The sequence below is a fragment of the Castellaniella hirudinis genome (assembly GCF_042651965.1).
Lineage (GTDB): Bacteria > Pseudomonadota > Gammaproteobacteria > Burkholderiales > Burkholderiaceae_B > Castellaniella > Castellaniella hirudinis.
This window is the reverse complement of record NZ_JBHSDY010000010.1, coordinates 333862-391387: the sequence shown is the minus strand read 5'-3', so window position 1 is coordinate 391387 and position 57526 is coordinate 333862. Positions and strand designations below refer to the sequence as shown.

Annotated in this window: 48 protein-coding genes and 1 pseudogene (2 of these 49 running past the window's edge); 12 read left to right on the top strand and 37 right to left on the bottom strand. The window is 67.9% G+C overall.

What is annotated here, in order from left to right; all coding sequences use genetic code 11:
* On the top strand, positions 1–938 hold the 3' portion of the coding sequence (locus ACFO0J_RS15475) for an MFS transporter (RefSeq protein ID WP_376813975.1). 562 nt of this gene lie to the left of the window's left edge; the window shows 938 of its 1500 coding nt (coding positions 563–1500); its start codon lies beyond the left edge, outside the window; its stop codon occupies positions 936–938.
* Between the two features lie 18 nt (positions 939–956).
* Here ACFO0J_RS15475 and ACFO0J_RS15470 read toward each other — a convergent pair whose 3' ends face one another.
* Together ACFO0J_RS15470 and ACFO0J_RS15465 are read right to left on the bottom strand one after the other, a co-directional pair.
* Entirely contained in the window at positions 957–1565 is a 609-nt protein-coding gene (locus ACFO0J_RS15470; protein ID WP_376813974.1) for an IMPACT family protein, read from the bottom strand.
* A gap of 65 nt (positions 1566–1630) precedes the next feature.
* A complete protein-coding gene (locus ACFO0J_RS15465) occupies positions 1631–3232 on the bottom strand; it encodes an ABC-F family ATPase (RefSeq protein ID WP_376813973.1) in 1602 nt (533 codons plus the stop codon).
* 265 nt (positions 3233–3497) lie between these two features.
* Between ACFO0J_RS15465 and ACFO0J_RS15460 the strand changes: the two genes are divergently transcribed.
* Both ACFO0J_RS15460 and ACFO0J_RS15455 read left to right on the top strand, forming a co-directional pair.
* Positions 3498–4145, top strand: a complete 648-nt coding sequence (locus ACFO0J_RS15460) for an AlbA family DNA-binding domain-containing protein (protein ID WP_376813972.1) — start codon at positions 3498–3500, stop codon at positions 4143–4145.
* A 42-nt stretch (positions 4146–4187) separates the two neighbouring features.
* A complete protein-coding gene (locus ACFO0J_RS15455; RefSeq protein WP_376813971.1) occupies positions 4188–4967 on the top strand; it encodes an ATP-binding protein in 780 nt (259 codons plus the stop codon).
* 16 nt (positions 4968–4983) lie between these two features.
* On the opposite strand, the gene tadA is transcribed toward ACFO0J_RS15455, so the two are convergent.
* The 8 genes from tadA to ACFO0J_RS15415 form a co-directional block, all read right to left on the bottom strand.
* On the bottom strand, positions 4984–6489 hold the full coding sequence (gene tadA, locus ACFO0J_RS15450; protein ID WP_376814177.1) for a tRNA adenosine(34) deaminase TadA: 1506 nt from the start codon (positions 6487–6489) through the stop codon (positions 4984–4986).
* A gap of 1 nt (position 6490) precedes the next feature.
* On the bottom strand, positions 6491–7339 hold the full coding sequence (locus ACFO0J_RS15445; RefSeq protein WP_376813970.1) for an HAD family hydrolase: 849 nt from the start codon (positions 7337–7339) through the stop codon (positions 6491–6493).
* Entirely contained in the window at positions 7327–8946 is a 1620-nt protein-coding gene (locus ACFO0J_RS15440) for an NAD(P)H-hydrate dehydratase (RefSeq protein WP_376813969.1), read from the bottom strand. Before ACFO0J_RS15440 ends, ACFO0J_RS15445 begins: the two co-directional genes overlap by 13 nt.
* Positions 8946–10592 (bottom strand): acyl-CoA synthetase, encoded by a 1647-nt coding sequence (locus ACFO0J_RS15435; RefSeq protein ID WP_376813968.1) that lies wholly within the window; start codon positions 10590–10592, stop codon positions 8946–8948. Before ACFO0J_RS15435 ends, ACFO0J_RS15440 begins: the two co-directional genes overlap by 1 nt.
* A gap of 146 nt (positions 10593–10738) precedes the next feature.
* Positions 10739–12730, bottom strand: a complete 1992-nt coding sequence (gene recD / locus ACFO0J_RS15430; protein ID WP_376813967.1) for an exodeoxyribonuclease V subunit alpha — start codon at positions 12728–12730, stop codon at positions 10739–10741.
* A complete protein-coding gene (gene recB, locus ACFO0J_RS15425; RefSeq protein WP_376813966.1) occupies positions 12723–16364 on the bottom strand; it encodes an exodeoxyribonuclease V subunit beta in 3642 nt (1213 codons plus the stop codon). Before recB ends, recD begins: the two co-directional genes overlap by 8 nt.
* A 67-nt stretch (positions 16365–16431) precedes the next feature.
* Positions 16432–19923 (bottom strand): exodeoxyribonuclease V subunit gamma, encoded by a 3492-nt coding sequence (recC, locus tag ACFO0J_RS15420; RefSeq protein WP_376813965.1) that lies wholly within the window; start codon positions 19921–19923, stop codon positions 16432–16434.
* A 295-nt stretch (positions 19924–20218) separates the two neighbouring features.
* Positions 20219–20983 carry an outer membrane protein gene (locus ACFO0J_RS15415; protein WP_376813964.1) on the bottom strand — a complete coding sequence of 255 codons (765 nt, stop codon included), beginning with the start codon at positions 20981–20983 and terminating at the stop codon, positions 20219–20221.
* A 247-nt stretch (positions 20984–21230) separates the two neighbouring features.
* Between ACFO0J_RS15415 and ACFO0J_RS15410 the strand changes: the two genes are divergently transcribed.
* Together ACFO0J_RS15410 and ACFO0J_RS15405 are read left to right on the top strand one after the other, a co-directional pair.
* On the top strand, positions 21231–22019 hold the full coding sequence (locus ACFO0J_RS15410) for a YggS family pyridoxal phosphate-dependent enzyme (RefSeq protein ID WP_376813963.1): 789 nt from the start codon (positions 21231–21233) through the stop codon (positions 22017–22019).
* Between the two features lie 2 nt (positions 22020–22021).
* The gene (locus ACFO0J_RS15405; RefSeq protein WP_376813962.1) at positions 22022–22561 is read left to right on the top strand and encodes a C40 family peptidase; all 540 of its coding nucleotides are present in this window, start codon (positions 22022–22024) and stop codon (positions 22559–22561) included.
* A 31-nt stretch (positions 22562–22592) separates the two neighbouring features.
* Here ACFO0J_RS15405 and ACFO0J_RS15400 read toward each other — a convergent pair whose 3' ends face one another.
* Both ACFO0J_RS15400 and ACFO0J_RS15395 read right to left on the bottom strand, forming a co-directional pair.
* Complete coding sequence (locus ACFO0J_RS15400; protein WP_376813961.1) at positions 22593–23270, bottom strand: hypothetical protein; 678 nt, start codon at positions 23268–23270, stop codon at positions 22593–22595.
* Between the two features lie 22 nt (positions 23271–23292).
* On the bottom strand, positions 23293–24180 hold the full coding sequence (locus tag ACFO0J_RS15395; RefSeq protein WP_376813960.1) for a quinate/shikimate dehydrogenase: 888 nt from the start codon (positions 24178–24180) through the stop codon (positions 23293–23295).
* Positions 24181–24269: 89 nt separating this feature from the next.
* Between ACFO0J_RS15395 and ACFO0J_RS15390 the strand changes: the two genes are divergently transcribed.
* Entirely contained in the window at positions 24270–25190 is a 921-nt protein-coding gene (locus ACFO0J_RS15390; protein ID WP_376813959.1) for a LysR substrate-binding domain-containing protein, read from the top strand.
* Between the two features lie 113 nt (positions 25191–25303).
* On the opposite strand, the gene ACFO0J_RS15385 is transcribed toward ACFO0J_RS15390, so the two are convergent.
* The 3 genes from ACFO0J_RS15385 to ACFO0J_RS15375 all read right to left on the bottom strand — a co-directional run bounded on the left by ACFO0J_RS15385 (position 25304) and on the right by ACFO0J_RS15375 (position 28121).
* Complete coding sequence (locus ACFO0J_RS15385; protein ID WP_376813958.1) at positions 25304–25822, bottom strand: Spy/CpxP family protein refolding chaperone; 519 nt, start codon at positions 25820–25822, stop codon at positions 25304–25306.
* Positions 25823–26001: 179 nt separating this feature from the next.
* Positions 26002–26685 (bottom strand): response regulator, encoded by a 684-nt coding sequence (locus tag ACFO0J_RS15380; protein ID WP_376813957.1) that lies wholly within the window; start codon positions 26683–26685, stop codon positions 26002–26004.
* A gap of 2 nt (positions 26686–26687) precedes the next feature.
* Positions 26688–28121 carry an ATP-binding protein gene (locus ACFO0J_RS15375; RefSeq protein ID WP_376813956.1) on the bottom strand — a complete coding sequence of 478 codons (1434 nt, stop codon included), beginning with the start codon at positions 28119–28121 and terminating at the stop codon, positions 26688–26690.
* Between the two features lie 155 nt (positions 28122–28276).
* Between ACFO0J_RS15375 and tenA the strand changes: the two genes are divergently transcribed.
* A complete protein-coding gene (tenA, locus tag ACFO0J_RS15370; protein ID WP_376813955.1) occupies positions 28277–28966 on the top strand; it encodes a thiaminase II in 690 nt (229 codons plus the stop codon).
* Positions 28967–29023: 57 nt separating this feature from the next.
* Here tenA and ACFO0J_RS15365 read toward each other — a convergent pair whose 3' ends face one another.
* Positions 29024–30154 carry an aminotransferase class V-fold PLP-dependent enzyme gene (locus tag ACFO0J_RS15365; RefSeq protein WP_376813954.1) on the bottom strand — a complete coding sequence of 377 codons (1131 nt, stop codon included), beginning with the start codon at positions 30152–30154 and terminating at the stop codon, positions 29024–29026.
* A gap of 226 nt (positions 30155–30380) precedes the next feature.
* On the opposite strand from ACFO0J_RS15365, the gene ACFO0J_RS15360 reads away from it, so the two are divergent.
* Positions 30381–31664 (top strand): EAL and HDOD domain-containing protein, encoded by a 1284-nt coding sequence (locus tag ACFO0J_RS15360; RefSeq protein WP_376813953.1) that lies wholly within the window; start codon positions 30381–30383, stop codon positions 31662–31664.
* 141 nt (positions 31665–31805) lie between these two features.
* Positions 31806–32993, top strand: a complete 1188-nt coding sequence (locus ACFO0J_RS15355) for a benzoate/H(+) symporter BenE family transporter (protein WP_376813952.1) — start codon at positions 31806–31808, stop codon at positions 32991–32993.
* A gap of 140 nt (positions 32994–33133) precedes the next feature.
* Here ACFO0J_RS15355 and ACFO0J_RS15350 read toward each other — a convergent pair whose 3' ends face one another.
* The 8 genes from ACFO0J_RS15350 to mdlC all read right to left on the bottom strand — a co-directional run bounded on the left by ACFO0J_RS15350 (position 33134) and on the right by mdlC (position 43025).
* A complete protein-coding gene (locus ACFO0J_RS15350; RefSeq protein WP_376813951.1) occupies positions 33134–34183 on the bottom strand; it encodes a TRAP transporter substrate-binding protein in 1050 nt (349 codons plus the stop codon).
* Positions 34184–34224: 41 nt separating this feature from the next.
* Positions 34225–35379 (bottom strand): alpha-hydroxy acid oxidase, encoded by a 1155-nt coding sequence (locus ACFO0J_RS15345; RefSeq protein WP_376813950.1) that lies wholly within the window; start codon positions 35377–35379, stop codon positions 34225–34227.
* Between the two features lie 6 nt (positions 35380–35385).
* A complete protein-coding gene (locus ACFO0J_RS15340; protein WP_376813949.1) occupies positions 35386–36450 on the bottom strand; it encodes a TRAP transporter substrate-binding protein in 1065 nt (354 codons plus the stop codon).
* A gap of 92 nt (positions 36451–36542) precedes the next feature.
* A complete protein-coding gene (locus ACFO0J_RS15335; RefSeq protein WP_376813948.1) occupies positions 36543–37874 on the bottom strand; it encodes a TRAP transporter large permease in 1332 nt (443 codons plus the stop codon).
* Positions 37871–38425 (bottom strand): TRAP transporter small permease, encoded by a 555-nt coding sequence (locus ACFO0J_RS15330; RefSeq protein WP_376813947.1) that lies wholly within the window; start codon positions 38423–38425, stop codon positions 37871–37873. The genes ACFO0J_RS15335 and ACFO0J_RS15330 overlap by 4 nt, the downstream gene beginning before the upstream one ends.
* A gap of 63 nt (positions 38426–38488) precedes the next feature.
* Positions 38489–39889 (bottom strand): FAD-binding oxidoreductase, encoded by a 1401-nt coding sequence (locus ACFO0J_RS15325; protein ID WP_376813946.1) that lies wholly within the window; start codon positions 39887–39889, stop codon positions 38489–38491.
* Between the two features lie 10 nt (positions 39890–39899).
* A complete protein-coding gene (locus ACFO0J_RS15320; protein ID WP_376813945.1) occupies positions 39900–41351 on the bottom strand; it encodes an aldehyde dehydrogenase in 1452 nt (483 codons plus the stop codon).
* A 54-nt stretch (positions 41352–41405) separates the two neighbouring features.
* Entirely contained in the window at positions 41406–43025 is a 1620-nt protein-coding gene (gene mdlC, locus ACFO0J_RS15315) for a benzoylformate decarboxylase (protein ID WP_376813944.1), read from the bottom strand.
* 159 nt (positions 43026–43184) lie between these two features.
* On the opposite strand from mdlC, the gene ACFO0J_RS15310 reads away from it, so the two are divergent.
* Entirely contained in the window at positions 43185–44078 is an 894-nt protein-coding gene (locus ACFO0J_RS15310; protein WP_376813943.1) for a LysR family transcriptional regulator, read from the top strand.
* Between the two features lie 15 nt (positions 44079–44093).
* Here ACFO0J_RS15310 and ACFO0J_RS15305 read toward each other — a convergent pair whose 3' ends face one another.
* The 13 genes and pseudogenes from ACFO0J_RS15305 to ACFO0J_RS15245 form a co-directional block, all read right to left on the bottom strand.
* Positions 44094–44651, bottom strand: a complete 558-nt coding sequence (locus ACFO0J_RS15305) for a hemerythrin domain-containing protein (RefSeq protein ID WP_376814176.1) — start codon at positions 44649–44651, stop codon at positions 44094–44096.
* Between the two features lie 105 nt (positions 44652–44756).
* Positions 44757–45440 (bottom strand): annotated as a pseudogene (locus ACFO0J_RS15300) (ABC transporter ATP-binding protein); the annotation flags it as partial.
* The gene (locus ACFO0J_RS15295; protein ID WP_376813942.1) at positions 45433–46182 is read right to left on the bottom strand and encodes an ABC transporter ATP-binding protein; all 750 of its coding nucleotides are present in this window, start codon (positions 46180–46182) and stop codon (positions 45433–45435) included. The gene ACFO0J_RS15295 and the pseudogene ACFO0J_RS15300, both read right to left, overlap by 8 nt.
* Positions 46179–47228 (bottom strand): branched-chain amino acid ABC transporter permease, encoded by a 1050-nt coding sequence (locus tag ACFO0J_RS15290; RefSeq protein WP_376813941.1) that lies wholly within the window; start codon positions 47226–47228, stop codon positions 46179–46181. Before ACFO0J_RS15290 ends, ACFO0J_RS15295 begins: the two co-directional genes overlap by 4 nt.
* 8 nt (positions 47229–47236) lie before the next feature.
* Positions 47237–48091, bottom strand: coding sequence for a branched-chain amino acid ABC transporter permease (locus tag ACFO0J_RS15285; RefSeq protein WP_376813940.1), 855 nt, complete (start codon positions 48089–48091; stop codon positions 47237–47239).
* 86 nt (positions 48092–48177) lie between these two features.
* On the bottom strand, positions 48178–49353 hold the full coding sequence (locus ACFO0J_RS15280) for an ABC transporter substrate-binding protein (protein WP_376813939.1): 1176 nt from the start codon (positions 49351–49353) through the stop codon (positions 48178–48180).
* Positions 49354–49404: 51 nt separating this feature from the next.
* Positions 49405–50379: a Gfo/Idh/MocA family oxidoreductase gene (locus ACFO0J_RS15275; RefSeq protein ID WP_376813938.1), complete on the bottom strand. Its 975-nt coding sequence runs from the start codon at positions 50377–50379 to the stop codon at positions 49405–49407.
* Complete coding sequence (locus ACFO0J_RS15270; RefSeq protein WP_376813937.1) at positions 50376–51251, bottom strand: class III extradiol dioxygenase subunit beta; 876 nt, start codon at positions 51249–51251, stop codon at positions 50376–50378. The genes ACFO0J_RS15275 and ACFO0J_RS15270 overlap by 4 nt, the downstream gene beginning before the upstream one ends.
* The gene (ligA, locus tag ACFO0J_RS15265) at positions 51248–51637 is read right to left on the bottom strand and encodes a protocatechuate 4,5-dioxygenase subunit alpha (RefSeq protein ID WP_376813936.1); all 390 of its coding nucleotides are present in this window, start codon (positions 51635–51637) and stop codon (positions 51248–51250) included. The genes ACFO0J_RS15270 and ligA overlap by 4 nt, the downstream gene beginning before the upstream one ends.
* Positions 51638–51640: 3 nt before the next feature.
* Positions 51641–52558, bottom strand: coding sequence for an amidohydrolase family protein (locus ACFO0J_RS15260; RefSeq protein ID WP_376813935.1), 918 nt, complete (start codon positions 52556–52558; stop codon positions 51641–51643).
* Between the two features lie 9 nt (positions 52559–52567).
* Positions 52568–53263, bottom strand: coding sequence for a 4-carboxy-4-hydroxy-2-oxoadipate aldolase/oxaloacetate decarboxylase (gene ligK, locus ACFO0J_RS15255; RefSeq protein ID WP_376813934.1), 696 nt, complete (start codon positions 53261–53263; stop codon positions 52568–52570).
* Positions 53264–53280: 17 nt separating this feature from the next.
* Positions 53281–54309, bottom strand: a complete 1029-nt coding sequence (locus ACFO0J_RS15250) for an amidohydrolase family protein (RefSeq protein WP_376814175.1) — start codon at positions 54307–54309, stop codon at positions 53281–53283.
* Positions 54310–54365: 56 nt separating this feature from the next.
* On the bottom strand, positions 54366–55502 hold the full coding sequence (locus ACFO0J_RS15245) for a 4-oxalomesaconate tautomerase (protein ID WP_376814174.1): 1137 nt from the start codon (positions 55500–55502) through the stop codon (positions 54366–54368).
* 148 nt (positions 55503–55650) lie between these two features.
* Here ACFO0J_RS15245 and ACFO0J_RS15240 point away from each other — a divergent pair, with 148 nt between their 5' ends.
* Both ACFO0J_RS15240 and ACFO0J_RS15235 read left to right on the top strand, forming a co-directional pair.
* Positions 55651–56565: a LysR family transcriptional regulator gene (locus tag ACFO0J_RS15240; protein WP_376813933.1), complete on the top strand. Its 915-nt coding sequence runs from the start codon at positions 55651–55653 to the stop codon at positions 56563–56565.
* A gap of 164 nt (positions 56566–56729) precedes the next feature.
* Positions 56730–57526, top strand: partial view of a DUF4351 domain-containing protein gene (locus tag ACFO0J_RS15235; protein WP_376813932.1) — the 5' portion only. The gene runs 268 nt beyond the window's last position; the window shows 797 of its 1065 coding nt (coding positions 1–797); its start codon is at positions 56730–56732; its stop codon lies off the right edge, out of view.

Below are 57526 nucleotides of genomic sequence, written 5' to 3'. Positions count from 1 at the left end.
TCGGCCTCGTCATCCTCGTGCTCGGTTTCAGGTGGTTCCCGCGGCCGCTGATCCGCTGGCCGAGCGCATCGGCTTCATCCGCCTCGGGCTGGCGCTCCCTGGATCCCTTCGGCGCCCTGCTGCTGGGGCTGGCGGTGCTGGCCTTTCTGTATCCCTTCGTCGAATCCCACGCATCGCCGCTGACCTGGCTGCTGCTGCCGCTGAGCCTGGGCCTGACGGCCGCCTGGATCGCCTGGGAGCGCCGCGCGACGCGCCGGGGGCTCAGCCCCATGGTCGACCTGCGGATCTTTTCCACCGCCAGTTTCAGCAACGGCGTGCTGATCATGGCGCTGTATTTTCTGGGGATGACCAGCGTCTGGGTGCTGGTCGCCCTGTACGTCCAGGAAGGCCTGGGCATGTCGGCCCTGTTGTCCGGCCTGTTCGGCATTCCCGCCGCCCTGCTGTCGTCCTGGGCCTCGGATTGGGCCGGCCGCCGGGTGATGGCCTATGGCCGCCGGATCGTCATCATCGGGCTGCTGCTGGCCCTGGCCGGGCTGGTCCTGAGCGGCGTGGTGGTCGGGCTGCAGGCGTACGATCTGGCCAGCGCCTGGTGGCTGCTGCTGACGCTGTCGTTCATCGGCGTGGCCCAGGGCCTGGTGATCAGCCCCAATCAGGCGCTGACGCTGATGGACGTGCCGCTGGATTACGCGGGCAGTTCCGGGGCCATCATGCAGACGGGCCAGCGCATCGGCACTTCCGTGGGTATCGCCCTGATCACGGCGGTCGTTTTCTGGATTCTGAACCGGTCTTCGTGGCCGACCGCGATGGCGGCCGGCCTGGCCGTGATCTCGATCATCGTCCTGATCGCGCTGCGGGTGGCGATCAAGGACCAGCGGGATCGCCAGCGCCCCGGCGTGATTCAGGACCGATCCAGCGGTCCGGCGACTCAAAACACCTGAGCTTTTAACGGCGACGGATCAAGCGGCCGGTCCGCCGTCGGCTTCCAGCACGCACCACTCGCCCTGCCCCCGGGTCTGGTCGGTGTACAGGGCTTCCAGCGCGGCCACGTCGGCGCGCGCCACGAGCAGGCGCCAGAGCACGCCCCGGCCGTCGAATTCCGCGTGCTCGATGCGTGCGCCGGCCGCCAGCAGGCGCGCCTGCACACGGTCCATGTCGGCATAGGGACAATCGCACAGCACCTGGCATTCTTCGCGCAATTCCACCCGGTCCGCCAGCCGCAGACATTCCGCGGCCGTGCCGCCATAGGCGCGCGCCAGGCCGCCGGTGCCCAGCTTGATGCCGCCGAACCAGCGGATCACCAGCACCGCCACGCGGTCGTACCCTTGGGATTCGATGGCCTGCAGAATCGGCCGGCCGGCCGTGCCGCCGGGCTCGCCGTCGTCGCTGAAACGATAGTGCGACCCATAACGCCAGGCCCAGCAGTTGTGGGTTGCCTGGAGATCGCGGGACGTCTCCAGAAAGGCCTGCGCGGCCTCGGGCGATTCGATGGGCGCCGCCAGCGCCAGAAAGCGGCTCTTGCGGACGTCGGCCTCGTGCCGGACGGCGGCGGTCAGGGTGTGCGGCATGCGTACGCCCGTCCCGGCCGTTCATCCAGCCTGAGAACGGCCCAAGGCCGACGCCCCGCCATGAATCAGGCCTCGATGCCCTGGGACGCCAGGTATTCCTCGTAGGTGCCCGGGTAATCGTTCAGGCCGCCGTCGGGCAGGATCTCGATCACGCGGGTCGCCACGCCCGACACGAACTGGCGGTCGTGCGACACGAACACCAGCGTACCCTGGTACTGTTCCAGCGCGTATTGCAGTGACTCGATGGATTCCATGTCCAGGTGATTGGTGGGCTCGTCCATCAGCATGACGTTGTGACGTCCCAGCATCAGGCGGCCGAAGCTCATGCGGTTCTTTTCACCGCCGGACAGCACGCGCACGGCCTTGGTGATCTCGTCGCCCGAGAACAGCAGGCGGCCCAGCACGGAGCGGATGGATTGATCCTCGTCCCCCGGCTGGCGGTAGTCGGTCAGCCAGTCGAACAGGTCGCGGTCGGAATCGAACTGGTCGGACACGTCCTGGGCCATATAGCCCACGTCGGCGTTTTCCGACCAGCGCACATGGCCTTCATCGGGCGCCAGATTGCCCGCCAGCAGGCGCAGCAGCGTGGTCTTGCCCACCCCGTTGGCGCCGATGATGGCGACCTTCTGGCCGGCCTCGATCATGGTGTTCAGGTTCTTGATGATGGGCCGGTCGTAGGCCTTGGACAGCTCTTCGATGTGCGCAGCCTGGCGGTGCAGGACCTTGTTGACCTCGAAGCGGATGTAGGGGTTCTGGCGCGAGGACGGCTTGACCTGCACGGTCTCAGACTTGATGCGGTCGATCTGCTTCAGGCGCGACGTGGCCTGGCGCGACTTGGACTTGTTGGCGGCGAAACGGCGCACGAAGTCCTGCAGTTCGGTGACGCGTTCCTTGGCCCGCGCATTGGCCGCCACCTGGCGCTCGCGCGCCTGGGTGGACGCCAGCATGTATTCGTCGTAATTGCCCGGATAGACGCGCAGTTCGCCATAGTCCAGGTCCGCCATGTGCGTGCAGACTTCGTTCAGGAAGTGGCGGTCGTGGCTGATGATGATCATCGTGCTGTCGTAGCCGTTCAGCACGTTTTCCAGCCAGCGGATGGTGTTGATGTCCAGGTTGTTGGTGGGTTCGTCCAGCAGCAGCACGTCGGGATTGGAGAACAGCGCCTGCGCCAGCAGCACGCGCAGCTTCCAGCCCGGGGCGATCTCGCGCATGGGCAACTGGTGCTGCTCGACGGGGATTTCCAGGCCCAGCAGCAGCTCGCCGGCGCGGGCCTCGGCCGTGTAGCCGTCGTATTCCGCGAACTTGCCTTCGAGTTCGGCAGCGCGCATGTAGTCGTCTTCGGTCGCCTCGGGGTTGGCGTAGATGGCGTCGCGGTCGGCCATGGCCTGCCACATTTCCACGTGCCCCATCATCACCACGTCCAGCACGCGCACGTCCTCGAAGGCGAACTGGTCCTGGCGCAGTTTGCCCAGGCGCACGCCGGGATCCAGCGCAACGTTGCCCGAGGACGGCTCCAGGTCGCCGCCGATGATCTTCATCAGGGTGGACTTGCCCGAGCCGTTGGCGCCGATCAGGCCATAGCGGTGGCCGTCGCCGAACTTGACGCTGACGTTCTCGAACAGGGGTTTGGAGCCGAACTGGATGGTGAGATTATTGGTGGAGATCACGGTGGTGGCGGGAAAAAGTGGAATTAAAACAACCTGCTAGTTTAACAGGTAGGCTGGAGACGTCGCCCAGGATACGGCCGGCACGCAGCGGCGCAATCAAGACGTCGATTTCGCACACGAAACCGAAAGCGTGCCAGTGGCGACGGTTCGTCCGCACAACAAATCCGTGACAGGCCGTTTGACACCCCGCACTGCCCTCAGCTACCTTCCAAAGGCCTCGGAACCATGATGTGACGGACGGCTGATAATCAAGACAAGGGCAGCCATGAACAACCCGCTGGACGATCTGCTGCAGACACCTGAAGGCAAAACGCTGGAGTTCAAACGGGATCTGTCCTCTCCGCGCAACGTGATCAGAACGCTGGTGGCCTTTGCCAATTCAGCCGGCGGCCGTTTGATCATAGGCGCGGACGACGGACGGCGACTGATCGGGATCACCGATCCATTGGACGAGGAAGAGCGCGTCTGCAATTTGATCGCGGACTCCATCGCCCCAAGGCTGGTCCCCAGCGTGGAATTGATCAGCCAGGGGGATTTGACCGTCCTGGCCGTCGAAGTGTTCCCCAGCAACAACCGTCCTCATCATGTCAAAGCCCAAGGTCCCGAACACGGTGTCTATGTGCGCCTGGGATCCAGCAACCGCCAGGCGGGGCCTGATCTGATCGCCGAGTTGCGACGATCCGCACAAGGCGTGGTGTTCGATGAAATCCCCATGCCGGAACTCGATCTGGCGGACCTGGATCTGGCGGCGGCTCAAACGCTGTTTGGCGATCGGCGGACCCTGAACGAAAAATCACTGGCCACACTGAAACTGGTCCGCCGCGAGCAGAACCGCCTGGTGCCCACCCAGGGGGCCGTCCTGCTCTTCGGCAAGGACAGGGAACACCATTTTCCAGACGCTTGGGTGCAATGAGGACGATTCCTGGGGATCGACAAGGTCCATATTTTCGATCAGGTGGAAATCCACGAACACCTGCCGCAGGCGGTGGATGCCATTGAATTCTTTCTGAAAAAGCATGCCTTTAAAAGCGCGCGCTTCGGCGCCATGCGCCGCGAAGACATCTGGAGCATCCCGTTGACCATCCTGCGCGAAGCCATCGTCAACGCCCTGGTGCACAGCGACTATTCCCAGCGCGGCGCCCCGATCCGCATCGCATTCTTCGATGATCGCATCGACATTGAAAGCCCAGGCCTGCTGTTGCCCGGCATGACCGTGGAGGACATGAAAAGCGGCGTTTCTCGCATCCGCAACCCCGTCATCGCGCGCGTATTTCGAGAACTGGGGATGATCGAGCAGTGGGGCAGCGGCGTCAAACGCATCTTTGACGATGCCATCGCTCAGGGACTGCCGGAGCCGACCGTGACGGAAATCGCCACCGGTGTGCGGCTGAGCATCTACTTATCTCAAGCGCCTCAATCCATGCAGGTCAAAGAATCCGGGCCCGCCTACGCGCCCCCGAACCCTGCCCTACTCTCTTTACGGCTAGAGTCACGGCTAGAGTCACGGCTAGAGTCGAGACTGGCGGCTAAAGTCGTTCTGCTCTTGAGAGAACACGAGTCCGGCAAGGCCCAGTTGGCCAAAGCCCTCGGGCACAAAACCGTTTCCGGAGAGCTGCACAAGCAGATCCGGCGGCTGCTGGAAATGGGGCTGATTGAAATGACTTTGCCCGATAGACCGGCCAGCCGCCTGCAGCGTTACCGTTTGACGGCGGACGGCCACGCCGCCGTCGCCTGAACCCGCCGTTCAACCCTCAGTGCGTGTGTTCCTGCAACACCAGGTGCGCCATGCCGTCCTCGGTGGCGATGCCCACGCGGGCGCCCACCGGCAGGGTGGCCTTGACCTTGACGTGGCCATAGGGCAGGCCCGTCACCACCGGCACGCGCACGGTCTGGCGCAGCCAGCGCACCACGGAATGCATGTCGTAGCCCCCGTCGTGCGGCGCCAGGCGGTAGTCGGTGAACTGGCCCAGCACGATGGCGTGCTGTTTTGCCAGCACGCCGGCGTGCCACAACTGGGTCAGCATGCGCTCGACGCGGTACGGGTGTTCGGCGACGTCTTCCAGGAACAGGATGCCGCCCTGGATGTCGGGCAGGTAGGGCGTGCCGACCAGCGAGGCCACCATGGCCAGATTGCCGCCCCACAGAATGCCGCGCGCGTCCACCGGGTCGGCGTCCGGGGATTCGAAGCTGAGGATTTCCAGTTCGCCGGACAGGGTTTCCTGGAACAGGGCCTGGGTCAGGTCGTCCACTTTCTTGCCGCCGAAATCGAAGACCGCCGTGGGGCCGGCCAGGCTGACCGCGCCGGTGCGCGCCAGCAGGGCCAGGCTGAAGGCGGTGAAATCGCTCTGGCCGATGAAGGTCTTGCCGCTGTCGGCCACGGCTTGCCAGTCGATGTGCGGCAGCAGGCGGCTCAGGCCGTAGCCGCCCCGGGTCGCCATGACGACCGGATGCTTTTGCTTCAGGGCGCGCTGGATGGACGCCAGGCGCTGCTTGTCGGTGCCGGCGAAGCGTTCGTGCACGGCCAGGGCCGTGCGGTCGGCGGCGACGCGAAAGCCCATGGCGCGCAGCCGCTCCATGGCCAGATCCAGCTTAGCGGGATCGGCCACGGCGCCCGAGGGCGAGATCAGGTAGATGCCCGAAGGCTGCTCGTGCACGTGATGCTCGCCGCAATCGGGATCGCCGCAGACCAGGTGCGTATGTTCGCCGGCAGCAGCCGGACGGGACGCAGGCTGGGCGGGCGCGGGTTTCTGTTTAGGCATGTCAGAAGGGTCCTGGGAAGGAGAAGAAGGGATCGCGCGGGCGGCTTTGCGCCGGGCGCGGAAGAATTCACGCAGCAGGTCGCCGCAGTCCTGCGCCTGGACCCCGCCCCGCACGCGGGCATGATGGTTCAGGCGCGGCTGATCGGACAGGTCGATCACGCCGCCACAGGCGCCGGTCTTGGGATCGGGCGCGCCATAGACGATATCGGCCAGGCGCGCATGGAACATGGCGCCCAGGCACATGGTGCAGGGCTCCAGCGTGACGTACAGGCGCGCGCCGCTCAGGCGGTAATTGTCCAGGCTGCGGGCGGCGGCGCGCAAGGCCACGACTTCGGCGTGCGCCGTGGGGTCGCGGTCCAGGATGGTGCGGTTGTGGCCGGTCGCCAGCAGGCGGCCTTCGGCGTCCAGCACCACGGCGCCCACGGGGACTTCGCCCAGCGCCGCCGCCTGGCGGGCCTGGTCCAGGGCCAGCGCCATGGCGCCGTCGTCATCCAACATTTCAGCCACGATACATCCGCGTGCGCAGCACGATTTTCGAGGCCAGGCTTTCGACGGCGGCCTCCAGCAGTTGATACAGCTCGGCGTCCTCGCCGAAGCGGGCATGATTCAGATTGGACACCCGGCCGTCCTCGATGAAGCCCCAGGCCCGGCTGCGTTTTTCCTTGTGTCGCGGGTCCCAAACGCCGAAGGCCACGCCGCCCGAGCGGCGGATCAGAGAGAAGCAGGGAATGTCGGTATAGCCGTCGCCGACGAAGATCATCTGCTCGAAGGGCACGCGCAGCTTGTCGGCATCGACCTTGCGGTTGACCTCGAACGGTTTGTTGCGCGACCCCGGACCGATGATGCCCTTCTGGATGTGGAACAGATAGCGGGTCTTGTCGGTGAAGCTGACCACGCGGCGCGGAAACTCGATGGCGCCATCGGCGCCGTAATGAAATTCGGACGCCCAGATGTCGGAAAAAGCACCCGCAATGGGCGTGGCGCGCAGTACGTCGCCGATGCCGCTGGAAATCAGATAGAACTCCAGTTGCACGGTCGGATGGGACTGATGCAGGCGCGTGCGCAGACGCTCGAACAGCGTCGTCACGCCTTCATGCAGCGGCAGCCGCCACCCCCAATCGCGCAGGCGATCGCGGGTGATGGGACCGTGGCGTCCCGAACGGGACAAGGCCAGCATCTGATACAGGTAGGCGGGGACCGGGTCCCAGTCCTCGCGGTCCAGCAGCGGACCCACCTGGTCGCCCCAGAAGGCCGGCACGTCCACGCCGATTTCCTGGAGAAAGCCCGAGGTGCTGTCCGGCGCCAGGGTGTCATCAAAATCGAAGACCAGCGCGATCACGTCCGCCATAGGTGTGTCCCGTCGTGTGTCCCATATCCATCGGCCAAAGCAGCCAGCGCCCCAGGCAATTCGCCCGGCAAGTCCTCGGCCAGCAAGCCCCAGCCCAGGCGGCCGGCGGCCAGACCGTGCAGCCAGACGGCCGCGCAGGCCGCCTGGAAAACCGGCATGCCGGCGGCCAGCAAACCCGTGATGCAGCCCGCCAGCACATCCCCCGTCCCGGCGGTGGCCAGGGTCGGCGGCGCATTGTCGTTGATGACGCAACGGCCGTCGGGCGCCGCGATCACGGTGTCCGCCCCCTTGAGCACCACGACCGCGCCGCAACGCCGGGCTGCGGCCCGCGCACGCTGCAGTTTATCGCCAACGGCCCGCGACGGCGCGCCGTCCCCTGCCCTCGGCGCCGCGTCCGGCCCGGGATCGAACAGGCGAGCGAATTCGCCCTCATGCGGCGTCAGCGCACACTGTCCGTGCAAGGCGTCGATCAAGGCCTCCGGCCGATCGGCAAAAACGCTGAGCGCATCCGCGTCCAGCACGCAGGGACGCCTGGTCGCCAGCAGGTCCAGCACCTGGCGCCGCCCCTGGGGCGCACGTCCCAGCCCCGGACCGATCAGCAGCGCATTGCGGCGCGGGTCCGCCAGCACCTGATCCAGCGCGCCGTCCGGCGGCAGGGCCTCGACCATGACCGAGGTCAGGGCGCCTGCCTGGATCGCCCAGGCGGACGACGGGGCCGTCAGCGTCACCAGGCCGGCTCCGATGCGCGCCGCCGCCTGGCAAGCCAGGCGGCTGGCGCCCAACATGCGTTCGCCGCCCACGACCAGCGCATGGCCCCGGCGGTATTTATGGCCGTCGGTGCGCGGCCAGGGAAACACGTCCAGCCAAAGATCGGGATGATTGGCGTGGGCCTCGGGGACGAGGGGGGCCAGCGCCGCATCGGGCATGCCGATGTCGGCGCACACCAGCGCGCCGCACAAGGCGCGCCCCGGCAGCAGCAGATGGCCGGGCTTGCGGCGGCAAAAAGTGACCGTCAGATCGGCCTGGACGACGGCCCCCGGACAACGGCCGCTGCCGCCGTCCAGGCCCGTGGGCACGTCGATGGCGCAGACCGGCGCGGCGGCGGCGTTGACGGCCTGGATCAGGGATTCCAAGGCGCCGGCCGGCGCACGGCCCAGGCCCGCGCCCAGCAAAGCATCGACAATCAGGCCGGCGCCGTCCAGACATGCGGGCGCGGCGGGCTCGACTGGACCGGTCCAGGCCCCGGCCGCCCGGGCGGCGTCTCCGCGCAGCGCGGCGCGTTCGCCCCAGAGCGCCACGCGCACCGGCCAGCCGGCGTCCCTCAGCAGACGCGCGACGACAAAACCGTCGCCGCCGTTATTGCCGGGTCCGCACAGCACGCACACGGGCATGGGCGGCCAGTGTTCGCGGATCGCCCGGGCGACGGCGGCGCCCGCCGCCTCCATGAGCTGCGCGCCGGGCGCCCCGGCCGCCGGCGCCGCGCGGTCGGCGGCGCCCATCTGCGCCGGCGTCAGCAGCGCATGCGGCGACAGGCGCGTCAAGGCGCCGGGCGTCCCGCCCTGCCCTGCGACGCCGCCGTATCCGCCCGAGGGGTGCTGAGAAGACATCAGTCCGCCTGCGCCGCCCGCTGGCGCAATTCGAACTTCTGGATCTTGCCGGTGGAGGTCTTGGGCAATTCACCGAACACCACGTGACGCGGCACTTTGTAGCCCGCCAGATGGGCCTTGCAGTGGGCCACGATGTCCTCGGCCTGAACCTGGGCGTCGGGCTTGAGTTCGACGAAGGCGCAGGGCGTCTCGCCCCAGCGCTCGTCGGGCCGCGCCACCACGGCGGCCGCCAGCACGGCCGGATGGCGATAGAGCACGTCCTCGACCTCGATCGAAGAGATGTTTTCCCCGCCGGAAATGATGATGTCCTTGCTGCGGTCCTTGATCTTGACGTAGCCGTCCGGGTAGATCACCGCCAGATCGCCGCTATGGAACCAGCCGCCCGCGAAAGCTGCCTGCGTCGCCTGCGGATTCTTCAGGTAGCCCTTCATGCAGATATTGCCCTGGAACATGATTTCGCCCATGGTCTCGCCGTCGGCCGGCACCGGCTGCATCGTCGCCGGGTCCAGCACCGTCGCGGCCTTTTCCAGGTGGTAGCGCACCCCCTGGCGGGCGTTGAGCTCGGCCCGCTTGCCGATGTCCAGATCGTCCCAGGCGGCGTCCTTGGCGCACACCGTGGCCGGCCCATAGACTTCGGTCAGGCCGTAGACGTGCGTCAGGTCGATGCCCAGGGCCTCCATGCCCTCGATCATCGAAGCCGGAGGCGCGGCGCCCGCCACCATGGCATGAATACCGGCGGGGATCGTGTCGCGCAGGGCCTGCGGCGCGTTGACCAGCATGCTCTGGACGATGGGCGCGCCGCAATAATGGGTGACGCCGTGCTCGCGCATCAATGCGACCATGGCCGCCGCATCGACCCGCCGCAGGCAGACGTTGACCCCGGCCCGCGCCGCCACGGTCCAGGGGAAACACCAGCCGTTGCAGTGAAACATGGGCAGCGTCCACAGATAGACCGCGTGCTTAGGCATGTCCCATTCCAGGATGTTCGACACGGCATTGATGGCCGCTCCCCGGTGGTGGTAGACCACGCCCTTGGGGTTGCCGGTGGTGCCGCTGGTGTAGTTCAGGGCAATCGCATCCCATTCGTCATCCGGCATGCGCCAGGCGAACGCCGGGTCCCCTTCGGCCAGCAGCGCTTCGTAGTCCAGCGTGCCGATGGCTTCGCCCGGGCCGTCATACACGGGGTCGTCGACGTCCACCACCAGGATGGGGCCGGTGCGAGTGCGCAGCGCCAAGGCCTGGCTCACGATGCGGGAGAATTCCCGATCGACCAGGATGGCGCGCGCCTCGCCGTGATCCAGCATGAAAGCGATGGTCGCGGGGTCCAGCCGGGTGTTCAGGGTATTGAGGACGGCCCCGCTCATGGGAATGCCGAAATGCGCCTCGACCATGGCGGGCACGTTGGGCAGCATCACCGCCACCGTGTCCCCCCGGCCGATGCCGTGCCTGGTCAAGGCGTCGGCCAGGCGGCGGCAGCGCCGGTACAGCGCGGTCCAGGTATGACGGATGACGGCGTCACCCTGCCCGTGCACGACGGCTGTCCGATCGGGATACACCTCGGCGGCCCGCTCCAGGTACAGCAGGGGCGTCAGCGGCGCGAAGTTGGCCGGGGTCCGGGGCAGGTCCTGGTCGTATATCGAAGTCATGCGGGTCTCCATGTGTCGATCGGGCGTTCCGGCGCGCTCGGGGCGCGGGCGCGCGTCGATGCTCATTTTAGCGGGGCGCCACGGCGGCAGGCCCGCTTTCGGCAGGGGCATCCTGTGCGAAATCAAAGTGCCGGACGGGCACAGGCTCAGGGGCTCCAGATGCCGCCCGCACGCCGGGTCCGGCGGCGCACGGCCTCTTCCAGCAGAGCGTCGCCCCCCGGCAGCACCAAAGCCAGGGCGTGGCGTGCGCGGGTCGCGCCGGTGTAGAGCAGTTCCCGCGTCAACAGGGGCGAAGGATTGTCGGGCAGCACCAGCGCCACGCGGTCGAATTCCGAGCCCTGGGACTTGTGCACCGTCAGGGCGTAGACGGTCTCGACTTCCGGCAGGCGCGCCGGGGACACCCAGCGCACCGCATCCCGGGTAGCGCCGGCAAAAGCCACCCGCATCATCCAGTCGCCCTTCCGCTCCGGATCGGGCACGGGCAGCACCACGCCGATGTCGCCGTTGGCCAGCCCCAGGGCGGCGTGATTGCGCAGCACCAGCACCGGCCGCCCGGGATACCAGGCGTCCTCGGCCACGGGGATCCAGCCCTCGGCCCGCAAGCGGGATTCGATGCGCTGGTTCAAGCCGCGCGCGCCCCAGGGACCGTCACGCAGCGCGCACAGCACCTGGAAACGGGTCTGTTGCACCAGGACCTCGCGCGCCCAGCGGTCCCACTGGGACGGCGGCGCCTGCAGATCGGGGCGGCCGTCCCGCACGGCGCGCAAGAGCGCGGGATAGCCTGCCGCCGCATCCAGAACGCCACTGTCCCGCAGCCAGGCATCCCCGGGCGCGGCGGGCGATCCGGTCCGCACCAGGCTCAGGCCGTCCGGCGGATGGCGCAGCAGCCCGGCCACGGCCTGGACGTCGCCCCGGTTCACGGCGACGGCAAAGCGGCCGATGCCGCTGTCGGCCTGGAAGCGGTGGCTATGGCGCAGCATCACCACGGCCTGATCCAGCGCGGTGCCGCCCGGATCCTGCCATGCATCGGGCACAGCCTCGCCGGAGCAGGCGAGCAGGCGTCGGCACTGCGCCGGGGTGTAATGGCCGTCCTCGGCCCGTTCGCAGAGCTCGCCCAGCACCGCGCCGGCCTCGACCGAAGCCAACTGATCCTTGTCCCCCAGCAGCACCAGACGCGCATGCGCGGGCAGCGCGGCCAGCACGGCGTCCATCATCTCGATATCCATCATCGAGGCCTCGTCCACCACCAGCAGGTCCAGATCCAGCGGATTGCCCGCGTGGAATTTCAGGCGCCGGGTGTCGGGCCGGCTGCCCAGCAGCCGATGCAGGGTCAGGACTTCGGCCGGCACGCGCGCCAGCGCGGCCGCCAGATCGGCGTCGGCGGAGCCTGCCAGACGCTCCAGCGCGCCGGCGATGGACTCGTTCAGGCGCGCCGCCGCCTTGCCCGTCGGGGCGGCCAGACGGATGCGCAGGCCACGCGCCAGTCCGCGCTCCCGGGCCAGCCCCTGCAGGACCGCCAGCAGGCGCACGACCGTGGTAGTCTTGCCCGTCCCCGGCCCCCCCGTGACGATGGCAAAGCCATGCAGCAGGGCCGTGGCGCAGGCGATTTTCTGCCAGTCCGGCGCCGCGGCGACGGGCGCGGTGAAGACCGCATCCAGCCAGGCGCGGACCCGGGCCGGGTCGTGCGCTTCCGGCGGTTCCAGTTCCAGGCGCCGGCCCAGGTCTTCGCGGATGCGCCGCCCGGCGCGCCAATAGCGGGCCAGGTACAGGCGATGCCCGTGCAAGACCAGCGGCTGCGGGCCCTCGCCAGGGCCCACGAAGTCGGCCTCGGCCAAGGCCGCCAGGCACGCGTCCAGCCCGCCTTCGGCCCAGTCCGGCGGCCCGGTCCGGCGTGCGGCGTCCCCTGCATCCAGGCCGTCCGACGCCGCACAGTCCGGTTCGCACAAGGCCTGCAGGTCCAGGCAGGGGTGGCCGTGCGCCAGTCGGGCGCTGCACAGAACGGCCAGGCGCAGGGCCAGCTCGGGCGCTTGCGGCGCCTGGCGGGCCAGCAGGCGGCCAAACGCCACGTCCAGATCGCGCACGTCATCCTCGGATGACGCGATCGACTCAAAAGCCAGCCAGGCGGGAAATTCAATCATGGTCCGTCTCTCCGCCATCGCCGCCTGCCCCATCGAACAGCGCGTCCAGCGCCTCGATCAGGGCCGGTTCGGGGCGCAGCGCCACCAGCCCCTGGCCGGGCGCCTCCTGACCGCGCAGGAACAGGTACAGCGCGCCGCCCATGTGGCGCGCATAGTCATAATCCGCCAGGCGGGCGCGCAACTGCCGGTGCAGCGCCAGCACGTACATCAGCATCTGCGCATCGTAGCGGGACGCGCGCATGGCCGCCGACAAGGACTCGGGCGCGTAATCGGCCTCGCGGGAACCCAGGTCGTTGGACTTGTAATCGATCAGGTAATAGCGGCCGTCGGCCTGCAGCACCAGGTCGATGAAGCCCTTGAACATGCCGTTCAAGCGCCCCGCCGCCAAGGCCGGGCGGGCCGCGCCGCCAAAGGTGCCCCGGCGCAGCAATCCGTCCAGGCGTTCAATGTCCACCCGCTGCGCCGGCAGCCAGAACTCCATTTCCGGCAGGCTGGCCTGCAGGCTGTCCAGACGCAGCACCGGATCGCCCGGCAGGTCCGGCCGGAATGCGGTGCGCGTCAGGCGCAGCAGCCAGTCGTGCAGCGCATCGATGTGCGTTTCCCAGCCGCGCACGGCGCAACGCCGGGCGATCAGGTCGCGGGCGTCCTCCAGATCGCGGAAGCCGCGCCGCGCCGCCCATTCCAGCAGGCCGTGCAGAAAAGTCCCGGCCTCGCTGCCGCGCGGAAAGTCCTGCAGGCCCGCATCGGCCAGCAGGGGCGAAGCCTGCGCCATCCGGCGCAAGGGCGCGGGTTCGGCCTGACGGCCCTCGCGCAGCACGTCCTCGGCGGCCGTCTCGGGCGCGGCGGCATCGGCCAGGCACAGGGCCGAATAGCTGGAGATCCACCAGGGCTGCCCCACAGCGGGCGCCGCCAGGCGGCGGGCGTCGCCCAGCGCATCAGGCGCTTCGTCGGCCGGCGGCGCAAGATCGGCCCCGTCCGCCGATGCCGCGTCCCAGGCCATCAGATCGGGATGACTGCGCGTCAAGGCATCCCAGCCCGCCTGCAGTTCCGCGCCCAGCAAGTGGCCGATGCCGCTGCCCTCGCCCGCTTTCAGCGGCCCCAGGGCCATCCAGACCGCATGACGCGCGCGCGTCAGGGCCACGTACAGCTTGCGCACGTCCTCGCCCAGGCGCTCGCCGTCCAGCCGCAGCAGTTGGGCGCCGTCGGCCTCCATGATCCAGGCCCGATCCGTGACGCCGGGCAGCAGGTACGGCCCCCGCCCCGCTTCGATCGGCCGCGCCTTGCAGACGAAGGGCAGGAACACCAGGGGATATTCCAGCCCCTTGGATTTGTGCACGGTCACGACCCGCACCAGGCCCTCGTCGCTTTCCAGGCGCAGGCGGCGCCCGTCCTCGCCCTGCGGACCCTGGGACTGCCGATGCAGGTAGCGCAGCACGGCCTGTTCGCCGTCCAGGTGGGCGGCGGCCTGCTGCAGCAATTCGGCCAGGTGCAGGAAATCGGTCAGGCGCCGTTCGCCCTCGTAGCCATCGGACAGCAGGCGGGCCGGCACCTCGAAATCATGCAATAGCAGGCGCAGCATGGGCAGCACGCCGCGCTGCCGCCAGATCTGGCGGTAGGTCTGGAAACGCTCGACCCGGGCGTCCCAGGCGCGCTCGTCTTCCACCAGCCGGTCCAGCGTCTGCCAGTCCAGGCCCAATGCCGGGGTGGCCAGCGCCGCGCGCACGGCGCGCTCGTCCTCGGGATGCGCGCAGGCATCCAGCCACAGGGCGATTTCCGCCGCCTGCGGCGACTCGTAGACGGAGTCCCGTTCGGACAGGTACACGCTGCGCACCCGGACCTGGACCAGCGCCTGGCGCACGCTGCGCGCCTCGGCGTGGGTATTGACCAGGATGGCGATGTCGGCGGGCCGCACCGGCGTCCAGCGGTCCCCGTCGCGCAGGCCTGCCTCGCCGCGGCGGCCCTGCGCCAGGATGTCGGCCACACGGCGGGCGCAAAGCCGCGCCGCCTCCTGTTCGTACAGGGTCGAGGACAGGGGCTTGCCCTCTGCCGCAGGCTCGATCCAGCAGGCGCTCATGGCGGGCGCCGGCCGGCCCAGGACCTCCCAGCGTTCCGGGCGGCCTTGCGCCTCCACGGGATGGAAGGAAATGCCGACCGACGGCACCCCGGTGGGAAAAGCCTGATCGCCCCCCAGCGCAAAGCACTGGTTGACCGCCGCGACCATGGCCTGGGATGAGCGGTAGTTGCGGCCCAGGGTCTGCACCCGCCCCGCGCAGGCCTGATTGGCGCGCAGGTAGGTGTGCACGTCGGCGCCCCGGAAACCATAGATGGACTGCTTGGGATCGCCGATGAAGACCAGCGCGGTATCGGGGTCGTTGCCGGCAACCCGGTAGACGCGGTCGAAGATCCGGTACTGCACCGGATCGGTGTCCTGGAATTCGTCGATCAGCACCACCGGAAACTGCCGCCGCAGGGTCTGCGCCAGCCGGGCGCCGGTCTCATCCGCCAGGGCGGCGTCCAGATTGCCGAGCAGGCCGTCGAAGCCCAGCAGCGCGGCGCTGGACAAGGCCTGCTGCAAACGCCGGGCCATCCAGGCCAGGGCATGGCGCAGCAAGGGCGCGCGCGCGGCAGGCAGCGCGCCCAGCGCGTCACGCAGGCGGACCAGTGCCGCGCTGGCGGGATGCTCGGGCGCCGGCCCCTCGCCCTGCCACTTGTCCTGGATGCCTTGCGGGGTCAGGCGGTCCCAGCCGGTTTTCAGGTCCAGGTCTTCCTGCCCGGGGTCCTGCGCCCAGGTCCGCAGCGCCTGCGTCCAGCGGCGGAAATCGGACGGACGGACTTTCAGGTCCTTGCCCAGGGAGACCAGCCAGTCTTCCAGCGCGGCCGCATCCTCGACCCAAGGTGTTTTGAGGGCCGCCAGGCGTTCCCGCCGCAGGGCCTGGTGACGCGCCAGCACGGCCGCCAGGCTTTCATCGGCGGCCTCGGGCAGGGATTCGCGGGTCAACAGGCTGGACAGGCCCAGCAAGGCGTCCGGCCCGGGCCAGACGGCCAGCACCTCGGTCAGCGGTTCCGCGGTCAATGGCGCCACGTGCGCGCGCCAGTAATCCCAGGCGGCCTGCCGGATTTCGGCGCCCAGGTCCGGCTCCAGCCGCTGCTCGAACAGGCTGCCGCTGTCGAAGGCATGTTCCTGCAGGACCCGGGCGCACCAGGCGTGGATGGTGGAAATGGCGGCCTCGTCCATGGATTGCGCGGCCAGGTCCAGCGTCCGGGCGCAGCCCGCCCATTCGAGCCGCGGGTAATCCTGCCGCAAGGCCCGCAGAAAGGGATCAGCCTCGGAGTCCACAGCCTCGTCCGATGCCTCGTCCCACGCCGCTTCCCGGGCGAACCAGACGGCGGCTTCGGCCAGGCGGCCGCGAATCCGGTCGCGCAATTCCTGGGCGGCGGCCTCGGTGAAGGTCAGGACGAGTATCTCGGTGGGCAGGCAGGGCCGCTGCCCGCCGTGCCCCAGCACCAGGCGGACGTAGAGCGCGGCAATCGTCCAGGTCTTGCCCGTCCCGGCGCTGGCTTCGATCAGATGGCTGCCGCGCAGGGGAAAGCGCAGCGGATCGATCTGGGGAATCGCGAGGTCTGCCATACTCATGTTGCCCCCTTGACGCTGCGCGTCGTCCCCCCGAGGGGGAATTCGCGCTTGGGGCGGCCCGGCGCGCTCATTCCCCAGCCTCCTCGGCAATCGGATACGGCAGGATCGCCCGCGCCGTCGCACCATACAGGGTCTCGGCCCAATGGAAGAAGCCGCCGTCCGCGCACAGGCTGCCGAAATCGGGATAGCAGCGCCGCAGATACAGGTCTTCGTCCACCTTGCGGGCGTAGCCTGCCTCGGCCTCCCGCCAGGCGGCGCTGTCGGGCGATGGATCGGCGCCCGCCCGCAGCCAGGTGCCTGCCGCGTCGATTTCCACGGGCAGCGCGGCGCACAGGCCGGCCTGCCAGGCGTCCCACAAAGCCCGCCACTGTCCGGCGGCCTGCTCCGGGGCCAGCGGCTCGAAGCGCACGCAGCCCTGCGGGCTGACGAGTACGGTCGTCAGGGACCGGCCATGAACGTGCGCGGCCAGATGATCCAGCCAGGCCGGCATCATGGGCGCGATGCGATAGCGCTTGTTGCGCACCAGGTGGCTGGCAAGCAGCACGATCCGGCCCCATTCGCCCCGCTCGTTCCGGCGCCAGCCGGAGAGCCCATCCTCGAACGTCCAGCCGCTATCCGGCAGCGTGCTTTCCATGCGCAAGGTCTCGTCGCAGACTTGCGGCCAATCGAGGCAAGCCCGCCGATAGGGCTCGACGGCCTCTTGCACGCTGTCGTACAGGACCCGGGCCGCCGCCTCGCCCAGGCCGCCCGCGACCAGGGTGCCGCGCCGGCGCATGCGATCCAGGCGCTCGTGGAACACGGCTTCGGCCTCGGCCGTCTCCGGCGCCCGCTGCAGGGCTTCGAGCAATTCGGCGCGCAGTTGCCATTGCCCCAGGCCGTCGCGGACATAAGGTTCGCCCTCGTCCAGATCGGGAGCCGGCGCCTCGAAGAACACCTGCAGGCGCTGCTGGAAGAAGGCGCGTACAGGATGCCTCAGGAACTGGCGCAAGACGTCCAGCCGCAACGCGGCGTCCCGCTGCACCGGCGGCAGCGCGGCCGGCGCCGGCTGCGGCCCGGCATCGGCCGGTTCGCGCGCGCCGCGCCATTCGGCGGCATAGGTATACAGCGCGCCGGGACCGGTCCGCGCCGGCACGGGAAAATAGCGGCGGCTGAAAGGCTGCAGCGGATGATGCAGGCTCAGGGCCCCGGACAGGGACTTGGCCCCATCGGCGGATTGCCAGCCCCGGTCCAGGTGATCCATCAACTGGGACACCAGCACCGAGGGCGGCTGCGGCGTGTTGTCGTGGACGCTGTGCCCGACCCAGGACAGGTAAAGCTGGTCGCGCGCGGACAGCAGCGCCTCCATGAACAGATAGCGGTCGTCCTCGCGCCGGGAACGGTCGCCGGGGCGCGGGTGCAGCGCCATCAGGTCGAAATCGACCGGCACGCGCTGGCGCGGGAAGGCGCCGTCCTGCATGCCCAGCAGGCACACGCGCCGGAACGGAATCGCCCGCATGGGCATGAGCGTGGCGAAGGTCACCGCGCCCGCAAAGAAACGCTGCGACAGGCCGGCCTGATCCAGTTGGCCCAGGCAATGCTCGGCGACGATGGACACCGGCAAGGCCTCGTCCATCCCGGCGGTTTCGCACAACAGCGCCCAGTCCTGCAGGATTTCCCGGAAGCGCGCCAGCGTATGTTCGTCGGCGTCCGACACCGGCGAAAAGCAATCGTCGATCAAGGCCTGCAAGGACGCGACCCACTGCGCGGGCGCTGCGTCCCGGCCCAACAAGCGCCAGTAGCGGTCCAGCGTGTCCAGCAGGCGGGCCAGCGCGCCCAGCACCTGGGCCTGCAGGCCGCCGGTTTCGCCATAGGGTTCGATCCCGCTCCAGCCCGGGGCGTCGGGGCCGGCCGCATAGCCCAGCAGCATGCGGTCCAGGCCGAAGCGCCAGGTATGCCCATGGGCCGCCGCCGGCGCCTGTTCCAGGCCAAAGGCGCTGCGATGCTCGGCATGCAGCCCCCAGCGCACTTCGGCGTCCCGCGCCCAGGCCTGCAGCAGCGGCAGATCCGCGGCCTCGATGCCGAAGCGCGCCCGCAGCGCCGGCACGTCCAGCCATTCCAGGACTTCCTGGATGCCCAGGCGCAGGCGCGGCAGGGACAGCAACTGTTCCAGCACGATGACCAGCGGGTCGGCCTGGCGCTGCCCGCGATCCGCCAGGGCATAAGGCACGTGACGCCGGTCCCGGAGTCCATACTGGCCGAAGACCGCCTGCACGTGGGGCGCGTAGGCTTCGATGTCAGGCACCATCACGATCACATCGCGCGGCTGCAGGCCGGGATCGGCGGCAAAGGCCGACAGCAACTGGTCGTGCAGGATCTCGACCTCGCGCTGGGCGCTGTGGGCGACGTGAAAGCGCAGCGAGTCGTCCTGCGCCGGGTCCACCGCCGGCCAGCGCGCGCGCGTCTCGGCCAGGGGCCGCAGATCGCGGATATCGTCCTGCAACTGCTCCAGCAGCGTGTCCCCGGGCAACGCCTCGAAGGCATCGATGCGCTGGTGCAGGGCCTCGAAGGCCAGGCCGCAGCGCGCCCGGTGCGCCGGATCGTCGATGTCGTCGAGCAGGCCGATGAAATCACGTCCCTGACGACCCCAGGACGCCAGCAAAGGATGCGTCTGCTGGTGCAGCGCCTGCTCGTCCAGGACTTCCGGCATGCCCGGGCGGCGCGCCTGGCGCCGGAAACGCGCCCGCAGCAGGTCGCGGTCGCCCAGGATGTCGGCCCAGTAATGGGCGCAGGGGTTGTTCACGCACACCAGGATCTGGATCCAGCGCGACAGGCCGGACAAGGCTTCCAGGGTCTGGCGCGGCATGGCGGAAATGCCGAAGACCAGCAGGCGGCGCGGCAGGCCGGCCGGACGCGGCGCGTCGTCCGGCGCCCGGACCCGCGCCATGAAGGCCTCGTGGACGGCGGCGCGGCCGACCGGCGCGCCCCCGTCCGCGCCCAGATCATCCAGCAGGGCGCGCCACAGGCGGGCCTGCCAGGCCTGGGATTCGGACAAGGCCTCGGCCTCGCGGCCCAAGGCGTCGGGCAGCACGAGCCGGCCCCGGCTCCAGGCGTCCAGCCAGTCGGCGCGGTAGACCTGGTACTGGTCAAACAGGTCGGCCAGCCGATAGGCCAGTTGATGGCGTTTGCGTACACCGGCGTCGTCGGCCAGAAAACGCGCCACCGGCTCGAAACCGGGCTGACCGGCCAGCGTCGGCAGCAGGCGCATCAGGCGCCAGGCCAGCGGGTCCTTATCCAGGGGGGATTGTTCCGGCACGGCCCCCGCCCCCAGCACGGCGCGGTACGCCTGCCACATGAAGCGCGAGGGCAACAGGAAATCCAGCGCCGCCGCGATGCCGCAGCCCTGGTCGCGCTCGGCCAGGGCCAGGCGCAGCCACTGCGCGATGCCGTTGCTGTGCACCAGCAGGTACTCGTTCTCCAGGGGATCCAGCGGCGAATGGCGCAGCCACGCCACCAGCACCTCGCGCAGTTGTTCCGCCCGATTGCCGTGAACCAGCATCAGCCCCGGAGTGAGTTCCGCCACGCCTGCTCCTATGTTGAGACGCTCCCGCGCCACATAGGTCGCGCCTGCTCGTCGTCCGCCGGGCGGCCGGCTCGCCGCCCGGAAACATCAGGCTAGATGATAAAAGAAAACAGCGGCGGGCCGGCGGCCCCTAGGGAACCTCTGAATAAGTCGAGCGGAAAGCGGGCGCTGCGGATCGGGATGGGATGCAAGGCGCGAACCGCAGCGATAGCCGTAGCTATCGCGAGGATGAGCAACGCCGCAGACCGCCCGAGACCGCGGATGCACGCGGCGCGAGGACTTGTTCAGAGGTTCCCTAGAACTGATAGCTGAGGCCGACGCGGAACAGGTCCATCTTGGGCCGGTAGCTTCCGGTGTGATAGTTGGTCTCGCCCTCGTCGACGTAGGTGAAATCGAAATCCTGCGACTTGAACCTGACGTGCAGGTATTCCCCGCGCAGATGCCAGTTCCGGCTCATGGCATATTCGAAACCTGCGCCCACCACCCAGCCTTTCAGCGTATCCGAGCGGCTGTAGTCGGGTGCGAACACGCTGCCGTCGTCCGGATCGACCTCATAGCCATTCAGGGACATTTTCACCTTGCCGATGGCCAGCCCCGCCGTGCCGTACACCATCGCCGAGTCGCTGACCAGGAAACCGACCCGGGGCCGGAGCGTGACCAGCCAGGGCATGCGGTATTTGAAGTGGAGGTCGCCGCCGGTCGCCGGCTCGTGTTCGCTCTTGGTGTGCTTGATGGCGCTGCCCGACAGATCGCCCTCGATCCCCAGCAGCCATTGGCCCATGCGCCAGCCATAGCCGCCGTAGAGGCCGCCGATCATGCCCGATTGCTTGAAGGAATGGTTGAGCGGATCGGGGCTGTCCCACTCATCCGGGTCTTCGTAGCGCCAGTCGGGGTGCGAGCCCACCGTATCCTTGATCTGGCCGCCGCCCAGGCTGAGGCCCAGGTAGGGGCCGCTCTCGAAAGACTGGGCGGCGGCGGGCGCACCGGCAAAGGCCAGCGGCAGGCAGGTCGCAGCCGCCAGCGTGCGCCAGGGGCGGCTGAAAATCGATGCATGAATCATGAAGGGTCTCCTCTTTCGTTTGATGTCTGGGGGCGCACGCCTCGATGATAGGAGAACCCTCCGCAGGCCGGACGTGCCTGCGTCTCTGGATGTTCCTCAATTTGTCTCACGCCGGACTCTCACTCCGGTTCAGTCTGGTTGCGCCCTCGCCACCCAGGCCCGCTGAACGGCCTGTCAACGATTGGGATCGCCATGCATTGGGGTTATCCTAGGGCTTGCCCGTGATCAACTGCCCGAGACTGTTGCAATGAACGCTGATTCATCCCCCGTCCGGTCCGCCTACCAGACGGCCGAAACTCCGGAGGAAATCCAGGCCAATCTGGCCGACATCCGTGCCCGCATCGACGCCGCCTGCCGGCGCGCCGGGCGCGATCCCGCCGAAGTCCGCCTGCTGCCCGTCAGCAAGACCGTGGACGAATCCCGCATCCGCATGGCCTACGCGGCCGGTTGCCGGTTGCTGGGTGAAAACAAGGTCCAGGAGGCCTACGGCAAATGGGAAGCCATGGCCGACCTGAGCGATCTGGACTGGGCCGTGATCGGCCACCTGCAGACCAACAAAGCCAAATTCGTGGCTCGCTTCGCCCGGGAATTCCAGGCCCTGGACAATCTGCGCGTCGCCGAGGCGCTGGACCGGCGTCTGCAGGAAGAAGGCCGCAGCCTGGACGTTTTCGTCCAGGTGAATACCTCGAACGAGGCCAGCAAGTTCGGCCTGTCGCCCGACCAAGTGCTGGACTTCGCCCGCGCCCTGCCCGCCTACAGCGCGCTGCGCGTGCGCGGCCTGATGACGCTGGCCCTGTTCTCGTCGGACGAGACCCACGTCCGCCCCTGCTTCCAGTTGCTGCGCGACCTGCGCGCGCAGTTGCGCCAGGACGCCCCCCAAGGCGCGGATTTCGCTGAACTGTCCATGGGCATGTCCGGAGATTTCGAATGGGCCATCGAAGAAGGCGCCACCACCGTACGCGTCGGACAGGCGATCTTCGGCGCGCGTAATCTGCCCGACAGCTACTACTGGCCGGAAGGCAGACAAGGCGGCTGAACATGCGCGCCGCCGCCCCGTCCCCTGCATCCCGCCCGGACGCATGCCCGGACTGGCCGGCCCTGCGCATCCTGGCGATCGGCCTGCTGTGCCTGTGGCTGGCGGCCTGCGCCGGCCCGAGCCCTCGCGGACCGTCGGCCGCCTATCCCGACATCGACCCGGCACAGCGCACCGAGGTCGTCATGACGGCCCTGAGCCTGCTGGACACCCGCTACCGCTACGGCGGCGCGCATGCCCAGCGCGGCTTCGACTGCAGCGGCCTGGTGATGTACGTGTTCGACACCGCCACCGGCGCCGCCCTGCCCCACAACACCGAGCAGATCGCCCGCATGAGCCGCCCCGTGCCGCGCCGCGACCTGCAGGCCGGCGACCTGGTGTTCTTCAACACATTGGGCCGGCCGAATTCGCACATGGGCATCTACCTGGGCGACGGCCGCTTCATCAACGCCCCGTCCACCGGCGGCCAGGTCCGCATCGACCGGCTGGACAACCCCTATTACCGGCGCCATTTCCAATCGGTGGGGACGCTGTTCGCGGACTGAGGCGGGGCGTTGCGGCGGCCCTGGCGTGCCGTCAGGGCGTTTCGCCCTCGTAGGGCAGTTCGCCATATAGGGTCTTGCAGACCAGGCTGTCGTGAGACTGCACATCGGGTATGGCCGCCTGCAGAATCCCGGCCAGCGAATCGCGCGCCGAGGCCGCGCCGGCTTCGCACAGCGCCTCCACGACCAGCAGGTAGTCGAAATCGCCTTCCTTGCCGCTGCGCATCTGCTTTTCGGCGCTCTGGATGCCTGTTGTGCCGCGGTCGGTCCTGAGCAGGCGCACGCCCACCGTCTCGGGCAGTCGGATGAACGCGCGCAGCGCATCGCGCGCCTGAGCCGGGTCGATGGGCGCACCGCCCGAGCGGACGCGGCTGACCAGCACATGCGAGCCGAAGCCGCGGCCGATCTTGACGACGCGCTCGCCGGCCGCACGGTCGAAAGGGCCGAACTTCACCATCAGGCGCTGCGTCCAGGGCGAAGGCGTATTGAGGATCTGCAGATAAGGCGGCGCCTGCATGACGGCCGGACTTTCAGTGGCGTACAGGATGAAGTGCGCACACGCGTTATCCACCGAAGCGAACAGCCGCACCCCCAGGAAACCCGGCGAGTAGATGCGGTCTGAAATATGCTCCTGAGTCAGCCAGTTGCGGTAATCGACGAGATCATCCGCGCTCATTTCGCACCAGATGGCCAGGAATCCTTGCTGCGTCATCGGAATCTCTCCTCAAAGGGCTTCAGGCGCGCAGCAGACTGCGCGCCAGATCAACCGGCATGTCCCGGCCCGTCCACAGACGAAAGGCCTCCACGCCCTGAAACAGTTGCATGCCCAAACCGCTGACGGTCTTGCAACCGGCCGCCTGGGCCATCTTCAGCAAGGCCGTGTGCTCAGGGACGTAGATGAGGTCGCTGACGATCAGCCCGGGGTGGAAATAAGCGGCGTCCGGCACCACGGACTGCCCCAGCGTCGCCTCCATGCCCACGGGCGTGCCGTTGACGAAGATGTGGCTGCGCGCCATGGACGCCCGCAACTGCGCGACATCGGCCAGATCGTACAGCCGCGCTTTGCAGCCCAGCCGGCCCTGCAGCATCTCCACGAGGTCATGGCCGGCGTCGAAGAACGCGTCACGCTGGTTGAACAGGGTGATGTCCGCCACCCCCTGCATGGCGGCCTGGATGGCGACGGCGGTCGACGCGCCCCCGATACCGGCAATCGTCATCACCTTGCCGGCGATGTCGATACCGGCATCCTCGAGCGACAAGGTATAGCCGATCCCATCGGTGATATGGCCGGTGAGCACGCCGTTGTCGTTGACGATGGTATTGACCGCCCCCGCCATTTCGGCGGCTGGAGAGAGCCTATCCAGAAAGGGGCAGACGGCCCGTTTCAGCGGCATGGTGACATTGGCGCCACGCACGTTCAGCACCCGCAGGGCCTCGACGGCCGACGCCGCTTTTTCCAGCGGCACGTCAAAGGCCAGGTAGGCGAAATCCAGGCCCAGCGCCTCAAAGCAGCCGTTTTGCATTCCCGGCGATTTGCTATGCGAGACGGGAGAGCCGAGCAGCGCAATCAGCCGGGTCTTGCCGCTGATTCTGTGCCGTGTGGGTGAGGCGGGAAGATGCATGACCGATGTCTCCAAGTCGTTTGGCAAGCAGTCTACCCGACACTAGAATGAATATTTAAGCCATTTTTTGCTCAAAATAAACACTAAACATGCTCAATGACATCCGACTGACCGATTTGCGCACCTTTCAACTGGTGGCCAGGCATGGAGGCTTCAGCGCCGCCGCGCGTGCGGCGGGCTGTCCGCAAACCACGGTCAGCAAGCGCATGGCCTCGCTGGAACACGCGCTGGGCGTCAGGCTGCTGCACCGCACCACACGCCTGGTGCATCTGACCGACGACGGCAAACGGGTTTACGAATGGGCGCAGCGCATCCTGGACACCGCCACGGAGATGGAGGACGAGCTGAATGCAGCCAAAAACGAGCCCCAGGGACCGTTACGCGTCAGCACCAGCACCCGGCTCGGCCGCGCCTACGTCGCGCCGGTGCTGGCGCGGCTCAAGACGCAGTACCCGGGCCTGGAAATTTCCCTGGACATCGTGGACCGCCACGTGGATCTGATGGCCGAAGGCCTGCACCTGGATGTGCGCACTGGAGAGCCGCACGAGCCCCACCTGATCCGGCATCGCATCATGGAAAGCTCACGCATTCTGTGCGCCGCGCCTTCCTATGTCGCGCGGTATGGCATGCCGGCCGGCCTGAGCGAAGTCCGCAGCCACCGCTGCCTGCTTTTCAAGGATCGCAACGAACCGCTGGGCGTCTGGCGGCTCAAAGGTCCCAAGGGCTGGGAAAGCGTGGACATCCGATCCGAAACGGAGTCCAACGACAACGAGGTCGTGCTGGACTGGGCGCGCCGCGGACTGGGCATCATGCTGGCGACCGACTGGTTCCTGGCGGAAAGCCTGGCGCAAGGGGACCTCCAACGCGTGCTGCCAGACTGGCACCAACCGGCGGATGTCTGGGCCGTTTCAGCCAGCCGCACCGCGCAATCCGCAAAGGTCCGGGTGTTCATCGAGTGCCTGAGGGAAGCGATGCAAGCCCGGCCGCAGACAGCGCATCGAACCGGCTGAGCGCGTGCAATGGAACGCCGGACCATCGAGGCCCGGCGTCATCGCCGACCGGTGGAAACACTGTTTGCGAAATGTGAAGCGGGGCCCCGGCCGAGGCCCCTGTTCGCCACGGATCAGGATTTCGCGGACTTTTCGGCCCGCTTCGGGGTGCGCATGTCGGCCAGTTTCTGGCGCTGTTCAGGCGTCAGCACGGCGCGGATCTGCGACTGGGTCTGGGCGCGCAGCAGGGCCAGTTGCGACTGGGCCTGGCCCAGAGCGTCGGCGGCCTGCTTGGCCTTGGCCTCGTCGAAGGTGTCGGCGCGGCCGATGTCGCGCAAAGACTGGTGCGCGGCGCGCAAAGCCTTTTTGCCGTCGTAGAAGGCCTGTTCCTGGTCGTGGCGGATCTTGAAGATCTGATCCTTCTGGTCCTGGCTGAGATCCAGGGCGCGCATGCCATGGTCCATGCCGCGACGCGCGGAATCGCCGCCGTGGCGGCCAAAGTCGTGTCCGCCCTTCTGGTGGAAGCGGGGACCGCCGTCGGCCGGCATGCCGGCGCCAGAGGCGGCCGAAGCGGCCAGCGGCGCGGCAGCCAGCGCGGCGACCATGGCCAGGGCGGAGAGGGAACGGGCGCGGGTGACTTGGGTGAGGTTCATGTCGGTCTTCCTTGTTTCCTGCGGTCCCTGGATGGAACCGCGATGGAGACAGATTACGGGCCGACTGCGGCGCAAAAATGGGCAAATCGTGGAGACTTCATGGAGAAGCGTGAGCGGATGCCAGGCATGCCGCCCGATGCCCACCAGGCCCGCCGCGCGCAGCAGGCCCGGCCGCCGCGTCAGGCGCCGCCCAGCTCCAGCCGATACCCCACCCCGTAGACGGAGCGGATCAGTTCTTCGTCCGGCCGCACCGCGGCCAGCTTGCGGCGCAGGTTCTTGACGTGGCTGTCCACGGCCCGGTCGGTCACCACGCGGCGATCGTCGTACAGGCCATCCAGCACCTGATCGCGGGAAAAGATGCGGCCCGGCTGGCCGGCCAGCAGGACCAGCAGGCGGAACTCCACCGGTGTCAGGTCCAGCGCCACCCCGTCCAGGCGGGCGCTCCAGGCGCCCTCGTCGATGTCCAGACCGCCCACCTCGCGCGCCTGGGCAGGCGCCGGGTCCGCCGCGCTGCGACGCAGGACGGCCTTGACGCGAGCCACGACCTCGCGCGGACTGTAGGGCTTGCAGATGTAGTCGTCGGCGCCCAGTTCCAGGCCCAGCAAGCGGTCGATCTCCTCGGTCCGCGCGGTCACCATGATGACCGGGATGGCCGTTCGCGCGCGGATGTCGCGGCAGAGTTCCAGACCGTCACGGCCGGGCAGCATCAAGTCCAGCAGCACCAGATCGGGCGGCCAGTCCTCGATCAGCGGCATGACGGCCAGGCCGTCGCCCGTGCAGCGCGCTTCGTAGCCGGCCGCCTGCAGATACGTCTGCAGCAGGTCCGCCAGCTTGGGTTCGTCTTCGACCACCAGAATCCGCATGTTCACTCCTGATTCGTCGCGGGCGCATCGCCTGCCGCATCCGCAATCCCGCCGTCCGTCAGCGGCCATTCGACGCGGATGGCCAGCCCGCCCAGATCGGACGGCGCCGCCGAGATCTCGCCGCCATGCGCCTGGACGATGGAGCGGCAGATCGCCAGGCCCAGCCCCGAACCGCCGTGCCGGCGGCTGCGCGAGGACTCCACCCGGTACAAGCGGTCGAACAGGCGAGGCAACTGCTCGGCCGTCACCGAAGGCGCGGTGTCGGCGATTTCCAGCACGATGCGGCTATCGCGCACGCCGGCCCTCAGGCGCACGCGCCCCGGACTGTCGGTGTAGCGCAGACTGTTTTCCAGCAGGTTGGCCAGCAGTTGCTCCAGGCGGCGCTCGTCGCCGGACAGACGCAATCCGGGCGCGATCTCCTGGTCCAGTGCCAGGCCGGCCCGGGCATACCGATCCCGCGTCGCATCGAGCACCCGCGCAGCCAGCGCCGACAGATCCAGGGGGCGCATGCGGTAATCCAGGGCGCCGGCATCGGCCAGCGACAACTCGCGCAAATCGTCCACCAGCCGGTTCAAGCGCTCGATCTCGTGCGCCAGCGAGGCCAGCGCGGCCTCGTCCGGCGCGCGCAGACCGTCTTGCAGCGCCTCGATCTCGCCGCGCAGCACGGCCAAGGGGGTCCGCAATTCGTGGGACATGTCCGCCATCAGTTCCCGGCGCAGGCGGGCATTGCGCGCCAGGCTGTGCGCCAGGCGGTTGAAGTCGCGCGCCAGGCGTCCGAGTTCGTCGGGCGCCCCGACCCGCACCCGGATGTCGAAATCGCCGTCGGCCAGCTTGCGGGTGGCCTGGGCAATGCGCCGCACCGGCACCAGCAGCAGGCGCGCCAGCAACAGGCTGACCAGGGCCGCCAGCAGCACGGACAGGCCGACGATCACCCAGGTCGCCCGCAACTGCCGGGACTGGAAGCGGCGGTCGACCTCGTCGTTGAGCACCATGGGCATGGGCGGCGGGCTGAGCAGCCAGCCGACGGAGCGGCCCGCGACGGTCACGGGATGACGGGTCCAGTCAGCCCCGGGGCGCATGTGCGGCCCCGCCAGCCAGCCGCCGTCGTCATCCTGCAGGACGACGCGGGGCGGCGGTCCCGGCGGCCTGCCATTGTGATCATGGCCGCCATCACTGGGCCGGGCATAGCGCGACAGGCGCAGGCTGCGCCCCCAGCGGTCGCCGCTCTCGGCCAGGAAGCTCCAGCCGCCGGCCTCGATGTATTCGGCGGCCAGCGCCTGCGCCAGGCTGTCCAGGCGCTGGCTCTCGCGTTCCCGGATGTAGTCGTCGAAACCGCTGTCGAAGCTGTAGCGCACGGCCATGCCCATGGCGAGCGCCACGACAATGCAGGTCGCCAGAATGGCCAGGAACAGCTTGAGGGTGATACTGGATCGCATGAAGTCTTTTCCACGTGCGGGGACGCAGCCCCCGCCGTCCACGCTATCGTACCGTAGCCGGACGCGGGCTACACTCGAGGCCGCAATCCCCCGGGAGATGCGGATCGCCGCCACGGCGCACGATCTGCGCATCCCCTCACTTCAGGAGACCCCGCATGACCGCGTCCCCCGCCCCGACCTCTTTCGCCACGCTGCTGGGCCGCTGCGCCCCCGAATGGGAGGCCTATTGCCGGCACGCCTTCGTGCGCGGGCTGGCCGCCGGCACCCTGCCGGCCGAGGCCTTCCGCCATTACCTGCGCCAGGATTACCTGTTCCTGGTGCATTTCGCCCGCGCCTGGGGGCTGGCGGTCTACAAGAGCCGCTCGATCGCCGAACTGCGCCAGGGCCTGGACAGCCTGAAAGCCATCGTGGATCTGGAAATGGGCCTGCACGTGGACTACTGCGCCCAATGGGGCATCGCCGAAGCCGAACTGGACGCGCTGCCCGAGGCGCGCGAAACCATGGCCTATACCCGCTACGTGCTGGACGCCGGCCACCGGGGTGATCTGCTGGACCTGCACGTGGCGCTGGCGCCCTGCCTGGTCGGCTACGCGGACATCGCCCGCTGGATCGAGGCCCAGCCGTTCACCGTACGGGGTCCGGCCAACCCCTACGAAGCCTGGATCGCCATGTACCTCAGCGAAGAATTCCAGGCGGCGGCGCGCGCCGAACGCGACTGGCTGGACGCGCGGCTGGCCGGCCAGACCGCCGAACGCCTGGACGGGCTGGCCGCGACCTTCCGCGACGCCACCCGTCTGGAAATCGACTTCTGGCAGATGGGCCTGAACGCATCGGCCGCCGCCTGAAACAGCGACGCCGCGCGATCAAGGCAGGGGGGCGCCTCGGCGCCCCCCTGCCGCAACTCAAGCCTGCATCTTGTCCAATGCCCGGGCCAGCGTGGTCACGCTGCGCTCGACGTTGTGCAGCTTGTCCAGGCCGAACAGTCCGAGGCGGAAAGTCTTGAAGCCCGCCGGTTCGTCGCACGCCAGGGGCACGCCGGCAGCGGCCTGCAGCCCGACTTCGGCGAACTTGCGCGTCGTGTGGATGCCGTCGTCGGTGGTGTAGCTGACCACGACGCCGGGCGCCTCGAAACCGGGCGCGGCGACGCTCTTGAAACCGCGTTCGCGCAGCAGCGCGCGCACGGCCTCGCCCAGTTCACGCTGCTCGGCCTTGACCCGGTCATAGCCATAGGCATCGGTTTCGGCCATGACGTTGCGCAGCACGATCAGGGAATCGGTGGGCAGCGTCGTGTAATAGGCATGACCGCCCTTTTCGTAGGCTTCCATGATGCCCAGCCACTTGCGCAGGTCGCAGGCGAAGCTGCTGCTCTGCGTGGTCTCGATGTGCCGGCGGGCGGCTTCGCCCAGCATCACCAGGCCGCAGCAGGCCGACGAAGTCCAGCCTTTTTGCGGCGCCGAGATCAGCACGTCCACATGCACGTCCTGCATGTTCACCCACATCGTGCCGGAGGCGATGCAGTCCAGCACGAACAAACCGCCCTCGGCATGCACCGCGTCGGCCACCTGGCGGATGTAATCGTCCGGCAGCATGATGCCCGAGGCCGTCTCCACGTGCGCGGCAAACACCAGGTCGGGTTTGAACTCACGGATCGCCGCGACGACTTCGGCGACGGGGGGCGGCTCAAAGAAAGGCTGGTCGCCGGCTTCGGTCGGACGGGCCTTGAGCACGCGTTCTTCGGCCGGAATGCGGCCGGTCTCGAAAATCTGGCTCCAGCGATAACTGAACCAGCCGTTGCGGATCACCAGGCAGCGCTTGCCGGTGGCGAACTGCCGCGCGACGGCCTCCATGCCGAACGTGCCGCTGCCCGGGATGACGATGGCCGAATGCGCCCCGTACACCGACTTCAGGGTGCGGGAAATATCCCGCATCACGCCCTGAAAGGACTGGGACATGTGGTTCAGGGCTCGGTCGGTGTAGACCACCGAATATTCCAGCAGCCCATCGGGGTCGACATCAGGCAGCAATCCAGGCATGGAGTTCTCCGGTCAAACGGTTGAAGGTCTCTTGATTGTAAGGCCCTCTGCCGATGGGGTCGTCCGACGCCTGGCGCAGCCGGTTTCCCGGGTCGTACGCCCGCATACCTGCCGAACGATACATATTCAGTCCCAACGCGACATTATGTGACAGTACAATGTAAAAATTTGACAAAACCCCATCCGCCAAAAGCGGGCATAGGGGCATATCCGCCAGAGGAGAACCATGGAGACCACGCTGATGGCCGAATCTACCACCCCGGAACCGCAGGCCGACGCACCCGCCCCCCCGCCGTCTCGCCTGATACGGCGCGAACCGATCCTGGATCAGAACCGGGGCCTGGTCGGCTACCGGATGCGCGTCCTGTGGGCGGAGCCGCAAGAACCGGACACGGACACCGGGGCCGCGCTGATCGAAACGGCACGCACGCACGGCGTCACCACTTTCTTCGCCTACGCCCCTCACTGGATCGACGCGACCCCAGGCCTGCTGCACAACGCTTTCGCGCACATGCTGCCGCGCCACCGCACTTATCTTGAACTTCCGGAATCGCTCGAAGTCACGCCGGAACTGATCCAGTCGCTGCAAAGCCTGGCCCACGGCGGCACAAAATTCTCCATTCGCGGCGACCTCGCGGCCCAGCCCGAGCGCGAGCCGCTGCTGCCCTTTTGCAAGGTCGCGCGCTTCGACCCCAAGCTGAGCACCAAGGCCGAGATCTTCCGCCAGAGCTTCCAGCACAAACAGGCCGGCCGCCAGTTGATGGCGGTGGACACCCCCGACAAAGCCACGCACGACAACTTCATGTTGCTGGGCTTCACGCTGTTCCAGGGCCACTGGCCCCTGGACCTGGCATCCACGACGTCGCTGACGGCGCGTCAGAAGACGCTGCTGAAGCTGGTCACGCTCATCATGGGCGAAGGCGAGGCCCCGGAAATCCAGGCCTGCCTGCAGCAGGACCCCGAACTGGTCAAGACGCTGCTGGACATGGTCAACACCCCGGCCTTCGGCCTGAGCCAGGAAGTCGAATCCCTGAACCAGGCCATCATGCTGCTGGGCCGCCGGCAGTTGCAGCGCTGGATCCAGGTCCTGATGTATTCCGAGGCCGGCCGCCCCGCCGGCTACCTGTCGCCGATCCTGCTGCAGGCCAGCGCGCGCGCGCACCTGATGGAAGCCCTGTCCACCCTGATGCACCCCGAGCAGACCGTGCGCGCCGAAGCCGCCTTCACCACCGGCATCCTGTCCATCATGGACCAGTTGTTCCACGGCACCATGCAGGATCTGCTGTCGCAGGTCCAGGTGGACGTCCCGGTGCGCGAGGCCCTGCTGCGGCACGAAGGCGCCCTGGGCCTGGACCTGCGCCTGGCCACCCTGATCTTCCCCTCGGACCGCGACATGGAAGAAGATCCCGCTCCCCTGCTGCGCGAGCTGGGCGTCACCGCCGAACAGCTCGATCCGCTGATCCAGCAGGCCTTCACCTGGGCGCACAGCATCACTCAGGCTGCGCCGTAAAAGGCGTCCACCTCGCGGCCTGCATGCCGCTCGGATTCGCCAGGCGCAAGGCAGCCCGCAGGGGCTGCCCCGCGACCGGGCTCATCTCGGCGGCAAAAAGGTCCCTAAAATAGGCCTCCCAAGTCGCGTTAAGGAAGCAGCATGACCGCACAGACGACAGCCGGAGGCCTCGCGGGCTGGCTGCGGATCTCCCACATCTCGGCCGGTTTCATCGCCGTGCTGGTCGGCTACACCAGTTCCGTCGCCATCGTGTTCCAGGCGGCCGGCGCCGCCGGCGCGCACGGCGACCAACTGGCCTCGTGGATGTGGGCCCTGGGCATCGGCATGGGCGTCACCTGCATCGGCCTGGCGCTGGCCTGGCGGGCCCCCGTGCTGACGGCCTGGTCCACCCCCGGCGCAGCCCTGCTGGCGACCAGCCTGGGCGACATCGGGCTGGCGCAATCCATCGGCGCCTTTCTGGCCTGCTCGGCCCTGATCACCCTCTGCGGCATCACCGGCTGGTTCCAGAAAATCATGGACTGGGTGCCCCGGCACCTGGCCTCGGCGATGCTGGCCGGGATTCTGCTGCGATTCGGCATGGATCTGTTCGTCTCCATGCAGGGCCGCCCGCTGCTGGTGGGCGTGATGCTGATCGCCTTCCTGCTGGCCCGGCGCGCCCTGCCCCGCTACGCCGTCCCCCTGGCCCTGGCCGCCGGGATCGTCTGCGCCGCGCTGCAAGGCGGCCTGTCCCTGTCCGGACTCGACTGGACGCCCGCCAGGCCGATCTGGATGGCGCCCGAATTCTCGCTCTCGACCTTTGTGGGCGTGGCCCTGCCGCTGTTCATCGTCACCATGACCTCGCAGAACGTGCCGGGCCTGGCCGTGCTGCGCGCCAACGGCTACGCGCGGGTGCCCGCCTCACCGCTGATCTCCTGGACCGGGGTGACGGGCATCCTGCTCGCGCCCTTCGGCGGCTACGCCTTCAATCTGGCCGCCATCACGGCCGCCATCTGCATGAGCCCGGACGCCGATCCGGACGCCACGCAACGCTACAAGGCCTCGGTCTGGGCGGGGATCTTCTATCTGCTCACGGGGATTTTCGGCGCCACGGTCGTGGCGCTGTTCGCCGCCTTTCCGCACGAACTGGTGGCCGCCATCGCCGGGCTGGCCCTGCTGGGCACGCTCAGCAGCAGCATCCACGACTCGCTGCAGGCGCCCGAGCACCGCGACGCCGCCCTGGTGACTTTTCTGGTGACGGCCTCGGGCATGAGCCTGCTGGGCATCGGCAGCGCGTTCTGGGGCCTGGTGCTGGGCGGCGTCTGCCACCTGATGCTGCAGCGGCGGGGATGAGATCGGACATGGGATCGTCCCCTGCGGACGATCCCATGCCGATCGAATCCGAGCGGCATACAGGCCGCGAGGTGGACAGCATGTCTGTCGAATCCGAGCGGCATGCAGGCCGCGAGGTGGGCGCAAGCCTCGTCCCGTCTTCAATGCTGCGCCGCGTATTCCTTGACCAGGTTGCGCGCCGCCGTGTACAGATCGGCGCCATGGCCGCCCTTCTTGTCGACCGCCTGGATCCACAAGTCGCGCACGCCCTGGGTCGCCTCCACCCAGCGCTGGTATTCGGCATCGTCCATGTCATAGAACACGCTGCCGTTCTCCTTGGACGTCTTCATGAACTCGGCTTCCCGCTCGTCGAAGACCGTGCGCCCGGCCCAGGCGGACACCTCGAGGCCGCTGTTGTCGTCGATGATCTTCTTCAGGTCGGCCGGCAGACCGTCGTAGCGCGCCTGGTTCATGCCGAACAGAAAGATCGAATTGCCCATGCGCGGCTTGCCCTGGGGCACGTCCAGGTGATAGCGCGAGATTTCGTCGAGCTTGATGGCCGGCACCCCCTCCCAGGGCACGGCGGCGCCGTCCACCACGCCCTTGGCCAGTGAATCGGGCACGGCGGGCAGCGGCATCTGCACCGGCACGGCGCCGATGGCCTCCAGCATCTGGGAATTGACGCGATTGGCCGAACGGATCTTCAGGCCCTTCATGTCCGCCAGGGTCTTGGGCTGCTTGTTGACGAAGTGGATCAGGGTGCCGCCGTGCATGTGCATGAAGATCGGATGCACCCCCTTGTATTCGTCCAGGGCGTATTTCTGCGTGAAGGCCCACAGGGCCTTGCTGCCGGCCTCGGCGTTCGGGACCAGCCAGGGCAGCTCGTACACGGCGCTCTTGGTGAAGCGGCCCGCCGAATACGTCTGCAGCGTCCAGACGATGTCGGCCACGCCGTCCTTGGCCTGGTCGAACAACTGGGCCGGCGTGCCGCCCAATTGCATGGCCGGATAAATCTGGCAGACCATGCGCTGGTTCGATTCCTGCGCGATCTTGTCGCACCAGGGCTGGATCATGTTGATCTGGGCGTTGGAGGTGGCGGGCAGGAAATGGGCGACCTTCAGGACGACCTGCTCTCCATGCGCCGCCGCCGACAGCGCCAGACCGGCCACGGCGCCCGCCAGCAGGCGCAGCGCGGATGTGCGTGTTTTCATCGTATGTCTCCTTTGGGTGGTGAAATGCACGAAGGTCCGCATCAGGAAAGATCCGGGCCGTTGACGAGCCCCGAGCCGGGCACGTCGTCAAGATTTTCGAGCCCCAGCAAGGCCATGCCGCGTTGCAGCTCGGCCTCGAACTGGCTCAGAACAGACTCCACGCCGGCCGCGCCGGCGCCGGCCAGGCCATATAACAGCGGCCGCCCCAGCAGCACGGCCCGCGCGCCCAGGGCCAGGGCGCGAATCACGTCATTGCCGCGCCGGATGCCGCTGTCCATCAAGACCGGCACGCGCCCGCCCACGGCCTGGACGACGCCCGGCAAGGCTGCGATCGCAGACGGCGACGCGTCGCTCTGACGCCCGCCGTGATTGGACACGATCAGGCCGTCCGCCCCGTGATCCAGCGCGCGGCGCGCATCGTCCGGATGCAGCACGCCCTTGAGCAGCAAAGGCCCCTTCCAGAGTTGCCGCAGCCAGGACAAACTGTCCCAGGTCAGGCTGCGATCCATGGCCCGGGTCAGCAGGGCCGCCTGCAGGCCGGCGGAATCGGCGCCGGGGGCGTCCTCGGCCCGCAGGTTGCCGAAATCGAACCGGCCGGCCCGCGCCATGCGCACCGCCCAGCGCGGATGGCGCATCACGTCGCACAGGAATCGGGCGCCGGGCTTGAACGGCACCCGGAACCCGTGGCGGATGTCCAGCTCACGATTGCCGCCGACCGGCACGTCGACCGTCAGCACCAGGGCTTCGTAGCCCGCCCGGGCCGCGCGTTCGACGATGCCCTCGGCCAGGCCGCGATGCATGACGTACAACTGCATCCAATGAATGCCCGACGGGGCCTGCGCCCGCAGGTCTTCGAGCCGGGCGTTGGAGGCCGTGGACAGGGCGAACGGCAGCCCGTGGGCCGCCGCGGCCTGCGCCAGCACAGTGTCGCCCCCGGGCCACGACAGGCCGTTGAGCCCCATGGGCGCAATGCCGAACGGCTGCGCCCAGCGGCGGCCGAAGACCTCGACACCCGTCTCAAGCCGCGACACGTCGCGCAACACGCGCGGCGTCAGGATGACGCGGTCCAGATCGTCGCGGTTGCGCCGCAGGCACAGCGCGTCGTCGGCGGCCCCGTCCAGGTAATCGAAGACGAAACGGGGCAAGGCCGCGCGGGCCGCCGCGCGCCAGTCGGCGCTGTTCAGGCGCAATGTCATCCCCGATCAATGCCCGGCCGCATGGCTCTTGACCATATTGCGGGCCACGGCCAGCAACTCGGCGCCCTTGCCGCCCTTGGCGTCGACCGACTTGATCCACTCCTGGCTGACGCCGCGCGTGGCCTCGACGAAGCGCTGGTACTCCGCGTCCGGCATGTCGTAGAACTGATTCCCGGCCGCCTTGGCCTGCGCCTTGAACTTGGGGATGACCTCGTCGAAGCCGACCCGGCCGGCCCAGGCCGAGGCCTTCAAGCCGCTGTTGTCGTCGATGACTTTCTTCAGGTCGGCCGGCAGGCTGTCGTAGCGCGCCTGGTTCATGCCGAACAGGAAGATCGTGTTCGACAGCCGGGGGGCGCCCTCGGGCACGTCGAAGTGGTAGTTGGCGATTTCCGCCAGCTTGATGGCCGGGGCGCTTTCCCAGGGCACGGTCACGCCGTCCACCACGCCCTTGCTCAGGGCCTCGGGCACGGCAGGCAGCGGCATCTGCACCGGCACGGCCCCCAGAGCCTCGATGGTGCGGGCGTTGGAGCGGGTTGCGGCGCGGATCTTCAGCCCCTTCAGGTCTTCCAGCGTCTTGGGCTGCTTGTTGGAAAAATGGAAGAGCGCGCCGTCGTGCAGGTGCATGAAGATCGGGTGCACGCCCTTGAATTCGTCCAGGGCGAACTTGTTGACGTATTCCCACAGCGCCTGGCTGCCGGCTTCGGCCTTGACCGCGATCCAGGGCAGCTCGAAGACCTCGCTCTTGACGAAGCGGCCCGCGGCATAGGTCGGCACGGTCCAGATGATGTCGGCCACGCCGTCCTTGGCCTGGTCGAACAACTGGGCCGGCGTGCCGCCCAACTGCATGGCCGGATAGATCTGGCAGGTCATGCGCTGGTTCGATTCCTGCGCGATCTTGTCGCACCAGGGCTGGATCAGATTGATCTGGGCGCTGGAGGTCGCGGGCAGGAAGTGGGCGACCTTCAGGATGACTTTGTCGTCCGCCCGGGCCGCCGCGGCGGCCGTCAGTCCCAGGGCCAGTGCGGCCAGGACTTTGCCCGCGCGAAACAATGTCTTGGAATGCTGCGTCATGCTTGTCTCCTCATGGATCGTGAATAGGCGTGGATCGCCTTTTTTGACTGATGGTTGTAGGTGGTGCATCACACTGCGACAACAAAACCTCTTTACAACGCCCCGAATGTCCGGACCAGGACCAGCGCCAGACTGGGGAACAGCACCAGCGCCGCGATCCGGATGAAATCCGACGCCAGGAAAGGCAGCACGCCCTTGAAGGTTTCCGTCAGGGGAACGTCCTTCGCCAGGCGGTTGATGATGTAGACGTTCATGCCGACCGGCGGGTGGACCAGACCGATTTCCACCACCATCAGCGCCAGGATGCCGAACCAGATCGACTTGTCATCGTGGCTCATGCCGTAGAAATCCAGCCCCATCACCATCGGATAGAAGATGGGGATGGTCAGCAGGATCATGGCCAGGGAATCCATGACGCAGCCCAGGAAGATGTAGACCAGCAGGATGGCGACGATCACCAGGAACGGCGACAGGCCGCTGCCCTGCACCCAGGACGCCAGCTCGGCCGGCAGTTGCGACAGGGCCAGGGACACGTTCAACATGTCGGCGCCCAGCAGCACCAGATAGATCATCGCCGTCGCCTGGGCCGTGCCCAGGGCGCTTTCCAGCAGCCCCTTCCAGCGCAGGCCGCCCGAGGCCACGGCGATCACGCCGCAGGCGGCCGCGCCGATGGCGGCGGCCTCGGTGGGCGTGGCCCAGCCCGCGTAGATGCCGACGATGACGATGACGAACACCGCCAGCACAGGCCCGACCTGGATCAGCGCCCGGATGCGCTCCGGCCACGCGATCCGCGCACCGGCGGGCCCCATCTCCGGACGGCGGCGCACGATGATCTGGATGACGATCATGTAGCCGATCATGGCCAGCAGGCCGGGGATGACCGCCGCCATGAACAGCTTGCCGATGGATTCCTGGGTCAGGATGGCGTAGATGATGAGCGGCACGGACGGCGGGATCATGATGCCCAGCGTCCCGCCCGCGGCCAGGGTGCCGGTGGCCAGGCTGCCGGCGTAGCCGTAGCGGCGCAATTCCGGCAGCACCACCTGCCCCATGGTGGCGGCGGTCGCCAGCGACGATCCGCAGATGGCGCCGAAGCCGGCGCAGGCGCCCACGGCGGCCATCGCCACCCCGCCCTTGCGGTGGCCGATGAAGGCGCTGACGAAACGGAACAGGCTGCGGCTCAGCCCGCCGTGCGTCGCGAACTGCCCCATCAGCAGGAACAGGGGGATCACCACCAGGTCGTAGTTGGACAGGCGGGCATACGCCAGGTTCTTCAGGGACGCCATCAGCGGCACTTCGCTGCCCGTCAGATAGACGTAGCCCCCGGCGCCGGCGATGAACATCGAAATGCCGATGGGGATGCGGACCACCATCAGGGCGAGCAGCGCCGCAAACATGATGAAACCAACCGTCATGCCGCTCATGGCTGATGCTCCCGACCCAGGGCGGCCCGCAGGTGCAGACCGCACATATAGAAACCGGCCGCCGCCATCAGGACGAAGCCGGGCACCATGGCCGCCTGGGCGAGCCACACCGGCCAGCCCAGGATGGCCGACGTTTCACCCGCCTCGTGCAAGGCGGCCGCGCCCACGCCGGTGCGCCAGGCGATCAGCGCGCCGAACAGCCCCACCAGCAGGGAACCGAGCGCATCCAGTCCATGGACGATGCCCGGCCGGGCATGCGCGGTGAAGAAGTCCACCTTGACGTCCCCGCCTTCCAGGTGGCAATAGGCGAAGAACGCCGCCGAGGCCGCCGCCGACACCATCATCAACACCTCCATGTCGCCCGGCACCGGCATGGCGACGAGCTTGCGCCCGACGATGGAAATCAATGACATGGCGACCAGCACGACAAAGGCCAGCCCGCCCAGCGCAGCCAGCGCCTTGGACGCGGCATGCAGGGCCCGGCCGAAGGGTCCGAACCGATGTGCGTGGGGGCCGGGCGGCGCCGCCTCGGATGCTGTGTGCGTCTGCATGTTGTCTCCTGATCTGTCTTGTTGTGTGATCGATCCCGCCTCAATGCGCCGGTCGGAAACGCATCAGGTTTCTGGTTCCGGCAGCACCTTGCCCGGGTTGAGCAGGCCCAGCGGATCCAGGGCCGCCTTCAGCGCCCGCATCGCGGCCAGCTCGGCCTTGCTGCGGCTGAAGCCCAGATAGGGCCGCTTGAGCACGCCGATGCCATGCTCGGCCGACACGGATCCACCCCAGTCGCGCACCAGGCCATAGACGATCTGGTCGATGGCGGGCTCGGGGAACGGGTCCTGGTCGACTTTGACGCCGATATGGATGTTGGAGTCGCCCACGTGGCCGAAGAACACGGTCTGCGCCCCGGGCCAGCGCTTTTTCACGGCGTGCGTGCAGGCCTGGATGAAGGCGCCCAGCTCACCCGTCGGAATGCTGACGTCGTAGCCCGCGTGCGGCCAGAAAATCCGCTGCAGTTCGCCGGATGCATCGCGGATCGACCACAAGGAGGCCATGTGCGCCTCGGACTGGGCGATGACGGCGTTCTGGACGATGTCGGACATCAGGGCTTCGCCCAGCACCGCCTCGAAACGGGCCTGGTCGGCCTGCTGGTCGGTGCCCATCGATTCCAGCAGCACGTACGCGCCATGGCCGTGCGGCATCGGCGTGGGCAAGGCAGGCAGCGACGAGGTCACCAACTGGTAGAAATCGGGCCACATCAGCTCGAAGGCCGACAGATTGGGCCCCAGGCCGGAACGGGCATGATTCAGCAGCCGCACGACGGCGTCGTAGTCCTCCAGCGCGCACAGCGCGGTGCAGCGGCTGCGCGGCTGGGGAAACAGGCGCAGCACGACCCGCGTGATCACGCCCAGCGTCCCCTCGCTGCCGATGAACAACTGCTTGAGGTCGTAGCCGGTATTGTTCTTCAGCATCTTGTTCATCCCGGTCAGCACGGTGCCATCCATCAGCACGGCCTCCAGGCCCAGCACCAGATCCCGCGCCATGCCATAGCGCAGCACCCGGTTGCCGCCGGCGTTGGTCGACAGATTGCCGCCGATGCGGCACGAGCCGCGGGCGCCCAGGTCCAGGGGAAACAGAAAGCCGGCGCCCTGCGCCGCGTGCTGGATGGTTTCCAGCGGCGTGCCGGCGCCGACGGTCATGGTGGCCGCCGCCGGATCGATTTCCTCGATGGCCTCCAGCCGTTCCAGGCACAGCACGACGCAATCCTGCACCGGCACCGCGCCGCCCGCCAGGCCGGTGCGTCCGCCCTGGGGCACGACCGGCACGCGCGCGGCATGGCAGGCGCACAGCACGGCGGACACCTGGGCGGTGTCTGCGGGCCGCACCACGGCCAGCGGCCGGCCCTGGGGCGTCTTGACCATCCAGTCGTGCAGGAAGCGATCCTCGATCGCCCCTCCCGTCAGGCAGTGGTGCGCGCCGACGGCTGCGCGCAGGACTTCGATGACCTCATTCGTCATGGTGCAGGCCTCAGAAAGGATAGGCGCGGGGCGAGGTCTGGACCGTGACCCAGCGGATCTCGGTGAAGGCCTCGATGCCGGCCTTGCCGCCGAAACGGCCGTACCCGCTGTCCTTGACGCCGCCGAACGGCATCTGCGGCTCGTCATCGACCGTGGCGCTGTTGATGTGGCAGATCCCGGCCTGGAGACGGCCGGCGACGCGCAGCGCGCGGGCGACGTCCGCGCCGATCACGGCCGAGGACAGGCCATAGGCGCTGTCGTTGGCGCAGGCCACGGCCGCATCCTCGCCCGCCACGCGCACGATGGCCTTGACCGGACCGAAGGTTTCTTCGGCGTAGATGCGCATGTCCGGCGTCACATGGTCCAGCAGGGCCGCGGCCATCAGCGTGTCGTCGGATTTGCCGCCGCACAGCAGCTTCGCGCCCTTGGCGAGCGCGTCGTCGATCATGTCGTTGCAACGCCGCACGGCCGACATGTCCACCAGCGACCCCAGAACCACCGGCCCCTGGCGCGGATCGCCCACCGGCAGCGCGCTGGCCTTGTCCGCCAGGCGCTGGACGAAGGCGTCGGCAATGCGCTCATCGACGATGATGCGTTCGGTGGACATGCAGATCTGGCCCGAATTGGCGAAGGCGCCGAAGGCCGCCGCGTTGACCGCGCAATCCAGGTCGGCATCGTCCAGCACCACCAGCGGCGCCTTGCCGCCCAGTTCCAGCACCGCCGGCTTGAGATGCCGGGCGCACAGTTCCGCGATGATCCGTCCGACCCGGGTCGAGCCGGTGAAGTTCACGCGCCGGGTCGCCGGATGCGCCACCAGCGCCTCGACGACGGCCGCGGCGTCCTCGGGCGCATTGGTCACGAAATTGACCACCCCGGCCGGCAGGCCGGCGGCTTGCAAGGCCTCGATGATCAGGCCGTGCGTGGCCGGGCACAGTTCCGAGCCCTTCAACACCACGGTATTGCCGCAGGCCAGCGGCGTGGCGACGGCGCGCACGCCCAGGATGACGGGCGCGTTCCACGGCGCCATGCCGACCACCACGCCGGCCGGCGCGCGCAGTCCCATGGCCAGATTCCCCGGCACGTCGGACGGGATCACCTCGCCGCCGATCTGCGTGGTCAGCGCGGCCGCTTCGCGCAGCATGCCGCCCGCCAGATGCACATTGAACCCGGCCCACAGGGCGGAGGCGCCCGTCTCGGCCGCCATGGCCGCGACGAAATCGTCGGCGCGGGCCTCCAGGGCGTCGGCGGCGCGGTTCAGCAGCGCGCGCCGTTCGCCGGGGCCGGTCTGCGACCACGCGCCAAAGGCATCGGCGGCCGCCTGCACGGCGGCGCGGGCGTCCTCAGGCGTGGCGGCCGGCGCCGTGGTGGCGACCTGGCCGTCGAGCGGATTGCGGCGCTGGAAGGTCTTGCCGTCCGCAGCCTGGCGGTGCTCGCCGCCGATCAACAGGGAAATCGTGCTCATGATGTCCTCCTCGATGGAGATGGAAAGGGAGGCGCGGCGCGGAGCCGCACCGATTCAGGCCACGTCGATTTCAAGCAGGAACGGCGCAGAGACGTCCAGGGCCTCGCGCAGCGCGCCTGCCAGCGCGCCCGGGTCGGAGACCCGCGCGGCGCCGCACCCCATGCCCCGGGCCACGGAGACGAAATCGATGTCGGGCAGATCGACGCCATGCAGCGGGTCGGCGGGTGTGAAACCGTAGACCGGCGCGAATTCGCGCAGGGCGGCATAACTGCGATTCTTCAGGATCAGGAAGGTGATCGGCAGCTTCAACTGCGCGGCGCTCCACAGCCCCTGGATCGAATACAGGCTGGAGCCGTCGCCGATCAGGCCGATGATCTTGCGCTCCGGCTTGCCCAGCGCCACGCCGACGGCGGCCGGCAGGCCGAAGCCCAGGCCGCCGCTGCACATGGTGTAGAAGGTCTCGGACTGCAGGATCGGCAGATAGCGCTGCATCACCGGGCGGGCGCTGGGCGCCTCCTCGACGATGATCGAGTCCGGCGCACGCGTCTCGGCCAGCGTCTGCAACACATAGGCGACGGACATCAGCGGCGTCGGTTCGGCCCGGGGCGCAGGCGCGCGGCGCGGCGGATCGTCGCGCCGGGGAGGCTCGGGCCGCTGCAGCAGATCTCGGACGGCCGCGCGCACGCTGCCCAGCGCCGCCGTCCCGGCCGGCGCCCAGGCCAGCGTATTGGGATCATCGACGATCTGGGCCAGTTCGCTGCCGGGCGGAATGTGGGGGCCTTCGCCCTCGATGTGATAGGCGAAGGCCGCCGCGCCCAAAGCCAGGATGAAGTCATGGCCCGACAGCAGGCCGACGATGCGCTCGCGCGCGGCGGGCAGGAAACCGGCGAACAAAGGGTGGTCTTCGGGGAAGCCGTTGCGTCCCGACATGGGCGCCGTCCAGACCGCCGCGCGATGGCGTTCGGCCAGCGCCACGACCTCGTCCCAGGCCTCGTCCCGGTCCACGGCCGCCCCCAGCACCAGGGCCGGGCGCTGCGCCGCGTCCAGCCGCCGGCCGATGCGGTCCAGCATCGCCGCGTCGGGACGGATCGAGCGGCTGACCCGGCGCGCCTGGACGGGTTCGCACAAGCGCCCCCAGTCATCGGCGGGCACCGACACCAGCACCGGACCGCACGGCGGCTGCATGGCCATGTAATACGCCCGGGCGATCGCCAGCGGCACGTCTTCGGCGCGCGCCGGCTCGATGCTCCATTTGACGTAGGGCTTGGGCAGTTCCGTGGCCTGGCTGGAAAACAGGAAAGGATCGAACGGCAGGATGGCGCGCGACTGCTGCCCCGCCGTGATCACCAGCGGCGTCCGGTTCTTGTGGGCCGTGAAGATCGCCCCCATGGCGTGTCCCACGCCGACCGCCGAGTGCAGATTGACGAAGGCGGCGTTGCGGGTCGCCTGGGCGTAGCCGTCGGCCATGCCGACCGCGACGGACTCCTGCAGGCCCAGGACGTAGTGGAAGTCCTCGGGGAAATCCAGGAACAGCCCCAGCTCGGTCGAGCCCGGATTGCCGAACATCGTCGTCATGCCGAACTGGCGCAGCAGATCCGTCACGGCCCGGCGTACCGTCACCAGGCCCGCCTGAGTCTGTTCCTGCGCCTGCTCACGCACCACGTCTTTCATCATGTCTGTCTCCGGGCCCCTGTCGAAGCCTGTCTTGATCGGGAAGCGCGCCGCCGACTCGCGGTTTTTGCTTCACATCGTGTCTTTCGAGACATGATGGAATCCGGCAAAATATAAATCAATAAAATATGTTTAATATTTTTTATTCGCCAAATTGATAATATGAAACTGGACCTGAACCTGCTGCGCGTGTTCGACGCGATCTACACGGCCCGCAACGTCAGCCGCGCGGCGACCGCACTGGACCTGACCCAGCCCGCCGTCAGCCAGGGCCTGACCCGCCTGCGCAATCTGGTGGGGGATCCGCTGTTCGTGCGCGCCGCCGGCGGCGTGGTGCCCACCGCCCGCGCCCAGCGCATGGCGCCGGCCATCCACGAGGCCTTGCACGCGCTGGAAAGCGCCGTGCAGGACTCGGCCGGGTTCAACCCCGCCCAGGCGGAACGGGTCTTCCGGCTGCACATGACGGACATCGGCGAGGACCAGTTCCTGCCCCGCCTGATCACCACGGCGCGGCTGCGCGCGCCGCATACCCGCATCGAAACCATGCGGGTGCCTCTGGACGACCTGGGATCCGCCATGGACCAGGGCCGGGTGGACCTGGCCTTCGGGTTTCTGCCCGGCCTGAAATCCATGCGTTCGGCGATCCTGTTCCAGGACCGCTACATCATCCTGATGCGCAAGGGGCATCCGTTCGCCCAGCGGCATGGCGCGCGGCTGCGCACGCTGGACGCCGTGCACACGCTGGATTTCATCACCGTGCGCACGCACGCGTATACGCGCACGGCGCTGGAGGCCCTGGACGCGGCCGGCCGCGTCCAGGTGACCACCGAGCACTTCATGGCGCTGCCGGCCCTGATCGAGGCCACGGATCTGGCCGTCATCATCCCGCGCAACATCGCCCTGTCTTTCGAGCCCCGCGGTCGCTACGCCATCATCGAGGCCGATCTGCCGCGGCGCGAATTCGACGTGGGCATCCACTGGAGCCACCGCTACGACAAGGACCCGGCCAACCGCTGGCTGCGCGGCCTGGCGCTGGAGCTTTACCAGGAAACCTGATTCCGCCCCTGCCGCTCAGTGCGACGCGCCCCCGCCCACGCCGATGGGAGCCGGCGCCAGGCTGGTGATGCGCCGGAACAGATCGGCGTAGCGGTTGCCCGGCCCGGACCAGGGGTCGCCGTTGCGCACGAAGTCGGCGTTGATCTTCTCCCATTCGTCCGCGCTGAAGAGGCGGCGCGCCGCCGGCAGGATGTGGCGCTCCTCGGTGTTCAGGTGCACCCACTCGTCGGCGATATACGTCCGCACGGCGTCCCTGAAGCCGGGGAAATTCGCCGCCCCGCCCTGCATGTAGCTGACCAGGGCGCGGTCGAGCAGGCTGGTGGCGTGATTCGTGTCCCGGTGCTGGGCCTCGAGCTGATCCAGGTGTTCGTCCTGTTCCTGCGTCTTGGTCCGCAACAGGGCGAAGATCTGGTCTTCCTTCGGATGGTGCAGCTTGTCGGGCATCTCGGCGATGTACTCGATCATGCTGGCCAGCAAGGTGTAGTCCGGTTCCAGCTTGCCGTCCTCGATGTCCTGCACGATGCTCGACAGACCGTTGAGGATGGCCGCCAGCGCCCGGTGCTCTTCCTGGATGGCCTCGATGGCGGGGATGCGCTCGGCCGGCGCCCCGGAGGGTGCGGCGGCCTCGGCGCCCGCCCCGCTCTTGCCGCCGCCGTCCGTTGCGCCGGCGCCCAGCCAGCGGTCCAGCGCATCGCCGTCGCGCAGCAGTTCGGCGCTGCTGCCCGAATAGACGACCCGGCCGCGTTCCAGCACCAGGGCCTGGCGCGTGATCGGCAGGATCTGGCGGGCGTGCTGCTCCACCAGGATGACGGCCATGCGGCCTTCGGAGACCATGCGGTCGATGATGTGCAGCAGTTCCTGGGCGATCAGCGGCGCCAGGCCTTCCAGCGGTTCGTCCAGCAGCAGGACCTTGGGGTTGAGCATCAGCGCCCGCCCCATGGCCAGCATCTGCTGCTCACCGCCCGACAACTGGCTGCCCAGGTTCGAACGGCGCTCCTCCAGCCGGGGGAACAGGGCGTAGACCCGCTCCAGGGTCCACTCGCCCGGCCGGGCGACTACGGTCAGGTTTTCTTCGACGGTCAGGGAACGGAAGATGTCGCGTTCCTGCGGCACCCAGCCCAGGCCGGCCTGGGCGCGGCGGTGGCTGGGCACGTGGGCGATGTCCTCGCCCTGAAAGACGATGCGGCCGCGCCGCATCCGGGTGACGCCCATCAGGGTCGCCAGCAGCGTCGTCTTGCCCATGCCGTTGCGCCCCAGCAGCGCCAGGCTCTCGCCGGCCGCCAGGGACAGGGACAAGTCTTCCAGGACGACGGCGTCGCCGTAGCCCGCCCAGACGTTTTCCAGGCGCAAGAGTTCAGACATGGGCTTCTCCCAGGTAGACTTCCTTGACGCGCGGGTGGTGCGCGATCACCTCGGGGGTGTCCTCGATCAGCAGCGCGCCCGACACCAGGACGGAGATGCGTTCGGCAAAACGGAAAACCAGATTCATGTCGTGCTCGATCAGCAGAATGGTGACGTCGCGCGGCAACTGGGCGATGGTCTCGAACAGCTCCTGGCTTTCGCCGGTCGGCACGCCGGCCGCCGGTTCGTCCAGCAGCAGGACCTTGGGCTGCAGCGCCAGCGCCAGGGCGATCTCGATCAGGCGCTGGCGGCCATAGGCCAGATTGCGCGTGGTCTCGTGCGCGTCGGCCAGCAGCTTCAGGCGATCCAGGATCCCGGCCGCCTCGTCGATGATTTCGCCGTGGGCGGACAGCGGTTTCCACCAGTGCGTGCCCAGCCCGTTGCGTTCGCTGACGGCCAGCGCGACGGATTCGAGCACCGTCATGTCCATGAACAACTGGTTGATCTGGAACGTACGCACCAGCCCCTGGCGGGCGCGATCATGCTGCGGCATGCGCGTCACGTCGCGGCCCATCAGCTCGACACGGCCTTCGCTGGGTTCCAGATAGCCGGTCAGGAGATTGATCAGCGTGGTCTTGCCGGCCCCGTTGGGGCCGATCAGGGCATGGCGCGCGCCGGGCGCGATCGACAGATCGACGTGGTCGGTGGCGACGAAGCCGCCGAAACGGCGCACCAGGCCGTGGGTCTGCAGGACGGGACTCATGAAGGGGACTCCGTGCGGGCGCGCGCAGCGGCGCGTTGGCGGGAAGATGCGATCCATTGCTGGGCCGTCCCCAGGATGCCGCCCCGGGCGAACAGCACCACCAGCACCAGGATCAGGCCCAGCCAGAACTGCCAGTATTGGGGATTCATGTCGGACAGCAGGTAATTGGCGATCACGAAGACGATGGCGCCCAGCAGGCCGCCGTACAGATGCCCCGCCCCGCCCAGAATCAGGATCAGCAGCAGGTCGGCCGAACGCTGGAAGCTGAGCACGTCCAGCGAGACGAAGGAGTTCGTCTGCGCCAGCAAGGCGCCCGCCACGCCGGCATAGCCCGCGCCGATGGTGTAGACCGTGATCAGGCGGCGGTTCACGGGCACGCCCAGCGCCGGCATGCGCAGCGTGTTCATGCGGATGCCGCGCAGGCTCTGGCCGAAGGGCGAATGCACCAGGCGGCGGGCAAACCAGAACATCACGAACAGCACGATGACCGAATAGATGTAGCCGACACGGCCGAACATGTCGAAATCGAACATGCCCAGGATCGGCTTGACCTCGACCCCCGGCATGCCGTCCACCCCGCCGGTGATGCTGGTGAATTTGTTGGCCAGTTCATAGAGCATCAGGGCCACGCCCAGCGTCACCATCAGGCGCGACAGGTCGCTGCCGCGCAGCAGCAGGAAGCTGCTGAGAAAGCCCAGCACGGCGGCGACCACGGCCGCCAGCAGCAGGCCCAGCAGCGGGTCCCCGTAGCCGTTCGAACCCAGCAGGCCCACGGTGTAGGCGCCCACGCCGAAGAAGGCGGCATGGCCCAGGGAGATCACCCCTGCGTAGCCGAAGATCAGGTCCAGCGACAGCGCGAACAGGCTGGTGATGGCGATCTGGCTGAGCAGCAGGTAATTGCCCGGAAAGGCGAAGTACGCCAGGATCGGCAGGCACCAGAACAGGTATTCCAGCGGCTGCCAGCGGGCCGAGCGACGATAGCGGTCGAGCGCGGTCGGGCCGGCCTGCGGATGGGACGGCGTCCCGATCGAATTGGAGGTCGTCATGGCGGGGCCTATTTATGAGGACGGCCGAACAGGCCATGGGGGCGGAAGATCAGCGTCGCCACCATGACGGCGTAGATGATGAAGGCGCCGATCTGCGGCACATAGTATTTGCCGGCCACGTCGGCCACCCCCAGCAGGATGGCGGCGTACAGCGAACCGAGAATGTTGCCGCTGCCCCCCACGGACACCACGATGAGGAAGTACACCAGGTACTTCACGGGGAACTCGGGGTCCAGCCCCAGCATCTCGACCCCCAGCGCCCCGCCCAGGCCCGCCAGGGCGGAACCCAGGGCGAAGGTCAGGCTGAAGACGCGGTTGACGTCGATGCCCATGCCGCGCGCGACGCGCTGGTTGTCCACGGCCGCCCGCAGGCGTGCGCCGAAGGACGTGCGGATCACCGACCATTGCAGCAACAGGGCCACCGCCAGGCCGGCGACGATCAGGAACAGGCGATAGACGCCGATGTCCACGCCGGGCAGATGGATCTGACCGGACAGGAATTCAGGCAGGTGCAGCGGCTGTTGCTGCGCACCAAAGAAATAATGGGCGGCTGCCACGGACATGAACACCAGGCCGATGGAGAACAGCACCTGGTCCAGGTCGGACGCCGCGTACAAGCGACGATACAAGGTGCGCTCCAGCACGATGCCGGCCAGGGCGGGCACGATGATGGCCGCCGGCAGCGTCGCCAGGAACGGGACACCGTAGCCGTTGAGCAGCACCACGCACGCGTAGCCGCCCAGCATGGCGAACGCGCCATGGGCCAGGTTGACGAAGTTCATCAGGCCCAGTGTCACCGACAGGCCGACACTGATCAGAAACAGCAGCATGCCTGCGGCGATGCCGTCAAAGAGAATAGTCATGATTGATTCCAGGACTGGGATGGATCCGGTTCCGGACCGCCCGGGCGCCCGGCCCCGTCCTCACGGACGGGCGCCCGGGCCGGCGATCACTTCTGCTTGCCGGGGTCCTTGACGGCCTCGATCTTGTCGAACTCGACGTTCTGCAGCACGCCGTCCACCTTCTCGACCTTGCGGATGTAGACGTTCTGGATGATGTCGCGCGTTTCCGGGTCGATTTCCACCGGGCCGCGCGGGCTGGTCCACTTCATGCCCTTGACGGCCCCCATGAAGGCGTCGGCGCCGGCATCGCCCTTGGTCTTTTCCAGGGCCTGGTAGATCAGGTGCATGCCGTCATAGCCGGCGACCGCCACGAAGTTGGGACGATCCTTGGGGAAGGCCTTGTGGTAGGCAGCCACGAACGCCTTGTTTTCCGGCGAATCGTGCGCGGCCGAATAGTGGAAGGACGTGATCATGCCGATCGCCGCGTCGCCCATGGCGTCGAGCACGTCCTCGTCGGTCACGTCGCCCGTGGCCAGTTCCTTGATCCCGGCCTGATCCAGGCCGCGCTCCTTGTAGCCCTTGGCCAGCGCCACGCCCTGTTCGCCGTTGGGCACGAACAGGAACACGGCGCCCGGCTTGGCGTCCTTCACGCGCTGCAGGAACGGCGCGTAGTCCGGCGTGTTGACGGGGGTGCGGACCTCGCCCACGATCTTGCCCCCCAGGCCGGTGAAGGACTTCTGGAACTGCTGTTCGGCGTCATGCCCGGGACCGTAGTCGGACACCAGGGTGTAGACCTCGTGAGTGCCGTTCTTGTAGGCCCACTGCGCCATCGGCGCGGTGACCTGCGGCAGGGTCATGGACACACGGACGATGTTGGGGGACTTTTCGGTGATCGAAGACGTGGCCGCGTTCAGCACCACCATCGGCACCTTGGCTTCGGTCGCCAGGGGCGCGACGGAGAAGGCGTTGGGCGTCAGGGTGAAGCCGGCCAGGATGTCGACCTTGTCCTTGATCAGCAGCTCTTGCGCCTGGCGCTTGGCCACCGCCGGCGCAATACCGGTGTCGTCCTTGATGATGATCTGGACCTTGCGGCCGGCGACCGTGTCGCCGTGTTCCGCCAGGAACAGGTCGATGCCGTGCTTGATCTGCTTGCCGTGGGCGGCGAACGGCCCGGACATCGGCATCACGACGCCGATCTTCAAGTCTGCGGCCTGGGCTGCGCCGAAGGCCGTTGCCAAGCCGAAGGCCAAGGCGGTCACCCCAAGGGTTTTGCTGAGTTTCATGGTCTCGCTCCTGTTGGTATATCAGTCAGAATGTCAGAATGAAAGGATGAATCACGCCCGGGCCGACTGGCCGGACAGTTGCTGCTCGAGGTCATGCAGCACCCGGTAGCACGGCAGCACCTGGGCCACACTGGCGTTCGGCTCCCGTCCTTCGCGGATGGCGGCGAAAAACTCCCGGTCCTGCAGTTCGATGCCGTTCATGGACACGTCCACCCGGCTGACGTCGATGGCCTCTTCGCGGCCGGTGAACAGATCGTCGTAGCGGGCGATGTAGGTCGCCGTGTCGCCGATGTAGCGGAAGAACGTCCCCAGCGGACCGTCGTTGTTGAAGCTGAGCGACAGCGTGCAGATGGCGCCGTTGGCCGCCTGCAACTGGATCGACATGTCCATGGCGATGCCCAGTTCCGGATGGATCGGGCCTTGCACCGCGTGGGCCCGCACGACGGGGCTGCCGCACTGATAGGCGAACAGGTCCACCGTGTGCGCCGCGTGGTGCCACAGCAGGTGATCGGTCCAGCTCCGCGGCTCGCCCAGCGCATTCATGTTGGTGCGGCGGAAGAAATACGTCTGCACGTCCATCTGCTGGATCTGGAATTCGCCGCGTTCGACGCGCTGGTGGACGTACTGGTGACTGGGGTTGAAGCGCCGCGTGTGGCCGCACATGGCGGTCTTGCCGGTCTCGCGCGCCAGGGCCACCAGGGCCTCGGCGTCGGCCAGGGAATCCGCCATGGGGATCTCGACCTGGACGTGCTTGCCCGCGCGCAGGCAGGCCATGGCCTGGGCCGCATGCATCTGCGTCGGCGTGCACAGGATCACAGCGTCGATCTCGGGACGCGCCAGGACTTCGTCCAGATCGGTGGCGGCCTGTTCGATGCCGTATTTTTGCGCCACGGCGCGGGTCTTTTCCTGGTCGCGGCTGACCAGCGCGACGACGTCCACGCCGTCGATGCGGGCGATGCCGTCCAGGTGCTTGATGCCAAAGGCGCCGGCGCCGGCCAGCGCGACTTTCAGGGTACGGTCGGTCACGATTGTTGTTCCTCCAGGATCAGGTGGCCCACGGCCGTGTTCGAAGCCGGGACGTGGTAGAAGCGGTGCGCGACGCGCGGCGCCGGGCCGCCCGCCACGTCCGCCATGGCGCCCCGGGCGATCAGCCACATGACCAGCTCGATGCCCTCGGAACCCGCCTCGCGCACATAGTCGATGTGCGGCACGTCCGCCTGGCCGGCCGGATCGGCGATCAGCCGGTCCAGGAAGGCGTTGTCGAATTCGCGGTTGATGAGACCGGCGCGCGGCCCCTGCAGTTGGTGGCTCATGCCGCCCGTGCCCCAGATGTGCACGTTCAGCGGTTCGTCGTAGCTTTCGATGGCGCGGCGGATGGCGCGGCCCAGTTCAAAGCAGCGGCGGCCGGACGGCACGGGATACTGCACCACGTTGACGGCAAAGGGGATGATCGGGCACGGCCAGGCTTCGGGCTGGCCGCACATCAGCGACAGGGGCACCGTCAGGCCGTGGTCCACGTCCATCTTGTTGACGATGGTCAGGTCGAAATCCTGCTGGATCACCGATTGGGCGATGTGCGCGGCCAGTTCCGGGTGGCCGATCACGGTCGGCACCGGACGCGCGCCCCAGCCTTCGTCGGCCGGCTTGAATTCCGCCGCGCAGCCGATGGCGAAGGTCGGGATCATCTCCAGGCTGAAGGCCGTGGCGTGGTCGTTGTAGACCAGGAAGACGACGTCGGGACGATTGTCCTTCATCCACTGCTTGGACGGCTCGTAACCCTTGAACAGGGGCGACCAGTATTCGTTGCCGGTCTTGCCCAGGTCGATGGCGGCGCCGATCGCGGGCACGTGCGAGGTGTAGACACTCGCGCTGATGCGGGCATGCGTCTGTTGGGTCACTGCTTTTCTCCGGTATGGCGGTTGCCTTCGATGCCACGGCCGCCGGCCAGCATCATCGCGGCGTATTCTTCCTGGCTCATGCCGGTCATGCTGGCGGCCATGAACTGGAAGGATCGTCCGTCGGTGGCGCCGAGCTTGGCCAGAAAATAGATGTTGCCGCCCAAGGACAGACAGCGGTTCAGGTCGCGCGCCAGCACGGCCTGCTTCTGGTCCTCGGTCATCGGCCATTCGTCCAGGTAGGCGCGTTCGTCGGCGCGGAACCGGTCGCGGTTCTCAGCCTTCATCAGCGACATGCAGAACTGATTCAGGTGATAGCCTTTGCGGGACTGATCCGCGTCGAAAATGGTCGTGCCGGGCACGTCGGTATAGGGCTTGTTCAGAGACATGGCTCAACTCCAGTACAAGCGGTTCGGATTGTCCACCAGCAGCTTGCGCTGCAGTTCTGCCGTCGGCGCGATCTGCGGAATATAGTCCACCAGCAGACCGTCGTCGGGCATGTGGTTCTTGAGGTTCGGGTGCGGCCAGTCGGTGCCCCACAGCACGCGGTCGGGGAAGGTCTCCACCAGGCGGCGCGCAAAGGGCGCGACGTCACGATAGGCGTGCTGTTCGCCGTTCAGGGCCGGCGGGCCGGACTGGCTGAGGCGTTCCGGGCAACTGACCTTGCTCCAGATGTTCGGATGGTCCTGCATCATCTTCACGAACAGGCCGAATTCCGGGCCGTCCACGGGCTGGGTCACGTCGGGGCGGCCCATGTGATCGACCACTACCGTGGTCGGCAGCGTGGTGAAGAAATCATACAGTTCGGGCAGGTCCTGCGCCTCGAAATAAATCACCACGTGCCAGCCCAGCGGGGCGATGCGCGCAGCGATGTCGGACAGGACTTCGCGCGGCGTGAAATCCGCCAGGCGCTTGACGAAATTGAAGCGCGTGCCGCGCACACCGGCCTCGTGCATGGCCTGCAGCTCGGCGTCCGTCACGTCGCGCGACACCGTCGCCACGCCGCGCGCCCGGCCGCCGGACGCGCGCAGCGCATCGACCAGCGCGCGGTTGTCCGTGCCGTGGCAGGTCGCCTGCACGATCACGTTCTTATCGAAACCCAGGTGGTCGCGCAACGCGAACAGGGCTTCCTTGGGCGCGTCGCACGGCGTGTACTTGCGCTCCGGCGCATAGGGAAACACCGCGCCGGGACCGAAGACGTGGCAATGGGCGTCCACCGCCCCGGCCGGCAGGCGGAAGCGCGGACGGCTGGGGCCGTCGTAGAAATCCAGCCAGCCCGGGGTCTTGGTGAAGGTTTCGGTGCTCGTCATCGTGCGTCCTCAGTCGATGTACTTCAGGCCGGCCTTTTCCAGGCCTTCGCGCATCTTGTAGTAGTCCAGGCCCAGCACGCCCGAGGCGAAGATCTCGCGCTTGGCGCCCTCGTTGTCCTCGCGGGCCTGGGCATTGGCGGCCACCTGGGCGGCGACGGCGGCGGGCACCACCACCACGCCGTCGGTGTCCGCGATCACCACGTCGCCGGGGTTCACCGCCGCGCCGGCGCACACCACGGGGATGTTGACCGAACCCAGGGTGGCCTTGATGGTGCCCTTGGAACTGATGGCGCGGCTGAACACCGGGAAGTCCATCGACTCCAGGGTATCGACGTCGCGCACGCCGCCATCGATGATCAGGCCGCGCGCACCGCGCGCCTTGAACGAGGTGGCCAGCAGGTCGCCAAAGAAACCGTCGGTGTTGTCGGCGGTGCAGGCGGCCACCACCACGTCGCCGGGCTGGATCTGTTCGGCGGCCACGTGCAGCATCCAGTTGTCGCCCGGCTGCAGCAGCACCGTGACGGCCGTGCCGCACATCTTCGCGCCGCGCCAGACGGGGCGCATATAGGGCTTCATCAGGCCCACGCGGCCCATGGCTTCGTGGATGGTCGCCACACCGAAATGCGACAGGTGCTCGACGGCGGCCGGATCGGCGCGCTGGATCGTGCGGTGAACGACGCCGAGTTGATTCAGGGGAGTGCTCATGTCGATATTCCTTTTGATTACAGGCCCTTGGCCTTCAGGGCGGCATCCAGGCGCGGATACACGCGGCGCGCATTGCCTTCGTAGATCTGGAAGCGGTCTGCGTCGCTGAGGGTCGTGGCCGCTTCGACGTAGCGCTTCGTGTCGTCGAAATAGTGGCCGGTCTCGGGGTCGATGCCGCGCACCGCGCCGATCATTTCCGAAGCGAACAGCACGTTCTTCACCGGGATCACGCGGGTCAGCAGATCGATGCCCGGCTGGTGATAGACGCAGGTGTCGAAGAACACATTGTTCAGCAGGTGCTCGTCCAGCAAAGGCTTGCCCAGCGCCTGGGCCAGACCGCGGAAGCGGCCCCAGTGATACGGTGCGGCGCCGCCGCCGTGCGGGATCACGAAGCGTAGGGTCGGAAAGTCCTTGAACAGGTCCGAGGTCAGGCACTGCATGAAGGCCGTGGTGTCGGCGTTCAGGTAGTGCGAGCCGGTGGTGTGGAAGCACGCGTTGCAGCTGGTGGACACGTGGACCATCGCCGGGATGTCGTATTCGACCATCTTTTCATAGATGGGATACCAGGAGCGATCCGACAGCGGCGGCGCGGTCCAGTGGCCGCCGGACGGGTCCGGGTTCAGGTTGATGCCGACCGCGCCGTATTCCTTGACGCACTTTTCCAGTTCCGGGATGCAGGTGGCCGGATCGACGCCGGGCGACTGCGGCAGCATGGCGGCGGTGGCGAAATGCTCGGGAAACAGCGTCGCAACCCGGTGGCAGAGTTCATTGCAGATCGCTGCCCAGGTGCTGGACACCTGGAAGTCGCCGATGTGGTGCGCCATGAAGCTGGCGCGCGGCGAGAAGATCGTCAGGTCGGAGCCGCGCTCGCGCATCAGGCGCAACTGATTGGTCTCGATGCTTTCGCGCAGTTCGTCGTCGCTGATGCGCAGATCCGAGGGGCTGGGCCGTTGCGCCGGATCCTTGATGCCGGCGACCTGCCGGTCACGCCAATCGGCCAGCGCCTGCGGCGCCGTCGTGTAGTGGCCGTGGCAATCGATGATCAGGGGTTTTCTGCTCATTTCGTACGCTTCCTTTTCCGTGTTTCGCCGTGTTCTGGGGATCAGTTCGCCTGGGGCCAGGCCGAGGCCGGCACCATCGCCTCGCCGCGCATGATCAGCCGCGCGGTGCGCAGCAAGGCCGCGCGCGCAACCTTCTGGGCGTCCTGGGGATCGAGTTCCAGTTCGACCGTGAATTCGCCGCTGGGGTGCTCGATCGACACAGCCTTGCGCGCGCCTGCGGGCAGGCGCGCCAGATCGTGCGGCACCGAGCCTTCCAGGACGCAGGCCGTGCCCACCGTCACCGCGGCCAGCACGCCGATGGCCTCGTGGCAGACGTGGGGGATGAAGCTGCGGGTATCGATCGCCCCGCCTTGCCGGGGGGCGGACACCAGGGTCATCTTGGGATAGTTGCGCGCGGACACGTCCCCCAGGCCCATCAATTCGCCCGTGCGCAGCCGCAGGGCCTCGATGCGGGCCTTGAGCGCCTGGTCGGCGTTCAGTTCGGCCGGGGTCTCGTGGCCGGTGCAGCCCACGTCGCCGGCGCGGAACAGCACCAGCGGCATGCCGTTGTCGATGCAGGTGACTTCGATGTCGAAGGCCGCGAAGTCCGCGCCGGACGGCGGCTCGACACGCACGGTGTCGCGCACCCGGCCGGTCGGCAGCAGCCCGTCACAGACCGAGCCGGCCGTGTCCAGGAAGTTGATGGTGATCGGCGCCGACGTGCCGGGCACGCCGTCGATGCGCGCATCGCCCTCGTAGGCCACCTGGCGGCCTTCCGGCGTCATCGGGGTGAGCACGGTGATGTCGCACTGCATGCCGGTGTTGCGGGTCAGCACGCGAGCGGTCGTCGTGTCGCCCTGGGCCTGGATCAGGCCGCGCTCCAGCGCGAAGGGCACGACGGCGGCCAGCATATTGCCGCAATTGGCCGTCGTGTCGACCGTGTCGCGATCAGGCTGCAACTGCGCAAACAGGAACTCCAGGTCCACGCCCGGCGTGGTGCCCGGGCGCACGATGCCGACCTTGCTGGTGAGCGGATGAGCGCCGCCCAGGCCGTCGATCTGGCGCCGGTCGGGCGAGCCCATGACGGCCAGCAGCACCCGGTCGCGCGCCGCCGTGTCGGACGGCAGGTCGGACTCCAGGAAGAACGGCCCGCGCGACGTGCCGCCGCGCATGAACAAGGCTGGAAGGGGTTTCTGCATCATGTCACTCGAGGGTTCCTTGATGGGCTCATTATGGACGCGGGTCGAGCGATACATAAGGACATAGGTCCACTATCAGCTATGCCGAAATGATATGATCCATACGATGAAATGCCGCAATTAGGGGTAAACCCCTAGCCCTGAAACCATGGATCTCAAGCAATTGGAATATTTCATGCGCGTCGCCGAACTGGGCAGCTTCACCCAGGCCTCGCACGCGCTGAACATCGCCCAGCCCGCCCTCAGCCGCCAAGTCCGCATGCTGGAGGTCGAACTGCGCCAGAACCTGCTGAACCGCAACGGGCGCGGCGTCACCACCACCGAGGCCGGCAAGCTGCTGCTGGAACACTGCCGCGGCATCCTGCACCAGGTGGACCGCGCCAAAGAGGACATGGGCCGGGTCCAGGGCGCGCTGGCCGGCCGCGTGGCGCTGGGCATTGCACCCAGCGCCTCGAAGATGATGACGGTGGAGCTGACGCGGCAATTCCGCAAACGGCTGCCGAACGCCAGCCTGTCGATCAGCGAGGGCCTGTCCCTGGTGATGCAGGAATGGCTGCTGGCCGGCCGCCTGGACATCGCCCTGATGTACAACCCCTCGCCCTCGGCCGACCTGGACCTGTCGCCGCTGACCAGCGAACGGCTGTATCTGGTCGGCCCCCGAGGGCCGCATCCCTCGGACCAGCCGCTGCCGCTGCATGCGCTGGTCAATATCCCGCTGATCATTCCGAACCGCCCGCACACCGTGCGCATGCTGCTGGAATCGGAAATGGCGCTGATCGGCGCCCGGCCGAACATCCGCCTGGAAATCGACAGCGTCCAGGCGATCCTGGACCTGGTGGCCGAGGGCACGGGCTACGCCATCCTGACCGAACACGCCGTCCTGACCTCGGCGCAGCCGGACCGCTATCACACCCGCCCCATCACCCAGCCCGAACTGCACAGCCGCCTGTACCTGGCGACCGCGACGGGCCGGATCACGACCCTGACGCAAAAAGCAATGCTGGAACTGATCCGGACGACGGTGCGGCAGGTGTATCCGCCGGCGATGACGCGGGCGGCTTGATCCGGGCTCGCATTCAACCCGATCAGAATCTGATGCAGCATCGGCATCACGATGCTGGAGTCACTCCATGATCGCCGTGATGTTTTTATCCGTTCGGATTTTCCAGTCTGGCGGGGTCGTGAAGGCATGAACAAAATAGGGCCTCCCGAAGCAGGAAGCCCGCCATGTCTGCCCGCAAACGATCCCGTGCTGTGTCCGCCCCCCCGCCACCCCCGGGTGCTGATGCTTGCGCGTTGGATGCTGATCGGCCATCCTCCCCAGCGAAGCCTGCCAAGATCGACTATGACAGTCCGTGGAAGGACGCCCTTGAGCTGTATTTCAAGCCCGCGATGGCGTTGCTGGCCCCTGATCTGCACGCCGTCATTGACGGGTCAGTGCCGCCGGAATTCCTGGATAAAGAGATGCAATCCATCGAGGTTCCAGAGGGGCCGCCCGGCGACGGCCGTCTGTATACCGACAAATTGGTCAAAGTCCGTCATATCGACGGCACAGATGCCTGGATTCTGGTGCACGTCGAAGTTCAGGGGGGCGCAGCCGGCCCTCAGATGATCGGCTGGACCGCACATCGCATGTACCGCTACCGGACGCGTATCGAGGATCGGCACGAAATCCTCCATGCTCAGGCCGGGCAGGCCCTGCCGGCCCTCTACAGCCTGTGCATCCTGGTCGCCAGCCGGTCCGGGCCGGCCCACTTGGAATACCGACAGGATTTTCTCGGCCAGGGTGTGAGTTTTTCCTTTCCCGTCGTACACTTATCTCAGTGGCTGGAGCGCTGGGATGAATTGGAAGCGCTGGCGCGCACGAACCCGTTTGCGGTCGTCATCATGGCGCAGTTGCAAGCGCTGCGGTATCACGGGGCAGAGAGGGTGGCGCCAACCATATCGCTGGCACGACTGCTGTACAAATACCACTACAGTCGTGAGCAAATCCGCTTGTTGCTGCGCTTGATCGAATGGATGCT

Coding starts and splice junctions, on each gene's coding strand:
- ACFO0J_RS15470 (WP_376813974.1), bottom strand. CDS start 1,565: ATGCCGCACACCCTGACCGCCGCCGTCCGGCACGAGGCCGACGTCCGC.
- ACFO0J_RS15460 (WP_376813972.1), top strand. CDS start 3,498: ATGAACAACCCGCTGGACGATCTGCTGCAGACACCTGAAGGCAAAACG.
- tadA (WP_376814177.1), bottom strand. CDS start 6,489: ATGTTGGATGACGACGGCGCCATGGCGCTGGCCCTGGACCAGGCCCGC.
- ACFO0J_RS15445 (WP_376813970.1), bottom strand. CDS start 7,339: ATGGCGGACGTGATCGCGCTGGTCTTCGATTTTGATGACACCCTGGCG.
- ACFO0J_RS15440 (WP_376813969.1), bottom strand. CDS start 8,946: ATGTCTTCTCAGCACCCCTCGGGCGGATACGGCGGCGTCGCAGGGCAG.
- ACFO0J_RS15435 (WP_376813968.1), bottom strand. CDS start 10,592: ATGACTTCGATATACGACCAGGACCTGCCCCGGACCCCGGCCAACTTC.
- recD (WP_376813967.1), bottom strand. CDS start 12,730: ATGATTGAATTTCCCGCCTGGCTGGCTTTTGAGTCGATCGCGTCATCC.
- recB (WP_376813966.1), bottom strand. CDS start 16,364: ATGAGTATGGCAGACCTCGCGATTCCCCAGATCGATCCGCTGCGCTTT.
- ACFO0J_RS15415 (WP_376813964.1), bottom strand. CDS start 20,983: ATGATTCATGCATCGATTTTCAGCCGCCCCTGGCGCACGCTGGCGGCT.
- ACFO0J_RS15410 (WP_376813963.1), top strand. CDS start 21,231: ATGAACGCTGATTCATCCCCCGTCCGGTCCGCCTACCAGACGGCCGAA.
- ACFO0J_RS15405 (WP_376813962.1), top strand. CDS start 22,022: ATGCGCGCCGCCGCCCCGTCCCCTGCATCCCGCCCGGACGCATGCCCG.
- ACFO0J_RS15400 (WP_376813961.1), bottom strand. CDS start 23,270: ATGACGCAGCAAGGATTCCTGGCCATCTGGTGCGAAATGAGCGCGGAT.
- ACFO0J_RS15395 (WP_376813960.1), bottom strand. CDS start 24,180: ATGCATCTTCCCGCCTCACCCACACGGCACAGAATCAGCGGCAAGACC.
- ACFO0J_RS15390 (WP_376813959.1), top strand. CDS start 24,270: ATGCTCAATGACATCCGACTGACCGATTTGCGCACCTTTCAACTGGTG.
- ACFO0J_RS15385 (WP_376813958.1), bottom strand. CDS start 25,822: ATGAACCTCACCCAAGTCACCCGCGCCCGTTCCCTCTCCGCCCTGGCC.
- ACFO0J_RS15380 (WP_376813957.1), bottom strand. CDS start 26,685: ATGCGGATTCTGGTGGTCGAAGACGAACCCAAGCTGGCGGACCTGCTG.
- ACFO0J_RS15375 (WP_376813956.1), bottom strand. CDS start 28,121: ATGCGATCCAGTATCACCCTCAAGCTGTTCCTGGCCATTCTGGCGACC.
- tenA (WP_376813955.1), top strand. CDS start 28,277: ATGACCGCGTCCCCCGCCCCGACCTCTTTCGCCACGCTGCTGGGCCGC.
- ACFO0J_RS15365 (WP_376813954.1), bottom strand. CDS start 30,154: ATGCCTGGATTGCTGCCTGATGTCGACCCCGATGGGCTGCTGGAATAT.
- ACFO0J_RS15360 (WP_376813953.1), top strand. CDS start 30,381: ATGGAGACCACGCTGATGGCCGAATCTACCACCCCGGAACCGCAGGCC.
- ACFO0J_RS15355 (WP_376813952.1), top strand. CDS start 31,806: ATGACCGCACAGACGACAGCCGGAGGCCTCGCGGGCTGGCTGCGGATC.
- ACFO0J_RS15350 (WP_376813951.1), bottom strand. CDS start 34,183: ATGAAAACACGCACATCCGCGCTGCGCCTGCTGGCGGGCGCCGTGGCC.
- ACFO0J_RS15345 (WP_376813950.1), bottom strand. CDS start 35,379: ATGACATTGCGCCTGAACAGCGCCGACTGGCGCGCGGCGGCCCGCGCG.
- ACFO0J_RS15340 (WP_376813949.1), bottom strand. CDS start 36,450: ATGACGCAGCATTCCAAGACATTGTTTCGCGCGGGCAAAGTCCTGGCC.
- ACFO0J_RS15335 (WP_376813948.1), bottom strand. CDS start 37,874: ATGAGCGGCATGACGGTTGGTTTCATCATGTTTGCGGCGCTGCTCGCC.
- ACFO0J_RS15330 (WP_376813947.1), bottom strand. CDS start 38,425: ATGCAGACGCACACAGCATCCGAGGCGGCGCCGCCCGGCCCCCACGCA.
- ACFO0J_RS15325 (WP_376813946.1), bottom strand. CDS start 39,889: ATGACGAATGAGGTCATCGAAGTCCTGCGCGCAGCCGTCGGCGCGCAC.
- ACFO0J_RS15320 (WP_376813945.1), bottom strand. CDS start 41,351: ATGAGCACGATTTCCCTGTTGATCGGCGGCGAGCACCGCCAGGCTGCG.
- mdlC (WP_376813944.1), bottom strand. CDS start 43,025: ATGATGAAAGACGTGGTGCGTGAGCAGGCGCAGGAACAGACTCAGGCG.
- ACFO0J_RS15310 (WP_376813943.1), top strand. CDS start 43,185: ATGAAACTGGACCTGAACCTGCTGCGCGTGTTCGACGCGATCTACACG.
- ACFO0J_RS15295 (WP_376813942.1), bottom strand. CDS start 46,182: ATGAGTCCCGTCCTGCAGACCCACGGCCTGGTGCGCCGTTTCGGCGGC.
- ACFO0J_RS15290 (WP_376813941.1), bottom strand. CDS start 47,228: ATGACGACCTCCAATTCGATCGGGACGCCGTCCCATCCGCAGGCCGGC.
- ACFO0J_RS15285 (WP_376813940.1), bottom strand. CDS start 48,091: ATGACTATTCTCTTTGACGGCATCGCCGCAGGCATGCTGCTGTTTCTG.
- ACFO0J_RS15280 (WP_376813939.1), bottom strand. CDS start 49,353: ATGAAACTCAGCAAAACCCTTGGGGTGACCGCCTTGGCCTTCGGCTTG.
- ligA (WP_376813936.1), bottom strand. CDS start 51,637: ATGTCTCTGAACAAGCCCTATACCGACGTGCCCGGCACGACCATTTTC.
- ACFO0J_RS15260 (WP_376813935.1), bottom strand. CDS start 52,558: ATGACGAGCACCGAAACCTTCACCAAGACCCCGGGCTGGCTGGATTTC.
- ligK (WP_376813934.1), bottom strand. CDS start 53,263: ATGAGCACTCCCCTGAATCAACTCGGCGTCGTTCACCGCACGATCCAG.
- ACFO0J_RS15245 (WP_376814174.1), bottom strand. CDS start 55,502: ATGCAGAAACCCCTTCCAGCCTTGTTCATGCGCGGCGGCACGTCGCGC.
- ACFO0J_RS15240 (WP_376813933.1), top strand. CDS start 55,651: ATGGATCTCAAGCAATTGGAATATTTCATGCGCGTCGCCGAACTGGGC.